This window comes from Bacillus sp. R86525 (assembly GCF_042466195.1).
Classification (GTDB): Bacteria; Bacillota; Bacilli; order Bacillales; family Bacillaceae_G; genus Bacillus_A; species Bacillus_A nitratireducens.
Genome location: NZ_JAXHPX010000007.1, coordinates 4,664,674 through 4,722,344 on the forward strand (window position 1 = coordinate 4,664,674; position 57,671 = coordinate 4,722,344).

General features: G+C 35.9%; 53 protein-coding genes and 1 pseudogene (1 of these 54 running past the window's edge). 19 read left to right on the forward strand and 35 right to left on the reverse strand.

Features of this window, described 5'->3' with window-relative positions; all coding sequences use genetic code 11:
• On the reverse strand, positions 1-196 hold the 5' portion of the coding sequence (locus tag SJY24_RS26820; protein WP_000245113.1) for a phosphate ABC transporter substrate-binding protein PstS family protein. Its footprint begins 704 nt before the window's first position; only the first 196 of its 900 coding nucleotides appear in the window; it begins with the start codon at positions 194-196; its stop codon lies beyond the left edge, outside the window.
• A 509-nt stretch (positions 197-705) separates the two neighbouring features.
• Here SJY24_RS26820 and SJY24_RS26825 point away from each other — a divergent pair.
• From SJY24_RS26825 to SJY24_RS26835, 3 genes are read left to right on the forward strand one after another with little or no spacing between them, the layout of a single operon-like run.
• Positions 706-963: a FeoA family protein gene (locus tag SJY24_RS26825; RefSeq protein ID WP_000252989.1), complete on the forward strand. Its 258-nt coding sequence runs from the start codon at positions 706-708 to the stop codon at positions 961-963.
• Positions 960-1,682 (forward strand): FeoB small GTPase domain-containing protein, encoded by a 723-nt coding sequence (locus SJY24_RS26830; RefSeq protein ID WP_098199106.1) that lies wholly within the window; start codon positions 960-962, stop codon positions 1,680-1,682. The genes SJY24_RS26825 and SJY24_RS26830 overlap by 4 nt, the downstream gene beginning before the upstream one ends.
• On the forward strand, positions 1,660-3,060 hold the full coding sequence (locus SJY24_RS26835) for a nucleoside recognition domain-containing protein (RefSeq protein ID WP_097882605.1): 1,401 nt from the start codon (positions 1,660-1,662) through the stop codon (positions 3,058-3,060). Before SJY24_RS26830 ends, SJY24_RS26835 begins: the two co-directional genes overlap by 23 nt.
• Before the next feature lie 201 nt (positions 3,061-3,261).
• Here the strand turns inward: SJY24_RS26835 and SJY24_RS26840 are convergent, their stop codons facing one another.
• The 7 genes from SJY24_RS26840 to SJY24_RS26870 all read right to left on the reverse strand — a co-directional run bounded on the left by SJY24_RS26840 (position 3,262) and on the right by SJY24_RS26870 (position 10,803).
• Complete coding sequence (locus tag SJY24_RS26840; protein ID WP_141531848.1) at positions 3,262-4,428, reverse strand: Ger(x)C family spore germination protein; 1,167 nt, start codon at positions 4,426-4,428, stop codon at positions 3,262-3,264.
• On the reverse strand, positions 4,412-5,536 hold the full coding sequence (gene gerLB / locus SJY24_RS26845; RefSeq protein WP_071735682.1) for a spore germination protein GerLB: 1,125 nt from the start codon (positions 5,534-5,536) through the stop codon (positions 4,412-4,414). The genes SJY24_RS26840 and gerLB overlap by 17 nt, the downstream gene beginning before the upstream one ends.
• Positions 5,537-7,015 carry a spore germination protein GerLA gene (gene gerLA / locus SJY24_RS26850; protein ID WP_141531849.1) on the reverse strand — a complete coding sequence of 493 codons (1,479 nt, stop codon included), beginning with the start codon at positions 7,013-7,015 and terminating at the stop codon, positions 5,537-5,539. It abuts the gene before it with no gap.
• 101 nt (positions 7,016-7,116) lie between these two features.
• Complete coding sequence (locus SJY24_RS26855) at positions 7,117-8,589, reverse strand: sodium:solute symporter family protein (protein ID WP_377866815.1); 1,473 nt, start codon at positions 8,587-8,589, stop codon at positions 7,117-7,119.
• A complete protein-coding gene (locus SJY24_RS26860; protein WP_377866816.1) occupies positions 8,586-8,783 on the reverse strand; it encodes a DUF3311 domain-containing protein in 198 nt (65 codons plus the stop codon). The genes SJY24_RS26855 and SJY24_RS26860 overlap by 4 nt, the downstream gene beginning before the upstream one ends.
• 1 nt (position 8,784) lies before the next feature.
• Complete coding sequence (locus SJY24_RS26865) at positions 8,785-9,960, reverse strand: amidohydrolase (protein WP_377866817.1); 1,176 nt, start codon at positions 9,958-9,960, stop codon at positions 8,785-8,787.
• 132 nt (positions 9,961-10,092) lie between these two features.
• Positions 10,093-10,803: a C39 family peptidase gene (locus tag SJY24_RS26870; RefSeq protein ID WP_377866818.1), complete on the reverse strand. Its 711-nt coding sequence runs from the start codon at positions 10,801-10,803 to the stop codon at positions 10,093-10,095.
• 378 nt (positions 10,804-11,181) lie between these two features.
• On the opposite strand from SJY24_RS26870, the gene SJY24_RS26875 reads away from it, so the two are divergent.
• From SJY24_RS26875 to SJY24_RS26910, 8 genes are all read left to right on the forward strand, one after another.
• The gene (locus SJY24_RS26875; RefSeq protein WP_377866819.1) at positions 11,182-12,597 is read left to right on the forward strand and encodes an amino acid permease; all 1,416 of its coding nucleotides are present in this window, start codon (positions 11,182-11,184) and stop codon (positions 12,595-12,597) included.
• A gap of 282 nt (positions 12,598-12,879) precedes the next feature.
• Entirely contained in the window at positions 12,880-13,755 is an 876-nt protein-coding gene (locus SJY24_RS26880) for a cytochrome aa3 quinol oxidase subunit II (RefSeq protein WP_219917171.1), read from the forward strand.
• 33 nt (positions 13,756-13,788) lie between these two features.
• Positions 13,789-15,723: a cytochrome aa3 quinol oxidase subunit I gene (qoxB, locus tag SJY24_RS26885; RefSeq protein WP_000762387.1), complete on the forward strand. Its 1,935-nt coding sequence runs from the start codon at positions 13,789-13,791 to the stop codon at positions 15,721-15,723.
• 13 nt (positions 15,724-15,736) lie between these two features.
• Positions 15,737-16,339 carry a cytochrome aa3 quinol oxidase subunit III gene (gene qoxC, locus SJY24_RS26890; RefSeq protein WP_002010602.1) on the forward strand — a complete coding sequence of 201 codons (603 nt, stop codon included), beginning with the start codon at positions 15,737-15,739 and terminating at the stop codon, positions 16,337-16,339.
• Entirely contained in the window at positions 16,340-16,651 is a 312-nt protein-coding gene (gene qoxD, locus SJY24_RS26895; protein WP_000531385.1) for a cytochrome aa3 quinol oxidase subunit IV, read from the forward strand.
• 227 nt (positions 16,652-16,878) lie between these two features.
• Complete coding sequence (locus SJY24_RS26900; protein WP_377866820.1) at positions 16,879-18,708, forward strand: monovalent cation:proton antiporter family protein; 1,830 nt, start codon at positions 16,879-16,881, stop codon at positions 18,706-18,708.
• Between the two features lie 75 nt (positions 18,709-18,783).
• Complete coding sequence (locus SJY24_RS26905) at positions 18,784-19,017, forward strand: DUF4022 family protein (RefSeq protein ID WP_377866821.1); 234 nt, start codon at positions 18,784-18,786, stop codon at positions 19,015-19,017.
• Positions 19,018-19,031: 14 nt separating this feature from the next.
• Positions 19,032-19,469 (forward strand): GNAT family N-acetyltransferase, encoded by a 438-nt coding sequence (locus tag SJY24_RS26910; RefSeq protein ID WP_377866822.1) that lies wholly within the window; start codon positions 19,032-19,034, stop codon positions 19,467-19,469.
• Between the two features lie 39 nt (positions 19,470-19,508).
• On the opposite strand, the gene SJY24_RS26915 is transcribed toward SJY24_RS26910, so the two are convergent.
• The 3 genes from SJY24_RS26915 to SJY24_RS26925 form a co-directional block, all read right to left on the reverse strand.
• A complete protein-coding gene (locus tag SJY24_RS26915; protein WP_377866823.1) occupies positions 19,509-19,937 on the reverse strand; it encodes a hypothetical protein in 429 nt (142 codons plus the stop codon).
• Positions 19,938-19,941: 4 nt separating this feature from the next.
• Positions 19,942-20,142 (reverse strand): helix-turn-helix transcriptional regulator, encoded by a 201-nt coding sequence (locus SJY24_RS26920; protein WP_000301181.1) that lies wholly within the window; start codon positions 20,140-20,142, stop codon positions 19,942-19,944.
• Positions 20,143-20,368: 226 nt separating this feature from the next.
• Entirely contained in the window at positions 20,369-21,661 is a 1,293-nt protein-coding gene (locus SJY24_RS26925; protein ID WP_377866824.1) for an NCS2 family permease, read from the reverse strand.
• Positions 21,662-21,941: 280 nt separating this feature from the next.
• Between SJY24_RS26925 and SJY24_RS26930 the strand changes: the two genes are divergently transcribed.
• Both SJY24_RS26930 and SJY24_RS26935 read left to right on the forward strand, forming a co-directional pair.
• Positions 21,942-23,333: an amino acid permease gene (locus SJY24_RS26930; protein WP_377866825.1), complete on the forward strand. Its 1,392-nt coding sequence runs from the start codon at positions 21,942-21,944 to the stop codon at positions 23,331-23,333.
• Positions 23,334-23,506: 173 nt separating this feature from the next.
• On the forward strand, positions 23,507-25,054 hold the full coding sequence (locus tag SJY24_RS26935; RefSeq protein ID WP_377866826.1) for a DNA-binding protein: 1,548 nt from the start codon (positions 23,507-23,509) through the stop codon (positions 25,052-25,054).
• 35 nt (positions 25,055-25,089) lie between these two features.
• Here SJY24_RS26935 and SJY24_RS26940 read toward each other — a convergent pair whose 3' ends face one another.
• Positions 25,090-26,811, reverse strand: coding sequence for a DUF2339 domain-containing protein (locus SJY24_RS26940; RefSeq protein WP_377866827.1), 1,722 nt, complete (start codon positions 26,809-26,811; stop codon positions 25,090-25,092).
• Between the two features lie 137 nt (positions 26,812-26,948).
• Positions 26,949-28,250 (reverse strand): branched-chain amino acid transport system II carrier protein BrnQ1, encoded by a 1,302-nt coding sequence (gene brnQ1 / locus SJY24_RS26945; protein WP_483861730.1) that lies wholly within the window; start codon positions 28,248-28,250, stop codon positions 26,949-26,951.
• A gap of 252 nt (positions 28,251-28,502) precedes the next feature.
• Between brnQ1 and SJY24_RS26950 the strand changes: the two genes are divergently transcribed.
• On the forward strand, positions 28,503-29,888 hold the full coding sequence (locus SJY24_RS26950; protein WP_377866829.1) for a peptide MFS transporter: 1,386 nt from the start codon (positions 28,503-28,505) through the stop codon (positions 29,886-29,888).
• A 29-nt stretch (positions 29,889-29,917) separates the two neighbouring features.
• Here the strand turns inward: SJY24_RS26950 and SJY24_RS26955 are convergent, their stop codons facing one another.
• From SJY24_RS26955 to SJY24_RS26975, 5 genes are all read right to left on the reverse strand, one after another.
• Positions 29,918-30,997 carry a YHYH domain-containing protein gene (locus SJY24_RS26955; protein WP_377866830.1) on the reverse strand — a complete coding sequence of 360 codons (1,080 nt, stop codon included), beginning with the start codon at positions 30,995-30,997 and terminating at the stop codon, positions 29,918-29,920.
• A gap of 144 nt (positions 30,998-31,141) precedes the next feature.
• A complete protein-coding gene (locus SJY24_RS26960) occupies positions 31,142-31,774 on the reverse strand; it encodes a class A sortase (protein WP_377866831.1) in 633 nt (210 codons plus the stop codon).
• Between the two features lie 116 nt (positions 31,775-31,890).
• Positions 31,891-32,364, reverse strand: coding sequence for a DUF2178 domain-containing protein (locus SJY24_RS26965; RefSeq protein ID WP_377866832.1), 474 nt, complete (start codon positions 32,362-32,364; stop codon positions 31,891-31,893).
• Positions 32,357-32,575, reverse strand: coding sequence for a helix-turn-helix transcriptional regulator (locus tag SJY24_RS26970; RefSeq protein ID WP_000154010.1), 219 nt, complete (start codon positions 32,573-32,575; stop codon positions 32,357-32,359). Before SJY24_RS26970 ends, SJY24_RS26965 begins: the two co-directional genes overlap by 8 nt.
• 113 nt (positions 32,576-32,688) lie before the next feature.
• A complete protein-coding gene (locus SJY24_RS26975; RefSeq protein WP_377866833.1) occupies positions 32,689-33,939 on the reverse strand; it encodes a 3D domain-containing protein in 1,251 nt (416 codons plus the stop codon).
• Between the two features lie 647 nt (positions 33,940-34,586).
• Here SJY24_RS26975 and SJY24_RS26980 point away from each other — a divergent pair.
• From SJY24_RS26980 to SJY24_RS26990, 3 genes and pseudogenes are all read left to right on the forward strand, one after another.
• Positions 34,587-35,105 (forward strand): annotated as a pseudogene (locus SJY24_RS26980) (methyl-accepting chemotaxis protein); the annotation flags it as partial.
• Positions 35,106-35,237: 132 nt separating this feature from the next.
• Entirely contained in the window at positions 35,238-36,050 is an 813-nt protein-coding gene (locus SJY24_RS26985; RefSeq protein ID WP_377866834.1) for an undecaprenyl-diphosphate phosphatase, read from the forward strand.
• Positions 36,051-36,309: 259 nt separating this feature from the next.
• On the forward strand, positions 36,310-36,597 hold the full coding sequence (locus SJY24_RS26990; protein ID WP_377866835.1) for an antibiotic biosynthesis monooxygenase family protein: 288 nt from the start codon (positions 36,310-36,312) through the stop codon (positions 36,595-36,597).
• 39 nt (positions 36,598-36,636) lie between these two features.
• On the opposite strand, the gene SJY24_RS26995 is transcribed toward SJY24_RS26990, so the two are convergent.
• Complete coding sequence (locus SJY24_RS26995; protein ID WP_377866836.1) at positions 36,637-36,840, reverse strand: hypothetical protein; 204 nt, start codon at positions 36,838-36,840, stop codon at positions 36,637-36,639.
• A gap of 171 nt (positions 36,841-37,011) precedes the next feature.
• On the opposite strand from SJY24_RS26995, the gene SJY24_RS27000 reads away from it, so the two are divergent.
• Positions 37,012-38,163: a VanZ family protein gene (locus tag SJY24_RS27000; protein ID WP_377866837.1), complete on the forward strand. Its 1,152-nt coding sequence runs from the start codon at positions 37,012-37,014 to the stop codon at positions 38,161-38,163.
• A 7-nt stretch (positions 38,164-38,170) separates the two neighbouring features.
• Here the strand turns inward: SJY24_RS27000 and SJY24_RS27005 are convergent, their stop codons facing one another.
• The 6 genes from SJY24_RS27005 to bdhA form a co-directional block, all read right to left on the reverse strand.
• The gene (locus SJY24_RS27005; protein WP_377866838.1) at positions 38,171-39,484 is read right to left on the reverse strand and encodes a D-arabinono-1,4-lactone oxidase; all 1,314 of its coding nucleotides are present in this window, start codon (positions 39,482-39,484) and stop codon (positions 38,171-38,173) included.
• Complete coding sequence (locus SJY24_RS27010; RefSeq protein ID WP_377866839.1) at positions 39,472-40,644, reverse strand: amino acid deaminase/aldolase; 1,173 nt, start codon at positions 40,642-40,644, stop codon at positions 39,472-39,474. The genes SJY24_RS27005 and SJY24_RS27010 overlap by 13 nt, the downstream gene beginning before the upstream one ends.
• A gap of 113 nt (positions 40,645-40,757) precedes the next feature.
• The gene (gene sph, locus SJY24_RS27015) at positions 40,758-41,759 is read right to left on the reverse strand and encodes a sphingomyelinase C (protein WP_377866840.1); all 1,002 of its coding nucleotides are present in this window, start codon (positions 41,757-41,759) and stop codon (positions 40,758-40,760) included.
• Positions 41,760-41,836: 77 nt separating this feature from the next.
• Positions 41,837-42,688, reverse strand: a complete 852-nt coding sequence (gene cerA / locus SJY24_RS27020) for a phospholipase CerA (RefSeq protein ID WP_377866841.1) — start codon at positions 42,686-42,688, stop codon at positions 41,837-41,839.
• A gap of 261 nt (positions 42,689-42,949) precedes the next feature.
• Positions 42,950-43,294, reverse strand: coding sequence for a potassium channel family protein (locus tag SJY24_RS27025; RefSeq protein ID WP_002090921.1), 345 nt, complete (start codon positions 43,292-43,294; stop codon positions 42,950-42,952).
• A gap of 118 nt (positions 43,295-43,412) precedes the next feature.
• The gene (bdhA, locus tag SJY24_RS27030; protein ID WP_000645832.1) at positions 43,413-44,465 is read right to left on the reverse strand and encodes a (R,R)-butanediol dehydrogenase; all 1,053 of its coding nucleotides are present in this window, start codon (positions 44,463-44,465) and stop codon (positions 43,413-43,415) included.
• Between the two features lie 199 nt (positions 44,466-44,664).
• Here bdhA and SJY24_RS27035 point away from each other — a divergent pair, with 199 nt between their 5' ends.
• Positions 44,665-45,819 (forward strand): MFS transporter, encoded by a 1,155-nt coding sequence (locus SJY24_RS27035; RefSeq protein ID WP_377866842.1) that lies wholly within the window; start codon positions 44,665-44,667, stop codon positions 45,817-45,819.
• Positions 45,820-46,103: 284 nt separating this feature from the next.
• Here SJY24_RS27035 and inhA2 read toward each other — a convergent pair whose 3' ends face one another.
• From inhA2 to SJY24_RS27085, 10 genes are all read right to left on the reverse strand, one after another.
• Positions 46,104-48,497, reverse strand: coding sequence for a M6 family metalloprotease immune inhibitor InhA2 (gene inhA2, locus SJY24_RS27040; RefSeq protein WP_377866843.1), 2,394 nt, complete (start codon positions 48,495-48,497; stop codon positions 46,104-46,106).
• A gap of 453 nt (positions 48,498-48,950) precedes the next feature.
• Entirely contained in the window at positions 48,951-49,598 is a 648-nt protein-coding gene (fsa, locus tag SJY24_RS27045) for a fructose-6-phosphate aldolase (protein ID WP_000667669.1), read from the reverse strand.
• Between the two features lie 38 nt (positions 49,599-49,636).
• Positions 49,637-50,560, reverse strand: coding sequence for a ribose ABC transporter substrate-binding protein RbsB (rbsB, locus tag SJY24_RS27050; RefSeq protein WP_377866844.1), 924 nt, complete (start codon positions 50,558-50,560; stop codon positions 49,637-49,639).
• Between the two features lie 14 nt (positions 50,561-50,574).
• Entirely contained in the window at positions 50,575-51,510 is a 936-nt protein-coding gene (locus SJY24_RS27055; RefSeq protein ID WP_001074641.1) for an ABC transporter permease subunit, read from the reverse strand.
• Between the two features lie 3 nt (positions 51,511-51,513).
• Positions 51,514-52,998: a ribose ABC transporter ATP-binding protein RbsA gene (gene rbsA, locus SJY24_RS27060; protein WP_377866845.1), complete on the reverse strand. Its 1,485-nt coding sequence runs from the start codon at positions 52,996-52,998 to the stop codon at positions 51,514-51,516.
• A gap of 18 nt (positions 52,999-53,016) precedes the next feature.
• Positions 53,017-53,412 (reverse strand): D-ribose pyranase, encoded by a 396-nt coding sequence (rbsD, locus tag SJY24_RS27065; protein WP_113937914.1) that lies wholly within the window; start codon positions 53,410-53,412, stop codon positions 53,017-53,019.
• Positions 53,409-54,305: a ribokinase gene (gene rbsK / locus SJY24_RS27070; protein WP_377866846.1), complete on the reverse strand. Its 897-nt coding sequence runs from the start codon at positions 54,303-54,305 to the stop codon at positions 53,409-53,411. Before rbsK ends, rbsD begins: the two co-directional genes overlap by 4 nt.
• A 13-nt stretch (positions 54,306-54,318) precedes the next feature.
• Positions 54,319-55,290, reverse strand: a complete 972-nt coding sequence (gene rbsR, locus SJY24_RS27075; RefSeq protein ID WP_377866847.1) for a ribose operon transcriptional repressor RbsR — start codon at positions 55,288-55,290, stop codon at positions 54,319-54,321.
• A gap of 138 nt (positions 55,291-55,428) precedes the next feature.
• Positions 55,429-57,042 carry an MDR family MFS transporter gene (locus SJY24_RS27080; protein WP_000437651.1) on the reverse strand — a complete coding sequence of 538 codons (1,614 nt, stop codon included), beginning with the start codon at positions 57,040-57,042 and terminating at the stop codon, positions 55,429-55,431.
• Between the two features lie 19 nt (positions 57,043-57,061).
• Positions 57,062-57,511: a MarR family winged helix-turn-helix transcriptional regulator gene (locus tag SJY24_RS27085; protein WP_377866848.1), complete on the reverse strand. Its 450-nt coding sequence runs from the start codon at positions 57,509-57,511 to the stop codon at positions 57,062-57,064.
• Between the last annotated feature and the right edge of the window lie 160 nt (positions 57,512-57,671).

Sequence of the window (57,671 nt, forward strand, 5' to 3'; positions counted from 1 at the left end):
TCTTTCCAGCTTCCTCCGCAAGAGGTTGAAGAGCTGTAGAGCCAGCCGCTGCAATCGTACCTGATAATTCTTGTTTTGCATCGCTACCTTTAGCAGCTTCCTTATTATCCGTACTTTCTGCTTTTCCACATCCAACTAATGCACCTGCAACAACTAAAGCCGCTAAAGAAAATTTAATACCCTTTTTCATAACCATGTCTTGTACCCCCATTTGGATTATCACTTTTCGAATTCATCTTCTTTCGAACACAAATTCATTGTAGGACAACAATATTATGTGAGTGTTAAGCAATTTTTAAGTTTAAGTAAATAGGGGTAACATCCCGCAAAAGCTAGACACTCCAACATTTATAGTTAAAAAAACCAACAAAATCCACACTAAACATGCATTATTGTAAATTTAATCTTAACAATGTAAAGCTAATGTAAATAATTTTCTGCATTTTCCCCTTTAGATTAAAACTACATTTACAATCACCCTATATTTTTAAGGTTTTACACCCCTACTTTATTTACATTGAGAAGAATTTCAGTAATATTTTTCGGTACAACTAAATAAATTGGAACAATTCTAAAAATAATTGAATATTTTTAAAGTACTAATTGACAGCATCATCCAATGTGGTCTACTATATTACTAACAAAAAGTTTACCTGAGGAAACTTTTTAAACTTAAACTAACAATATAGAGATGAGGTAACTTTTATGGTATCGGCTAATACAAAACCACTTTCTGAATTTAAAACAGGAGAGTTTGTACAAATTGAGAAGATACAATTAGAAGGAACTATGAAACGACGTTTATTAGACTTAGGATTTATCCCTGGGGCAACGATTAAAGTATTACAACGCAGTCCACTTGGAGATCCGGTCGCTTATCAAGTAAGCAACACAACTATTGCACTACGTAAGGAAGAAAGTTCCCTTATTTTCGGGGTATTAATAGGAGATGATTTCAGATGAGCAAACATCGCATTGCTTTAGCTGGCAACCCGAATACCGGGAAAAGTACATTATTTAATACTTTAACAGGCTTAAAACAACATACTGGAAACTGGACGGGAAAAACTGTTTTAAAAGCTGAAGGGGAATATGAACATAACGGAAGTAACTATACATTAATTGATTTACCTGGAACTTACTCACTATATTCAAATTCCGCGGACGAAGAAGTAGCGAGGGATTATATTATATTTGAAAAGCCAGAAGTAACTGTAGTTGTTATAGACGCAACTGCTATGGAGAGAAATTTAAATTTAGCACTCCAAGTGATGGAAATGACGAGCAACGTAGTCATTTGTATTAACTTAATTGATGAAGCCGAGAAAAAAGGCATCGTTATTGATGAAAAGAAATTAGCAAAATCACTCGGTGTACCTGTAGTTAAAATTTCTGCTCGTAACCGAGTAGGTATTGGACATTTGCTAAATGTGATCGCTAAAGTAGCAAATAAAAAATTAATTCCAACACCAATTAAAATTTCTTACAGTGAAAAAATCGAAAATATGATTCAAGAATTAGAACCACAAATTTATAAAGTGTTCGGTGATACGTATCCAGCACGTTGGATTGCGTTACGTATATTAGATGGAGATAAAAATTTCTTAACTACACTCCAAAAACACCATAATGAACCACTTGTAAGGGAGGTCGTAATGAATGGAATCTCACTCAGCCAGTAAAGCTCTTCCATTAGACTATATTATTCAACATGCACAAACACTCTCAAAAGAAGATATACGAGATGATATTGTCGGAGATATTTATCGAACATCTGCAAGCATATGTAAAGAGTCTGTTCAATATACAAATACTGATAAATTGTATCGTTCTGAAAAACTAGATAAAATTTTCACATCTCCCATCTGGGGATTCCCAATTATGCTCGGTATTTTATCTATTATTTTTTATCTTACAATTGCAGGCGCTAACGTACCATCTGATATGATTGCTGAATTCTTCGGATGGGCAGAAGGATATTTAACATCTTGGTTCCAAGCAGCGCATGCACCTGAATGGTTACATGGCATTTTAATACTTGGTTTATTCCGTGGTATCGGTGCTGTTATTAGCGTTATGTTACCACCTATGGCAATCTTTTTCCCTATGTTCGCACTATTAGAAAACTACGGATACTTACCACGTGTCGCTTTTAATATGGATCGCTTATTCAAACGCTCCGGTGCACATGGCAAACAATCTTTAACAATGGCAATGGGCTTTGGTTGTAATGCAGCCGCTATTATGTCAACACGTATTATTGAATCACCACGTGAACGTATGCTTGCAATCTTAACAAACAACTTCGTTCCTTGTAACGGTCGCTGGCCTATGTTAATTTTAATGGCTTCATTATTTATGGCTGCTGGTTATACAGGTAGTATGCAAACATTAGTTACTGCAGGTGTCGTAGTTGGAATGGTTGTAATTGGTGTTATTATGACATTAACTGTTTCTTGGGTACTATCAAAAACAGCTTTAAAAGGTGTGCCAACTCACTACACCCTTGAGTTACCACCGTACCGTAAGCCAAAAGTTTGGAATACAATTGTACGTGCAACACTCGATAAATCTATTTATGTTTTAAAACGAGCTGTCGTTGTAGCTGCCCCTGCGGCTGCATTGACTTGGTTACTTGCTAACATTTTCATCGGTGACACAAGCTTACTTATGTATTTTGTAAACTTCCTAGATCCATTTGCTAAAATGTTAGGACTTGACGGTTTTATTCTAGCTGCATTCATTCTTGGACTACCAGCTAATGAAATTGTTATCCCGATTTTATTAATGTCTTATTTATCAACTGGAGCTTTAACTGAAATAGATGATTTTAATCAAATTAAAAATCTATTCTTAGAAAATGGTTGGACTTGGTTAACAGCGTTAAACACAATGTTGTTCTCACTTCTTCATTTCCCATGTGGAACAACACTGGTTAACATATATAAAGAAACAAAAAGTGCAAAATGGACATTCTTATCGTTTGCAATCCCTACCGTTATCGCCGTTGTTGTGACATTCCTCTCTACACAATTGGTACATTGGTTAGGGCTTGTATAAGCAAAGCATACATAGAAGGTATCCCCCTTCACATTTGCTTTGCGCAAAAGAAACCTGAAAATCATTCAGGTTTCTTTTTTTCTTTCCACGGCTGCGCTCCATAATTTGAAATTTTTTTATGAAGGAAATATATAGCTCCCGGAAGAACCGCCATTAATATCGTACAAATAATCCCTAGGCCAGTAAACAACTTACATCACCTTATTTCACTCTTTTCGGTAAGGCTGAACCGGAATGCTCAATTGTCGGATGAACATGAACAGTAACCTCAGCATTACTAAAGTAATTTTCACCTTGATCCCAATTCTTATCTATCTTCTTCCATTCTTTATAATTATGCCGCTTATATACTTCCCCTAACGCTAATACATCTACCTTATATTTTTTTTGAACAAGCTTAATCGATTTTTGGATACGCTTCTCCATTTCCTCCGCAATGGTTTTCTTCAATCGATCTTCATTCATAATTTGTTTATGATCACTAAAGTGTAACTCAGCTAAAGTGCCTTCCAAAGATAAATAAATATCAAACTTCGGTTTTGTGGCATTTTCTGTAGATACTTTAATCTTTCGATGCATCTTATGAATTTCATATGTAATAAGCTGGTCTTTTTTACGAACGGTAAAGAACCCTCCAATTTTCTTACCTATTATATAATTCATTCCAAATGTTTCTTCTCCATTCAAACTACCTACACACTTATTATCCTTCCCTCGAAACAACGCTGCCCCGTTCATTTGTACCCCTTGTTTTGTTAGTTCGAGAATAGGTAATACGAAACTTTGGTTAGAAATCATTTTTTGCTGTACCTCACCAATTCTTGCAGCTTCAATCATTTGAGCATTTTTCGGAGGATGCTCAGCTAACATATCAATATACTGTGCCGGTAAGTTCTCAGGCTTGGCACTCTGCTTTAAAATAGCTTCTGCATTTTTCTTAGAAACGAACAAACGAATATTTCTTCTCATCTCGTGATCGCGAATATATACATCTAACGTATTTTGTAAAACATACGGATTCGCTAGTAAATCTTTAGAAAAAATTATCACTTGTATATGCGGAAAGAATAATGAGCGACTAATTTTTTTAGCAATAATTCGTATTTGCTCAAAGACACTATCTGCTTTCGCACTAACATTAATATAATTTTCACTATCTCCACCGCCTTGGCCACCTTGTTGCGCTAACTTACTGGGAAGTACCATCTGATACGTCCCTTTCATAATTGGATTTGATTTCTTTACCTTCACAATATCGTAAGCTGCGCCTACTACAAATCCTCTTTCTTCTATTTCTTCTAGCTCAGAGCACCCACTTATAGATCCAGCTAAAACCATAACCATTATAATTTTAAGAAGGTGTTTCATTTCTACCATTCCTTCTTTTTATTTTATATACAATAAAAACTAACAAAGGCGCTAGCACGACAAACCCCATATCTATCCAAGCTAAATAAGTCCCATAACTTGACAAAGTATTCAAATTACTAGGTATCATATTCGCCATAAAAATAATCGGGGCACTTACAAAAATGAAAATATGTTTCTTCACTTTCGGAAACATAGCACAAAATAATAAAGATGCGACGTCATAATACATTGCTGTAGTGTTATAAATAGTAATAATCCAAGTAGTAAAAAAAATGGCATCAAATCTTTCTAAAAAACCTCCACCAATTTCAATTTCTTTCCCTAATTCAATTGTTGGATACGTCAATCCACGGGTTGTCATATACGTAAAAACGCTAATACAAGTTACATAAATTAAAATGTATGACAGCACATTTACCATCACTGCTTTCGCAACTGCCATTGGCGCTTTTTTCGCTGTCTTATCGTTCAACATCACAGCATAAAACAGAGCTACCTCAAATCCGATAAATGTGAAAATAGAATTTTTAACTCCTACAGCATATTGACTTGCGTTCGTTTGAAAAGCTGGTAGTAAATTGTTTATTTCCATTAAATTCACATTCAATAAAGAAAGCAACACTATCGCAATGAACACGATAGGTAAGAATAGAACATTTAACCTTACTAAAGCCGCTCTCGATCCTGCTACTCCATAAATAACAACTAATAAGAAGAAGAAAGAGAGTAGCTGTATTGGTGTATCACTAAATAAATATGTTTGTGAAATAATTGCAATCATTCGCGATTCATATGCAGTCAAAGCAGCAAATGTTAATACTAAAATGCTACTAATTGTGTATGCAACAGGCTTCGTCAAATGTGCACTTGTATATTGAACAAAGTTTTGTTTTGGGAATAAAATAGCTATTCTCGTTACAAACCAACCTAAAACCGCACATATCAATCCACCCAAAAGCAAAATAATCCAACCGTCTGAAAATAAAGTTTGCATAGCAATATCTCGAGGCATAGATAATGCACCTATACCGATAATTGTTGACGATACCGCAAAACCAAGTTCCCGAGATCCAATTTCTTCATCCCCATATTCAAATGGCTTCAATTACTCTCGCTCCTTTGGACGTAGTGTAGAGTCTTTCGTTTGTAAATATTCTGGCCTCTCTTTTAACATTGATTTTGGTAGGCGAACCAATTCTTCTTCCCAATCTTTATAAAAAGCAGGAGCAATAGGTGTTGTATACGGTACCCCAACACTCTTTAAATTTGTAATATGGATCGCAAGTGCAATAAGAGCTAAAATAATCCCGTACAATCCAAAAGCAGTCGCGGCTAATACAAAAACGAAAAGTAAAATCCTAAACGTAATCGTAATACTATACACAGGCAGTGAAAATGTAGCAATTGCGGTAACCGCAATAATAATTACTAAAAACGGATTTACAATCCCTGCATTTACTGCCGCTTCTCCAATTACAAGACCACCTACGATGCCAATTGTTTGCCCCATCGGTTTCGGAAGCCTAATCCCGGCTTCTCGTATTAATTCCATCGTTAATGCCATCATTAACGTTTCTATATAAGCAGGAAACGGTACCCCTTCTCTCGCTCCCGCAATGGAATAAGCTAGTTTAGATGGAATAAGCCCTTGATGGTACGATACAAGCGCTACATACATCGCCGGCATTAAAACTGCGACTATACCAGAGCCCATCCGCAAGATTCTTAATAAAGTCCCAATTATCCAACGCTCATAGTGATCTTCCACGGACTGAAAAATATCAACAAATACTAGCGGAGCTATAAGAGCAAATGGTGACCCATCTACTAAAATGGCCGCTTTCCCTTTCGCCAATGCAGCCACTATATTATCTGGTCTTTCTGTATTTAAAAACTGCGGAAACGGCGATAAATTATTATCTTGAATTAATTGCTCAATCGTTCCTGTCTCAAAAATGACATCTGTAACTATTGATTGAAGACGCCGATCTAGCTCTTTTACGATGTAAGGGTTAATAATATCCTCTATATATACTAGGGTTACTTCTTTCTGGGATCGCTTCCCCATAATATAAGATTGAAACCGTAACTTCGGATCACGTAAACCACGGCGAATTAACATTTTATTCACATTAATATCTTCATTTAACCCAATCCTCGGTCCACGAATTAAATCTTCTGTCACTGGCGGTTCTAGACTTCTTTTCTCCCAAGCCCTACTGTTAACAACAATAGCCGTTTGAATATTATCAATTAATATGACTGTATCTCCTGCTAAAACCGCATTTATAATATCTGGAAAAGTCGTCTTCATACCGACTTCTGCAATAGAAATAAAACGATCCAATAATGTCTGAACCACAGCTGCTTCATTTGGTATTTCTTCATATTGAAGTGTACGAACTACATATTTATAAACATTATCCTTATCTGTCAATCCACATAAAAAAACAACCGCACAACGTGTAAAACTACCAGCAAGAGCAACTTCTCTAATTGTTAAATCATTAGGTGAACCTAACTCATCTCTAATTTCCTTCATAACTTCAAACAAGTTACCTTTTAGCTCTAACAATTTCCCCACCTAACTTCCTTTTCAACAAGTTTTTAGTTAGATTCCGCTAATAGAAGAAAATATATACAAAAAAGAGCTATCTCTTTTCGAAGATAGCTCTAACACACGAATTACTTTTCTACTATTATATTGTCGGTCTTTACAGATACATTTCTTGTGAATCCACTAACTACAAACATCACAATAATGTTAACTAACAACGCGACTATACCTACATTCAAATCTTTCATATACTGCGGGACACCCTGGAACATCGTAGCTATAGTAGAACCTGATAAGGTGATATACGCGACAATTAACAACCCAATTCCCATCCCCGCAATCGCACCTTGTTTCGTAATAATTTGACGAGGGAACAAACTACATACAAGCGCAGGGAAAAGTTGTGTAACTATACTGTATCCCATTAAAAGAAGAGCCCCTATCGTTTCTCCCCCTTTAAATGTAAACAATACCGCAACAAGCGTTACTACAGGAACAAATAATTTCGCCGCTTTAGCAACTTGCCTATCTGAAGCAGATGGCACCATTGTTCGGTAAATATTTTTTGCTAACAACGTAGATGCCGCCATAACAAGCATGGAACCTGGAACTAATGCCGTTAACACTCCTGCACTACCAATAATACCAATAAACCATGGATCAAACGTTTGAAGAGCCAGACGGAATAATGAAAGATCTACATCCGCTCCCTTTAACCCTGGAACTTGCAAGATAGCAGCAAACCCTGCAAAGAATACGAAAAGCAACACTAAAGAATAAAGAGGCATAATCGCCGCGTTTTTCCTAAATACTTTTTCATTTTTTGCAGAGAAAGCCGAAGCGAATGTATGGGGCCACATATAGAAACCAAGAGCCGTTAATATAATAGTAGAAACAAACCAAGAAATACTCATTCCTTCTTCAGGTAAAGATAAAAAACCTGGTTTCGCTGCTTCTACAGCTTCGAACATCGGCTGAAATCCTCCATAATAATGGTACGGTAAATATATACCTAAAAACATAACGATAAATAGTATCATAATATCCTTCAAAGCAGCTGTCCAAGCCGATCCATGTATACCCGAAACCATTACATATATAGTTATAACAATAGCACCAATCCATACTGCAATAACCGGTGATACTCTTCCATAAGATGCTTCCGAAACGATGATCCCTAATCCCTTTAGCTGTAAAACGAGATAGGGGATGATAGAAATTACACCAATAATTGAAACAATTATTCCCAGCGTCTTACTGCTATATTTTTTCGCAAAAAAATCGGACTGCGAAACGAGGTTATGTTCTTTTGCATATTTCCAAATTGGAGGCAATAAGAAATACGATAAAATATAAGCTAATGCACCATACCCTAAAATATAAAAAGTAGGAGCTCCTTTACTATACGCCCAGCCACTTCCTCCTAAAAATGTGAATGTCGTATAAATTTCGCCTGCCATAAGGAGAAAAACGAAAATAGTTCCAAACCCTCTTCCTCCAACTGACCATTGCTCTAAATTCATATCTTTTCCACGTTGGGCTCGAATCCCTAAAAATAGCGCTAAAAATAAGAATAAAATAATGATAAGTAATGCTGTCATTTCACATCCTCCTTATTAGCAGGGTCGAATAAGTACACAAGCCCCATACAAAGAGACGTAATGAGCACTGATAATAATACCCAAAATAATAGAAAGGGCATCCCAAGTACGTAAGGAGTGACCGAATTTGCAAATACTGGTCCAATCACTAAACAAAGAACCGGAATAAGTGCTAGCACGTGTATTTTCTTCATCTCATTCTCCTTTACTTATAAAATTCATAATGGATGATACAAAGACTTCCATTCCAATTGGTAATGCATCTTCGTCAATTGTAAAACGAGGATGGTGATGTGGATATATAATTCCCTTCTCTTCATTGCCTGCCCCTATAAAAAAGAACGTCCCTGGTGCCTTTTGTAAAAATGCCGAAAAATCTTCTCCTGCCATCGTTGGTTGTAAACGAACAACTCCTTCTCTTCCATACAGCTGTAATGCCGTATGTTCAATAAGCTCTGTAACTTCATAATCGTTCACAACTGGTCGATATCCATACTCATAAGAAAATGTATACTTAGCACCGTATGATTCTGTAATATGTTTGACAATCCGTTCAAGCTTCTCTTTTGTTTCCTCTCTTAATTCATGCCTTAAACTTCTCACTGTCCCCTCAATCTCCGCTTGTTCCGGGATAACATTATGGGTTGTCCCAGAATGAAATTGCGTAACAGATACTACGAGAGAATCTAACGGGTTCGTGAGGCGAGATACAATTTGCTGGATCTGCGAAACAACTTGTGCACCAATGGCGATACTATCAACTGTTTCGTGCGGAATTCCAGCATGCCCACCTTTTCCCTCTATCGTAATTTTAAAAACGTCCGGTGCCGCCATCGCAGGACCATAAATTACACCTATTTTCCCAACCTCTAATGACGCCCAAAGATGAGCACCAATAATGTAATCCACACCTTTCATCACTCCCGCTGCGACCATTTCTTCTGCACCACCCGGAAAGTTTTCTTCTGCATGTTGAAATAAAAAGCGAATCTCTCCTTTAACTTTCTCTCTTTCCTCTACCAACTTATGTACTACACCGAGCAATATTGCCATGTGACCATCGTGACCACACGCATGCATCACACCTGGATATGTTGAAATAAAATCAAATTTATTTTCTTCATGAATAGGAAGAGCATCCATATCAGCACGAACCGCGATGGTTTTACCAGGCTGCTTACCAATTAACCTTGCCATTACACTATATTTAGTAGGTCGCGAAACTTCTAAATACGGGATTTTCCGAAGTATGTCGAATACAAATTGAGATGTTTTTTCCTCTTGAAAAGATAACTCTGGATACTTATGAAAATGCCTTCTCCACTCAATCAACTGATTCTTTGATAAAACAAGTTCCTTTGCGACATCCATTTCTCTTCTCCCCTTCTTCACCAAGTTAAATGTTATTATAACGTGAATTGTTAACTTTTAAAAGAATATTCCGAATTTTCTATCTCTATAATTTAAAAATAAAAAGCCATCAAAAAGATGACTTTTTCATTATTATAAAATAGTGATTGCTTGTTTCCCCATTTGCTCCCAGGCTTTCTCAAACTCTGCTCGCGGAACAGCGAAACGTGGATTGTTTTTTAGAGGATCATTTACATATACAAAGTTTTGATCGTATCCAACCACTACTACACTATGCTCAAAATATGTAATTCTCACTTTGCCAGAGCTTGTATTCCATGTTTCAAAACTACTCTCAGCTAGTGGCTTAAACGTTGTATTAATAATAACCCATACTGGAGAGCCAGAACTAATTACCTTATATAGATCTTTCACGTCTCTATCTGTTAAATTAATTACTTTTTCAGGAACATATTTTTCTGCTAAATTAAAGATTGGTTTATTGTATACACCATATCCTCTTTCCGCTTTCGTATAAATATTTCCAACGAATCCCTCATAAGGATTTCCACGCAAACCATTTTGTTCAAATGGAACACGATGAATTTCGCTAGCAAGTTGCATCTTATCCACTTGTACACCTTTATATTGCAGCAACATAGCCAAACTTGTAACTTCACATCCACGAGGTAATTCTGGTAACTGCTTTATAAACGGAACATTTTCAATCATAGCCGCTTCTTTCATTTCAGATAGAAACTCTAAACGGAACACTTGCGCCTTTTGTATAATTTTATCTTTCCCTATAAAAAACGCGGCAGCAAATATAATTCCAAAAACAAAAAGATATTTTAACTTTTTCATTTTAAACAAAACTCCATTAATTATTATTTTACAGATATACCTTCTATCATTGTACCTTTCTTCTTACTAGTTTGCTAGAAAGATTCTGTGAATTATTATTCATGAATATCGTTTTAAAATTCTAATTATTTTTAATAAAAAGAAAAAACAATATACTTTTCCGGATTTTTTTGCTAAAATAAAAATTATTAACCTAGTGAAATAATTGAATTTATTTCACTAGGTTAATAAACATTCTAAGGCATTTAGTCATAGTTATCTTTTACATACTCAGTTCACAACAAAATAAGCCGAGTATGTTTTTCATCCCCCACTAATGATTAAAACTCAGAATGAAAACCAGTTAACACATACAAGAAAATATGGGGTGAGGGGCATATGAATCAACAAGTAGAACAAACAGATTTAAAACGCACAATGAAAAGTAGACACCTATTTATGATTGCACTTGGTGGAGTTATCGGAACTGGGCTATTTATGGGCTCTGGTCAAATCGTCCATAACGCTGGACCTGGTGGTGCTATTCTTGCATTTTTAGTCGGTGGTTTCGTTATGTATTTAACGATGTTATGTCTTGGCGAATTGTCAGTAGCTATGCCAGAAGCGGGTTCCTTCCAAAGTTACGCAAGCAAATTTATTTCACCTGGTTTTGGATTTGTTGTCGGTTGGATGTATTGGTTAAATTGGGCTGTTACAGTTGGGGTAGAGTTAACGACTGTTAGCATTTTAATGAAACGGTGGTTTCCAGACGTTTCTTCTTGGATTTGGTGCGTTACTTTTGCAGTAGTACTCTTTCTTGTGAACGCTTTATCAGCAAAGGCATATGCAGAAGCTGAATTTTGGTTCGCTAGCGTAAAAGTGGCAACGATTGTTATCTTTATCGTTCTTGGAGGAGCGGTTATGTTTGGTCTCCTCGATTTTAATGGAAAACCAGCTCCAATGCTTCACAATTTCACTGAAAATGGCGGGCTATTTCCAAACGGTGCATTAGCTGTTCTTCTTACGATGATCACAGTTAATTACTCATTCCAAGGAACAGAGCTTATCGGAATTGCTTCAGGAGAAAGTGAAAATCCTGAAAAAACAATTCCAAAAGCAATCAAAAATACAATTTGGCGTACTCTATTCTTTTTCGTCTTAGCAATTTCAGTTGTTGTCGGTTTACTCCCATGGCAAGAGGCTAATCTAGTTGAAAGTCCATTTGTACTTGTATTTGATGTGGCTGGTATCCCTTATGCAGCGGACATTATGAACTTTGTTATTATTACAGCTGTATTATCCGTAGCTAACTCTGGTCTATACGCAAATTCTCGTATGCTTTGGGCGATGGCAAAACAAGGAATGGCTAGTCCAGCTTTTACGAAGTTAAATAAAAGAGGTGTACCACTAAATGCGTTAATTTTCAGTCTGATTTTCGCAAGCCTTTCTTTATTAACAAGTATATTTGCAGCAGATACTGTCTTTTTAATTTTAACTTCCATTGCAGCAATGGCTGCTGTTGTTGTTTGGATGTCGATTGCAGCTTCACAGTTTTTCTTCCGTAGAAATTTCGTGAAAAATGGCGGCGACATAAATGATTTAAAATACCGTACACCACTTTATCCAATAGTTCCAATCGTAGCTTTCTCACTCAATTTCATTACATTTGTTAGTTTAGCTTTCATTCCAGATCAGAGAATTGCTCTCTATTGTGGGATTCCATTTATGATTATTTGTTACATTTTATACCAAGTGAAATATAAAAAAGCTGTCACATTTGAACAGAAAAAAAATATAACTCAGGAAATAAACTAAATATACAAAATATTCAGCTATCTTTCTTATAATAAGATAGCTTTTTTCTATTTCTTGGATATGTTGGTATAACTTTATTTATCTTAAAATTCCCACAATCACGTTTTTATCTGGAAAATAGTTTACAATGTTATCAAGTTACAAATGATATTCACCTTAAAAAGTGTGCATTTGTGTCTATTTTTTAACAATATGACAAAAACTATTGCCATCTATAAATTAATAGGTTTATATTGTTTTATTGGCATAGTTTCAATCCAAGGAGAAAGGAGATTTTCAATCGTGCAACTAAAGAAAGCATTTTGGAAGTTAGCTTCGCTTCTTCCGTTATCATTACTTCTGTTCCTCGGTGGCTGTGATAAGAAACTCGCAGTATTAAATCCGCAAGGACCCGTTGCAAAGGCACAGTATGATTTAATTGTTTGGTCATTCTTGCTTATGTCATTAATTATCGCAATTGTATTCATCTTGTTTACAGTCATCTTGATTCGTTATCGTGAAAAACCAGAGAATATGGACTATGAGCCACCTGATCAACATGGTAACACATTATTAGAAATCATTTGGACGGTTATTCCTGTTATTATCGTTATCGCATTATCGATTCCAACAGTTAAGGCAACTTATGCTTCGGAAGAGGTTCCGCAAGAGTCCAAACATATTAAACCAGTTGAAATTTATGTTACATCTGCGAACTGGAAATGGTTATTTAGTTACCCGGAGGAAAAAATTGAAACCGTTAACTATTTAAACATCCCAGCTGGTGTACCAATTCAATTTAAGCTTACTTCTGTAGGTCCAATGAATGCATTCTGGGTTCCAGAACTTGGTGGTATGAAGTACACTATGGATGGCATGATTATGGATTTATATTTACAAGCTGATAAGCCTGGTTCTTACCTAGGCCGTAGTTCGAACTTCTCTGGTGAAGGGTTCACTCATATGGAGTTCGAAGTTGAAGCAAAAACAAAAGAAAAGTATGACAAGTGGGTAAAAGAAGTACAAGAAACTGCTCCTAAACTAACAGAAAATAAGTACAACGAAATTGTTAAACCTGGTGTAGTTGGTCGTATGACATTCTCTAGTCATCACTTAAGTTATGTAGATCCAAAATCACTTGAATATTGTGATTACAACTACTACAAAAACAAAAAATAATAGCTATTATTCCAACAGATTGGAGTGAACACAGTGAAGCTTGATGAATTTTTTGTCACAGGTGACCCGATTATTTACGGAGCTGACGCATCTATCGTTCTTGTGACATTAGCGATTCTTTTCGTACTAACAAAGTACAAAAAATGGAGATGGCTTTGGGATGAATGGTTGACAACTGTTGACCATAAAAAAATAGGGACCATGTATATTATCTCTGCCGTTATAATGTTATTCCGTGGTGGTATGGATGGTTTAATGATCCGTGCACAGTTAACATTCCCAGAAACAACTTATTTAAACGCTGAACACTATAACGGAATCTTTACAACACATGGTACAGTAATGATTCTTTTCATGGCAATGCCATTCGTTATGGGATTAATGAACCTTGTAGTACCATTACAAATTGGTGCTCGTGACGTTGCATATCCGTTCTTAAATGCTTTAAGTTTCTGGTTATTCTTTGTCGGAGCAATGTTATTCAACATCGCTTTCGTAATCGGTGGTTCTCCAGACGCTGGGTGGACTTCTTACTTCCCAATGGCAGGTACAGAGTTTACTTCTGGTGTAGGAAATAACTACTACGCAATTGCATTACAGATTTCAGGTCTCGGTACGCTAATGACCGGTATTAACTTCCTTGTTACTATCTTAAAAATGCGTACACCTGGTATGAAATTAATGAGAATGCCAATGTTTACTTGGTCAATCTTAATTACAACAATTATCATTATTTTCGCTTTCCCAGTATTAACAGTTGCTCTTGCATTAATGACATTTGACCGTCTATTCGATGCTCACTTCTTTACGATGGCGAGCGGCGGTATGCCGATGTTATGGGCCAACCTATTCTGGGTATGGGGTCACCCTGAAGTATATATCGTTATTTTACCGGCATTCGGTATTTTCTCTGAAATCATTAGTACATTCTCACGTAAACGTCTATTCGGTTACAGTGCGATGGTGTACTCGATGGTTGCAATTTCTTTACTAAGTTTCGTCGTATGGCTTCACCATTTCTTCACTATGGGTGCAGGTCCAGCGGTTAACTCATTCTTCTCGATTTCGACAATGGCGATTTCGATTCCAACCGGTGTTAAGATCTTTAACTGGTTGTTTACACTGTATAAAGGACGTATTCGTTTTACAGTTCCAATGCTTTGGTCATTGGCATTTATTCCAAACTTCGTAGTTGGTGGAGTTACAGGGGTTATGCTTGGAATGGCAGCAGCTGATTATCAATACCATAACAGCTACTTCCTAATTGCTCACTTCCACTACGTATTAATCGCAGGTACAGTATTCGCTATGCTTGCTGGATTCACATACTGGTATCCAAAAATGACAGGTCATATGTTAAATGAACGCCTAGGTAAATGGACATTCTGGATCTTTATGAGCGGATTTAACATCTGTTTCTTCCCAATGTACTTCTTAGGTTTAGATGGTATGACTCGTCGTATGTACACTTACTCTGAAAGTCTTGGATGGGGCTGGCTAAACCAAATCGCATCTGTTGGTGCTGTAATGATGGGTATTGGCTTCCTAATCCTTTGCTATAACGTAATTTGGAGTGCACGTCACGGTGAGCGTGACACAACTGGAGATCCATGGGACGGCCGTACACTTGAATGGGCAACTCAATCTCCTGTACAACATTACAACTTCGCGAAACTTCCTGAAATTAAAGAAGCTGATGCTTTCTGGTTCATGAAAAAACGCGGAGAAACAGTTACACCAGCTGCAGAAGAAATAAAACCAATTCACATGCCAAGTAACTCTGGCGTGCCTATTATTGCGTCTTTATTCTTCGGTCTTGCAGGTTTTGCATTAGTATTTAGTTGGTTCTGGCTTGCAGCAATCGGCGGAGTTGGTATTTTAGGTTGCTTAATCTATCGTTCATTCGATTATGACGATGGTTACTACGTAAGTGTTGATGAAATTAAAGAAACAGAACATATAGCATGAGAGGTGAAATGACATGGCGGCTTTAGATAAAAGCTTACCTTTGGAATATCAATCCGAGCAAAGCAGATTGAATATCCTAGGATTCTGGATTTTTCTTGGGGCTGAAATTATGCTGTTCGCAACACTTTTCGCCTCTTATCTAGTCCTTGCTGGTCGTACGGCAGATGGCCCAACACCAGCGCAACTGTTTGAACTTAAAACGCTTTTAATTCAAACATTACTACTTTTAACAAGTAGTTTCACATGTGGTATCGCAATTCATGAAATGCGTAAACACAATCAAAAAGGAATGTTAGCCTGGTTTATCCTAACTTTACTTTTAGGTGCAGGTTTCCTATTCTTCGAGATCGAAGAGTTCATTATGTACATTGGTGAAGGTGCAACAATTCAAACAAGTGCTTTCTTATCTGCATTCTTCGTTCTTCTTGGAACGCATGGTGCCCACGTAACAGGTGGTATCATTTGGGCAACTTGTGTTATTATCCAAATTTTAAAACGAGGTTTAACACCAGTTACAGCTCGTAAAGTATTTATTATCAGCTTATACTGGCATTTCCTTGATCTTGTTTGGGTCTTTATTTACACACTAGTTTACTTGAACGGGATGGTGGCGTAAATGGGTCAAAATAACAATCAAGCAAATGGGCATGCGCATAGCGGATTCCCATGGTCACACGTTTTCGGATTCATTTTATCGCTTGCACTAACGTTTCTAGCTTTATACGTGGCACTTTATACAACCCTGCCACTTTCAACGATATTAACAACTATTATCATAATGGCTGTTGCGCAAGCTTTATTACAATTAATTATGTTCATGCATTTAAAAGAAGGAGAAGGAAGAGTTCAAATTCTTACAATGATATACAGTTTCTTCGTTGCAACTGCAACAGTTGGTTTAACTGTATGGATCTTCTTCTCAATGTAATTTGCATAAAAAGGACTGCTGAGAAATCTCAGCAGTCCTTTTTTTATCCAGCATTAACGAGCAGTAAGACCCACATTACGGAATTTACAACAGAATCATGAAAAATATACTTATTATGACAAATGTTAAGAAAACTCTTTCTTTATGAAATCGAATCCATATGCGTTGCTTTTCTACCTATTATATGGCTAAATAGGTACTATATTTATTTGAAGGGAGAGAACGCAGTGGAACATCATTCTTCTGTTCTATCACTTATGGTTGTTGTCGCAATCGCGTTTTTCGTTCCCCTTTTGTTACAACGCTTTAAATTAAAAGCACTTCCTGTCGTTGTTGCAGAAATTATCGCAGGAATCTTTGTAGGTAAAAGTGGGTTTAACATCATTGAGCCAGATATGTGGCTTCAAGTCTTATCGACACTAGGATTTATCTTCCTAATGTTTTTAAGTGGGTTAGAAATTGACTTTTCGATTTTTAAACAAAAAGGGAAAAAGAATACGACAAACGAACCAAACACATTCCAAGCAGCAAGCATTATCTTCTTATTTATTTTCATATTATCTTATGCCCTATCATTACTATTCGTATGGCTAGGATTTGTAGACAATGCAATGTTCATGACTTTAATTATTTCAACTATTTCTTTAGGTGTTGTCGTACCAACATTAAAAGAAAATAACTTAGGAAAGACTGCAATCGGGCAAATCATTTTATTAGTCGCTGTTATCGCAGACTTAGTTACAATGATTTTACTCGCTGTTTTCGTCGGATTAAATTCCGAAAGTGGCCAAAGCATGTGGCTTCTACTTCTTCTATTCGGCGCTGGTATTGTAATTTACTTTGTCGCAAGACGCTTTAAAAATATTCCATACCTAGAAAGCTTAAAAGCCGGTAGTGTACAAATTGATACACGAGCTGTTTTCGCACTCATCTTAATATTAGTTGGATTATCTGAATCTGTTGGGGCAGAAAATATTTTGGGAGCCTTTTTAGCAGGTGTACTCGTATCTTTATTATCACCAAATGAAGATATGGTTGAAAAACTTGATTCCATCGGATATGGTTTCTTCATCCCTATTTTCTTCGTAATGGTTGGTGTAAATCTAGAAGTATGGTCTATTTTTAAAGAGCCTTCTAGCATGCTAATGATCCCAATTTTAATTGTGGGACTCTTTATCTCAAAGCTGTTACCATCACTCGTCTTACGAAAATGGTACCCACGCAATATCGTACTCGGAAGTGCCATTTTGTTAACATCAACACTTTCTTTAGTTATTGCGGCTGCACAAATCGGTGAAAAGCTAGGCATCATTAGCCCAAGTTTATCAGCATCCCTTATTTTAAGTGCAGTTATTACTTGTATTTTTGCACCTATATTATTTAAAAAGATGTTTCCAAAAGTGGAAATACCAAAACCAAAAGTATCTATTATTGGCGCAAGCAGAATTACCCTTCCGCTATCACTCGATTTAAAACGTGAAGATTATGACGTAACACTATATATGATGCGTCAAAATAAAATAAATGATGATGAAGCGAAATCTCATGACTTCCCTATCGTAAAATTAGATGAGATTACTATTCAATCTTTAATGGAACAAACAGCTTTCGAAGCAGACCGTGTTGTTGTTGCGACAAGTGATGATGAACAAAACTTATTATTAGCAGAACACGCCAAAGAATTAGGTGTTGAACACGTCATCGCAAGTGTAGAAGATCCCCTTCTACAAGAAAAAGCGACCCAAGAACATATCGCTGTATTCTCGACTATTAACTCTACACGTATTTTATTACGTGCACTTATTGATAAACCAAGTCTCGTTCGCTTAATTACAACAGCAAATGAAACAGTGCGTGAAGTCGAACTACGCAGCAATAAATATAACGGTGTTGCACTACGCCGCCTTCCGTTTTTAGGCGACGTACTCGTCATTCAAATTTACCGTGGTAATAAAGCATTAATACCGCATGGTGATACGAGACTACAACACGGTGATACATTGCTTGTCACAGGTTCAAAAGAACATATCGATACACTGAAAAGCATATTAGAATAGAAAAATGCCCCTCACATAAATGAGGGGCATTTTTTCAATTTCATATGGTAAAATGTTACTATCACAATTATGGGGATGAATTATATTATGTCTATTTCAACTTTAGCTCTCTTATTATTAGCAGAAGTACTCGTCGCCATTATTCTCATCGGTATTAGCATTGAAATTTGTAGCTACGGATGGAAAAAATCAAATGGAATTAAGTACTTTTGTCTCTTACTTTCACTCCTTCTCGGAACCGCTAGCATACTAGGGCTTCTCATTGCACCCGCATATTTCTTCTTACAACTTATAGAAAAGGGCTTATAAGAAAGGATGTTAATATGATTACCGTGAAATATATTGATGCATCTGAAACTTACGTATTACGTCAAAAAATTTTGCGCCCCAATCAGCTATTAACAGATTGCAAATACTCTTCCGACTACAAAGCAGATACCTTCCACTTAGGTGCTTTTCTAAACGATGAACTAATTAGTATCGCTTCCTTCTCAAAAGAAATATATCCTGACTTACCAACAGGTGTTCATTATCGACTACGTGGAATGGCAACATTACCTAACTTTCGAAACAACCACGCTGGAAGCTCCTTAATTCAGAAAGCGGAACAAGTCTTGCAAGAGCGTAAAGCAAATATTTTATGGTGTAATGGCCGAATTACTGTAACTGACTATTACAAGCGCTTGGGCTTCCATGAACATGGTGAAATCTTTGAAATTGATACACTTGGACTACATAAAGTAATGTATAAAGAAATATAAGAAAGGCTTTCCCGTATTAGGGAAAGCCTTTCTTATATTTCAATCTTCACTTTTTATCTTTTTCATATATATGTATATAAACAAACTAGGAATCAAAAAGCAGGCCAACATAATAAGTCCTGTTATACTAATTTCCTTTATCGAAATATCCGGTGTAACAATGATACCAATAGCTAAAATCCCAATAACAATCCCTACTGGAATTAATAATAGTTTCATGAGATAACTACGTGATACTCCACCAGTATGCTCATATACCTCCACAGAATGTTTTAAATTTAAGAAGTTAATAACTACTATCCCGCCCATAAATATCATTAATAAATCCGAAACACTTTCATATCCTGTCCCTTGCAAAACATAACGGTAAAATACGATACCTAGTATGACAATATTTTGTAAGATGAAAGCTAGTCTAATATGTTTTAACCCCTCAATCATTAAACGTTCATCTTTCACGATTTTCACCCTATCACTCCTCTTCCTCCCAAAACAAATCATTCAATGTTTTATCTACCGCATAACAAATTTTCAAACATAAATCTAAAGACGGGTTGTATTTCCCCTTCTCAATTAAACTAATCGTTTGCCTTGTAACGCCTACCTTTTCTGCTAATTGTTGCTGTGTTAAATCTAACTGAACACGCGCGACTTTTATTTTACTTACAGCCATTCATGTTCCTCCTCTGCCTTTATTGTAACATATATATTCCATTAAGTAATTTATATTTTACGTAACTAATTTAATTTTCCTTACCCCGCTATTTGTGGACAGTAAAGCTCACGATTGTTGAGGGCTGATAAGCAGTGGGAATGAACAAAAGCCCCACCGTTTATAGTTTCACTTTATTATACACAAAAAAGGGCCTCCCATAAGAAGCACCCTTTCTATATCTATATTATAAGAATAAATGACATCCAAATAAAATTGTAAATAAGTATAGTAACGGATGTACTTCCATCCCTTTCCCCTTCGCAATTTTTAAAATTGGATACACTAAAAATCCGATTGCAATTCCATTCGCAATACTTGATGTTAACGGAATACCAACGAAAATTAAAAATGCCGGTAATGCATCTTCGAATTCATTCCAATTAATATCACGAATGCTTTGTGCCATTAAACTACCTACTATAATTAAAGAAGGAGCTGTAATAGCTGCTACACTTGATAAAGAGGCAATAACAGGGCTAAAGAATGCCGTTATGATCGTTAAACAAACGACTACAATACCTGTCAATCCAGTTTTACCACCTGCAGCAATTCCTGCTGACGATTCGATTGTCGCTGCTGTGGGGCTTGTCCCAAAGATAGAACCTGTCGTCCCACCAATTGCATCCGCAATGAACGCCTTACCAAAGCGCTTTTCAGTGTTATCTGTATTTAAACCCGCTTGTTTAATTAAACCGAGTAAAGCACCTGTTGTATCAAATAAAAGTACAAGTAAGAATGAAAAAATAACTCCATATAACCCGTATTGAATTACATCCGAAAATGCATTGATAGGGTTTGAAACAATGATGCCTTCTGGCAAATGTGGCATTGCGACAATGTTATTTTCAAACGTTAATTGCCCTGTAAAGAAAGCAATAATCCCTGTCACAATCATACTAATAAACAATGCACCACTAACACGTAATACCATTAATACTGCCGCTAACACTAAACCAACTAAAGTTAAAATAACAGCCGGTGAATGAAAGTCTCCGATTGTAACTAAATTAGATGGATGATCGACGATAATACCTGAAAGCCGTAATCCGATAAAAGCAATAAATAATCCGATTCCACCCGCAATTGCATGTTTTAAACTGTCAGGAATTGCGACAATTAGCTTTTGCCTAAACGAGGTGAAAGATAATAAAAGAAAAATAATACCTGTTACAAATACTGCTGAAAACGCAATGACATATGTGATCCCCTCTGCCTGTTGAACAACAGAGTAAGCAAAATATGCATTCATTCCCATCGCTGGAGCAATAACAATTGGATAGTTAGCTAAAAACGCCATACATAGCGTCCCTACAACAGTCGCAATAATAGTTGCCGTAAAAGCTTGATCAAATGGTACACCTGCATCAGATAATATTTTCGGATTGATGACAAGAATATACGCAAATGTAAAAAAAGTTGTGATGCCAGCTAAAAGCTCTTGCTTCACAGAAGTGTTATATTTTTGTAATTGAAACATGGTTATGTACCCTTCCTACATCTGAATTATTATCACATATTCTTTTCTTACTAGTATGTGAGAAAATATAATACTTAATCTTAACAATCAATAAAAAGAAGAGTCAATATATTCGCTAATAGTTCGAATTTTAAGTTTAAGTCTGACAAGCTCAGATGTAGTACAGTGCATTATGGTTATTTTTGTAGCATAACAGATAGAAATGTTTTATAATTTGAAATAGTTAAATATTTAGCAAACGCATTCAAATATCGTTCACTCTACAGGGGGTATTCTTCTTATGCAGCAAACAAACAAATCTGAAACTTTAAACCGCGGTTTAAAACAGCGCCATATTACTTTAATGTCTCTCGGTTCAGCAATTGGCGTTGGACTATTTTTAGGATCAGCTTCTGCTATTAAACTAGCTGGCCCATCCATTTTACTAGGTTATATGATCGCCGGACTCGTTATTTTTTTCATTATGCGCGCACTCGGAGAAATGGCAATTGAACAACCAGTTGCCGGCTCTTTTAGTAAATATGCAAATGATTACATCAGCCCACTAGCTGGGTATATTACAGGCTGGAATTACTGGTTTTTATGGGTTGTTACTTGTATGGCGGAAATTACAGCAGCAGGTATTTACATGCAATACTGGTTCCCAGATATCCCGCGCTGGACTTGGGCGTTACTTGCTCTTTTATTAATGAGTGCTTTCAACTTCTTATCTGTAAAGGTGTTTGGAGAACTTGAGTTTTGGTTTGCTCTCATTAAAATTGTCACAATTATCTGTATGATAGTAGTAGGTGCTGGTATTATTTTATTCGGATTTGGAAATGGCGGCGTTGCAACTGGTATTTCAAATCTTTGGGAACATGGCGGCTGGTTCCCAAATGGATTCTCTGGATTATTACTTTCCTTACAAATGGTATTATTCGCTTATTTAGGAGTCGAACTTATCGGCGTTACAGCTGGGGAAGCTCAAAATCCGAAAAAGACACTCGCAAAAGCAATTGATAACGTATTTTGGAGAATTTTATTATTCTACGTTGGAGCTCTATTCGTTATGATGGCAATTTATCCTTGGAACGAACTTGGTGAAAAAGGAAGTCCCTTCGTACTAACGTTCCAGCAAATCGGTATCGCAAAGGCAGCAGGCATTATTAACTTTGTTGTTTTAACAGCAGCTCTTTCTTCTTGTAACGGTGGTTTGTTTAGTACAGGCCGTATGCTATTTACATTAGCACAACAAAAGAAAGCTCCTGAACGATTCGGCCGTTTAAATAAAAACGGTATTCCAAGTCAAGGAATTGTAGCAACAGCAATCGTTTTACTCATTGGCGTTATATTAAACTATCTTGTTCCTGCAAAAGTGTTTACATGGCTAACTAGTATTTCAACTTTCGGTGCAATTTGGACTTGGGGAATTATATTAGTCGCGCAAATTAAATTCCGTAAAGGATTACAGACTAATAAAAAGGATAAGCTAGCATATAAAATGCCTTTATACCCATTAAGTTCATATTTCTCACTCGGCTTCCTTGTACTTGTACTAGGTATAATGGCCTATTCAGAAGATACACGAATCGCATTAATCGTCGGTCCAATTTGGCTTATCGGCTTGGCTATCGTGTATTATATGAAAGGTTTTCATAAGATTGATGAAACACCTAATTCAAAAATTAGTTAAACCTATGGTCTCTTCCTAATTTACTAGGAAGAGATTTTTTCATTATTCACATAAATATTTCTCAATTAAATTAACGTTATCTTTACACTATTTAATATTTTCTATCTTTCTTTCCTAAAAAAAATAGATTACATTATTAAAGCACATATATTTATTATTAGGGGGATTCTTCTATGAAGAATAAAAAATGGATTCAATTTTCTTTAGCAACAGCAATCACACTTAGTATAGGGAGTTCCTATATTCCGTCTACTTATGCCGAAAGCTCCGTAGACCCAGCTCCTGAAATTGCTGCAAAAGTTGTAAACCAAAACAATGGGAAGAAAGTATTATTTGATAATACGCACGGTCAAACGGCTGGGACAGCTGACTGGGTTATTGATGGCGGTTTTTCTGATTTCGGAAACGGTATTGCCCAAAACGGATATCATGTAAAGGAACTTCGTAAATCAACACCTATTACATACGAAGATTTAAAAAACTACAATGTGTTTATCGTTCCAGAAGCTAATATTCCTTACAAAAAATCTGAACAAGATGCAATGTTACAATACGTGAAAAATGGTGGCAGTATTTTCTTCATTGCCGATCATTATAATGCAGATCGTAATAAAAACCGTTGGGACTCTTCCGAAGTATTCAATGGATATAGACGCGGTGCTTGGGATAATCCAGCAAAAGGAATGTCAAACGAGGAAGCAAATTCACAAGCTATGCAAGGAGTTGAAAGCTCTGATTGGCTATCCAATAATTTCGGTATTCGCTTCCGCTATAACGCACTTGGTGATGTTTCAGCTAAAAATATTGTTTCACCTCAACAATCATTCGGAATTACAGAAGGTGTATCATCTGTAGCCATGCATGCCGGCTCTACTCTTGCAATTACAAATCCAAAACTAGCGAAAGGCCTTGTATATCTTCCAGAAAATCCATCAAAATGGAATAACGCTGTTGATAGCGGCGTTTATAACGGTGGTGGCGTTGCAGAGGGGCCTTATGCTGCTATTTCGAAAGTTGGCCTTGGAAAAGCAGCCTTTATCGGTGATTCTTCCCCTGTTGAAGATGCATCGCCAAAATATGTTCGCGAAGACTCCGGTCAAACAAAGAAAACTTATGATGGTTATAAAGAAGAAAACGATGCTGTTCTATTAGAAAACATAGTGAATTGGTTAGCGAAGCAAGAAACATTTACAAGCTTAGATCAAGTAAGTGGTTTACAGCTTGATGCACCTACAGCTCTACAAACATTTGAACAACCAAGTTTATCAACAGAACCACAACCAGAACCTTGGAGCGCACCAAGTCAAGGTTACCAGTGGTTCAATACAAATACTTTCAAACCAGGTTCATACGGCTATAACGGTGCAGTGACAACGAGTGATTACGTAATTACGCACCCTAGTATTCTACCAAACAATGAAGTGTTCCAAATGAAGATTCAAGTAAATAACTTATTACCAAATACAACGTACAATAATTATTCTTTAGGTATTTTCACAACTGGCGGAACACAGGTAGCAAAAGTCCAAAATACAAATGGCACTTGGCCGTCTTCTTTCGGATATAGCAGTACATTCTCTTTCATAACAAATAACCAAGGATCTGCTGAAAAAATTGTGAACGTACAACTTGACCCAAATACAACTGGACAGGCAACACTTCGTCTACGTCAAAACACAACAGCGAAATATAGTGCAACTGTAACGATTAATAAAAAATAATGAAAAAGGCAATCCACATATGGATTGCCTTCTTCTCACTTCTCTTCTTTTGAGAAAAACATTCTTGAAATAACGATACCTAAACTGCCAACGATTAAGAATAACACAGCCCTGATCATCATAGACACCTCTGGTAAGTCAAGAAGGAATAACTTCCCTACTGTCACTATTAATACGACTAAGCCCGCATATAATATTTCATTCATATTTCTATTACGGCCAAACCAAACTGCAAATAAAGCATATACCATCCATAATAATGATACAGATACGCTAATTATACTTCCATCTGTAGAAAGAACTTCACCGATCCTAGTAATTGTAATAAATACAATAACCATTAACGAGTAGAGCGCTATAGAATAAACATATTTACCTAAACTCGCTAACACTTCTTTTGCTTGTATCATGCAATAATAGAACGTTCCTATTAAAATAATATGAGCGACAAACCCTGCTGAAATGAACTCATCAAACGGGCTAAAAATCGTCTGTACCATTCCAATCGCATAAATCGTTGCACTTACATACAATTTAATATTTTGCTTTACTTTAATAGCAGTAACCATACCTAGGAAACCTTGTAACAATAATACGATCGCTGCATTCACCAAACTATACTCGTATAAAATCGCTAAACTAAATGATCCCATTGCAAAGCCAAATATTAGATTTGTAAATACAGAATGTTTATTCTTCCTATATTCAAGTACGAACATAACAGCATGCACAAATGCACTTATAACTAATCCCCACGTTGTAAATTCAGGAATTTGGGAGATGGCTAAAATAAAGAAAACTGCATTTGCACTAAATATCCCCAATCTTGCTTCTTGTATAAAATTCCTCTCCGAAAACATATGCCAAAATAACAGCAAATGAATTGTACCGTATACAACCGTTAACTGTACTTGCACATTCTCTACCAATATTGACATAACAACAAAGAAGACAAATAGGACAATTGCCGCAACAACATAAGAAATCATATACAAGTACTTATAACGGTTTCTCAATGCATACCATAATAGGCTAATTGTTAATATCGTCTCATAACTAAAGAAAATATACGTATTAGGAGTCGTACTATTTAATAAGAAAGGAACAAAAAATGCTCCAACCGCCACGAAAATAGCAAGGTATTCCGATCTATATCTTTTCGCTAAATAAATTCCTAAAATAACCCATACAATATTACAGATAAACGCAATACTTGCAGGAATAAACTCATATAAATAATGTGCCGCAAACGTTGTTAAAACAATTCCCGTAATACTTCCTCCAGCTAATACTAGCCCTAACGCTTGCCGCTCTCTTTTAATTTGTATATCTCCTACGTAATACAAACCGGCAGATAGTACTATACCAAACACAACTCGTATCGCTGGTGTTAATAATCCAGCATCTACTCCTGCTTTAAATAACCAAATAACGCCGAGTAGCATAATACCGACAAATATGCGTGGTAACCATGTTTGACAAAACTTTATAATATTAAATGGTTCTGGCTTAAATGCAGATATATCTACTTGTTTCACCTCTGGCTCATGTATGGACTCACTCGTCTTAACTACATCTTCTTGTAACTTTTTATTACTTACCGTCTCAATGTATTCTTTCTTTTCCTTATTAACATTTTGTTGAACTTTATCTACTTCTATTTTTCTTTGCTTCGCTTTCAATTCATAAAGTGTCTCTTGCATCGTTTCAATTGCCGTTTCGAGTGCTTCTATTTTCTTATTTAAATCTCCCTTCATACGCTCCCCCCTCATTACCGATCATTATTAAACCTATATATTACCAATTACCCTTATCATACTATTAGTCTATTCATGTTCGATACCATTTTTCCAAAAAAGAAAGGTGTTTTCCGAAATAGGAAAACACCTCTTACTTATTTCTTTTTATTTATCGCAATACTAGCAATCATACCGAGGCAGGCACCTACAAATGCCGGAACGATCCAACCTACACCTTCTGTATAAAACGGAAGAACTTTTAGTAGTGGTGTCCATTTATTCATCAGTACACTTTTGTTTAAAACATCAATCGCACTAAATAACGCTACGATTCCAATCGTGACCGAATATACGTATACATACTTTCCAATATACTTATGGAATAACCCTAAAATAATAAGCGTTAGGGCAACTGGATAAATAAATCCAAGAATCGGTACTGATACTTTTAAAATTTGCGTTAATCCTAAATTAGCTAAGATCATACTCACAAAACTTAATATAAATGCCCAAGCTTTATAAGACACTTTCGGAAATACACTTGCAAAAAACTGACTACAAGACGTAACCAGTCCAATTGAAACACATAAACATGCGATAGTAAAAATAAAGCCTAATAATACTACTCCGCCTTGTCCAAATAATGTCGTCATAACTTGTGCTAACACTTTCGCACCGTTATCAAATGTACCTAATGAACCACTAATTGAACCAACATATCCAAGGATGACATAAATAATAGATAGTAATAGTCCTGCCCCAATTCCAGCAATACTCATATATTTAGCTAAACCTTTATCATCTTCAATACCTTTTGCACGCAGAGCATTTGCAATAACAATCCCAAATATTAAAGCTGCTAACGCATCCATCGTTAAATATCCGTCTAAAAACCCTTGGAACATCGGAGCTTGTCCATAGTTCCCTATTGGCTCTTTCACATCTCCTACCGTTGTAAACATACTCTTTATAAAAATAAGTGCAATCATACATAATAATAACGGCGTCAATACTTTTCCGAACAAGCCCATTAATTTAGACGGGGATAAACTTAACCAGTAAACAATACTAAAGAAAATAGCCGTGTAACATAACAAAACTAAGCTACCTGCTTGTGGGAACAACTGACCTGGTCCCATTTCAAAAGCTAAACTTCCTGCACGTGGTATACCAAGACCTGGTCCAATAAATAAGTACACGATACATGGAAATATAATTGCAAATGAGGAATGAACTCTACCCGCTAATGTTTGAAAGCTTCCCGCTTTCGCAATAGCGATAACACCCAATATAGGAAGACCTGTTGCTGATATAATAAATCCTACTAATGAAATCCACACATATTCTCCTGCTTCATACCCAAGGAAAGGTGGGAATATAAGATTCCCCGCTCCAAAGAACATCGAGAATAACATAAGGCTAATCAGTAAAATTTCTTTTTTCTGTAACAATTTCATCTCTTTCTCCTTCTTTAATTTCATCTTTTATGAAATCAATTTCACATATAAAAAAGTGCAATAACCCGCTTCCTTACAAAGAAAACATAGTCCATAGTCTATCACAAAAGAAACACCCATTCTATAGCTATCTCTCTTTTCCAATTTCTTCTGAAAAATCAACCTTTATTGACTTATAATAGTTAATAAGGTAAAATATTAAATGTGCAAAATTATTAACTTTGTTTTTGTTTGTGTCAGGAGGAAAATAACATGGAATCAACGATACAACTAGAAAGAGAACAACAAAGAAAAAAGAAACATCCTCCCGGTTTATACTTACTCTTCTTTACAGAGATGTGGGAAAGATTTAGTTACTATGGATTACGAGGATTATTAACATTATATTTAACGACAGCTTTAGTAAGCGGTGGTCTTGGGTTTAGTCCAGCATGGGCACTCTCCATTTACGGATTTTACACTGGAGCCTGTTATTTCACCCCTTTAATTGGTGGATACTTAACAGACCGGTTCCTAGGTAGACGAAAAGCCATCACAATTGGTGGTATCACAATGGCACTCGGTAACCTTACACTATTCGCCTTGCAAAACCAAGTCGGCCTATACCTCGGATTAGCGCTTATTATTATCGGTAATGGATTCTTCAAACCAAATATCTCTACACTTGTTGGAGAATTATACGAAGAGAACGATCCAAAACGTGATAGTGCATTTACAATTTTCTATATGGGTATTAACGTCGGTTCATTTTTAGCTCCACTCGTTTGCGGGTTTTTATCAGAAAATTTATTCAAAACAACATTTGATGGCGTTGTGCATTACGGATTCCGTTACGGTTTCTTAGCAGCTTCAATCGGAATGATTATTGGACAAATTTTATTTACAACACTATCTAATCGCTTCCTTGGTGATATCGGTAAAAAACCATCTCGCGATTTGCAAACGGCTGCTGGACAACAGACAGTAGGAGATACACCGTTAACAAAAAAAGAAAAACAACGTACCGCAGTTATCGTCATTTTAACATGCTTTGTTGTCTTCTTCTGGGCTGGCTTTGAACAAGCTGGTAGTTCGTTAACATTGTATACAAACAAATTTGTAGACCGCTCTGTGTTCGGATGGGAAGTTCCAACATCTTGGTTCCAATCGGTCAATCCGTTATTTATTATTTTACTTGCTCCAGTCATTTCAGCATTATGGGCAAAACTTGCAACTAGAAAAAATGGTGACATGAAAATCCCAACAAAAATGGGACTTGGTATGATCCTACTCGGTATCGGTTATATCATTCTTGTTATCGCTACATTAAAAACAGGTAGTGATGAACATAACATTACAGAAAAAGCAAACTTACTATTTATCGTCTTTACGTATCTTTTCCATACGTTAGGTGAGCTATTCTTATCACCTGTTGGACTATCAATGGTTAGCGCACTTGCTCCAGTAAAACTTGCTTCTTTATTAATGGGAGTATGGCTAGCAAGCTCGGGAATCGCCAACATTATAGGCGGACAACTTGCAAGCTTCACAACTTCACTTGGATATGCTGAAGTATTTACAGTAATCGGAGCTGCAGCGATTATTTTAGGTTTTGTTTTATTATTAATTTCTAAGAAATTAGTGAAATGGATGGATTAAAAAAGATGAGGGATTTTCCTCATCTTTTTTTACGCTTTCTTTCCCTTTTCTATTGCTTGTTCATACAAGCCTTTATGTTCTTTATATTCACTTGGCACGAAACTCTTATAGAAGAACGAAAGCCAGCTGTCTCCTTTTTTATATCCTTCTTCTCGAATTTCCGCTGCCTTTTTATTTGATTTAAATCCTTCAGTAAACCATCTCTTTAATGTTTCATTCTTTTCATACTTAGCAGGAACTTTTAAGTCATAGTTTTCAAATGCATATGTATATCCAGCTTTTTCCGCTGCCTTTTTAGCAGACTTATATCCCTTTTCATACGCGGTTTCATATGCTTTCACATATACATCCTTTTCAGTATTTCCAGGTTTCTTTTCAGCTAATTCTTTACCAGCCGTTTCACCAAGTTCCACTTGTTCTTTTTCAATCTTTTCGGTTCTCTCTTTATTACCTACTTGGAAACCTTCCGCAAAGTTCACCTTAAACTCAGGAGTAATTTGACTATCGTCCATTGTCTCTTGTGCTAACCCTTGCTCTTTTCCTTTTTCAGAATGCATTTTTTTCTGCTCTTCTAAAGACCAAGCTGCAGTATAAGCAGTTGTAAATGCTGGTTTATATGTATCAGATTTTCCAGTTAAATGCCCTTCCGCATTATTTTTCCCTGCTTTAAAATCAGCCTCTCCACTTTTTTGACCTTCAAGCTGCCCTTTTTCCATGTCAGCTTGACGCTGGGCTTCCTCTTGCTTACGTGCCTCTTCTGCTTTTCTTTGCTCTTCGGCTACATGTTGTCTCTCTTCCTCTGCTTTACGTTGTTCTTCTGCAGCACGTTGTTTTTCAGCCTCAGCATTGCGCTGCACTTCTGCTTGTCTTTCAGCTTCTACAGCACCATTATTATTTTGGCTAGGAGCTGGACTCGTTGCACCACTACTAGAAGCTGGTTTATTGTGATAATGATATTCCCCGTACTGCAATCCCCATTTTTCACAATTTGTACGACACGTATGTCCACCGTTAGCATCTGTACGCCCTGGATGTGCATAAGCAGAAATTGGTGCTACCAATAACGCTACACTTGTTGTTAAAAGAAGTTTTTTTACTTGCTGTTTCACTTTTGTTCCTCCCAAAATCTAGAATCATTACTTTATTATACAAAAATAGAAAAATACTTAAATACCAACTAAAATATTCTTTTATTTCTAAACATTGGATAAAAAAGAAGGTTCACTCTTTAAAGAATGAACCTTCTTTTTTCTTTATTTCTTCGCCTTTGTTCCTACTAGATCACCCGTAATAACAAAACGCTTAGAATTATCCTTAACAGATACACATGTAATAAGTGTTATCTCATCTTTCTCATGATCCTCTACAACTTCCCATTTATCAGGAGTCACTTCAGATACACCGGTAACAGTATACTCATACTCATTTGCATTGTCATACAAATAAATTTTATCGTTCTTCTTTAAAGTTGATACATCACTAAATAAAACACCTTTTTTTGACATATTATGCCCTGCAAGCGCATAATTCCCCTGTCCCATTACTTGACTTTCTCTTACAGTTGCCGCACCTGATAATAAATTTTTTTCAGTCGACGCTTTTAACACAGGAAGTTCTAATGAGATGCTCGGAATTGAAATACGGCCAATTACTTGTTTTTTATCTAACGATGCACTCGCTACTTCTGCCAAGTCTGGTTGATTAATTTTTGAAGCATCTACAAATTCCGTGTCATGCTTTTCATATTCCATCTTTTGAACAGCTTGTACATTTGCTGTCTGTTTCTTCTCTGCCTTATATCCATCATAAAATGGCTTTCCGATTAATACACCACCTACAACAAATAGAAGAATTGCTACTATACTATAAATTCTTTGCTTATTCATATACAATTCCTTTCCGTTACAAAATCTTACTCTATATAAAATGATAAGACAATATTGCTATATGTACAAGTATAAGCTAAAAAGAACCCTTCTTGCACAGGCAAGAAGGGTTCTTTTTAAGCTAATTTATTTCTGTATAGTGATACGTGAAAGACCGTCATTTGAATTAAATAAATCAAATACACAACATATAAAGGGTATGCCGAAATATATAAATTTGCTACAGGTGTAAATATTAATAATCCTAGTGCACAAGGTAATACAAACCACAATGATACAAATGTTGTTCGACATGCTCTATCTGTAATATCCTTCTCGCGTTCATCTTCTTGGGGAAATAATAACGGATATAATTGCAATGATGATTTTTTATATTTCTTCTTATGCAATCTTTTAAAGAACGCTAGTATGATAGCTACAATAAATAGTAATACAGCAGGTGTCAAACTCATTGTTATTTTGGATGGCAAACTCTCATTTTTAATAATATCAGCAAACCGGATACAAAAATCATAAAACTCTACAAATGCCCAGCATGCCAATACACTGTAAAATAAATTTATGATATACGAAGCGACAATTCTATTCATCCTCTTTCCCCTCCTTATTTAAAACAAACACATCTTCCATCTTTAACTCGAATACATCACAAATCGTCAATGCTAGTAACAATGAAGGAACGTAATCCCCTTTTTCGATTGCAGCGATCGTTTGTCTCGTCACCCCAACCTTTTCTGCTAATACACTTTGAGAAAAATTAAAGCGAGCTCTTAATTCCTTCACCCTGTTTAAAATGGTCAATTTTACCACCTCTTACCATCATTGTATGCTACCATTAACAAAATGTAAACTCAACTTAACATTATTTTTTACAAAAAAATCCAACTTCACGTATTGTAAAGTTGGATTTCGTTTTAGTTTAAAATTGTAACTTTAACACTTCTTCTGCCCCAATTATTAGCTGTAGCTGAATCTGGCATTAATAAATCAATTATATGACCTTTAATCGCACTACCAGTATCTCCAGCAATCGCTGTTCCATAGCCTTCTACATACACAGTAGAACCTAATGGAATCACAGCTGGATCTACAGCGATTAGTTTCATGTTTGGATTTGCAGTCAAATTATGTCCTAACTTAGATTTTACAGTTTCACCCGGTTTATAACCATTTTCAGATGGATCAGCTGTATAAGCAGTTGCTGTTACATAAAATTCTTTTCCACCTTGAGCTGGTTTTGGATCCGGCTTAGCTGGTGTCGTATCTTTAGCTACAGGCTCTGCCGGCTTAGCTGCCTGTTCTTCTTGTTGCTTAGCTGCTGCTGCCTTCGCTTTTGCTAACTCTTCTTGCTCAGCCTTTGCAGCTGCTTCAGCTTTTGCGCGCTCTTCTGCTGCAATTCTTGCTGCTTCTTGTTCACGAGCAATTGTTTCTTGTACTGCTTTCATATTTGCTTCAACTTTTGCTTTTTCTTCTGCTGCTAAATTAATTTGGTTTGCAATCGCATTATATTTAGCTTGAACCGTTTGTAAGTTATCTTGACGTTTTTTCAAGTTATCTTGCAAATCAGCTTGTGCTTTTGCTAATTTTTGCTTATCTACTACTAAAGATGCTTCTTTTTCGTCAATCGCTTTTTTATCTTCTTCAATTTGACGAAGATCTTGTTCTTGTAGACGTAAAATTTCTTTATCTGCATCTAAAATTGTAGATACAGCGTTCATACGTTGTATGAAATCAGCAAAGTTTTTTGATTCTACAACAACTTCTACTACTAAACTCGTATTTGAGCTATTTTGAACAGAAACCATACGTTTTTTCATAATATCCTTACGAGCAAGGACTTTATCTTCTAAAACGATAATATCTGCTTTTTTTTGTTCAATCTGCTTATGTGTTTCATCGATTTTACGTTGAATAGCAGCTTGATCCTCTTTATTTTTTGCAATTGTATTATTTAAATTATGTAGTTCGTTTTCGATACCTTGAATTTCTTTATTAACAGCTTGCTTCTCTTGCTCTTTCTTCTGCATTTCTGCATCGTTTTGCTGCAATTGCTGTTGCATGTTGTTAAGTTTCTCGTCGTTTGACTCTGCTTTTACAGCGACTGTACTAGAAAGACCAATAATTCCTGCTAATACTAGACTACTGATTCGCTTAAAATAGTTCATAATCCGACTCCCTTCTTATACAGTTATACATGATTTATTTTACAGTTTGTTTACAAAACCATTAAATACAGTTTATTTTTCATGACAAAAAAAAGAGAATTATGAATAAAATGTAATAGATTCTTAAATATTTAACAATTCCTATATTTAAAAATTATAAAAGATGCTAAAATCCAAATATAGAGAAATTAAAAATCCTAAAGGCGGTTGAATTAAATAAAATGTTTACTCAAAAGAAATCACTCCAACATAAAATTGATCAACTAGAAACTCATATACATGAACTAGAAACACAGTTAAAACAAAAAGATGTGGAAAAACAAGAAATTATATCCTCTATCCATAATCGTGTAACAAGCGTTATGCAAGAGCACGAACTTGTAAATAACCAACATCATACACTCCAAAACTTAATTCAACAATTGAACGCATGCTTTGAAAATGTTTCTATGCGTACTACACATTCCAACGAATTAAATAACGAAATGCTACAAAAAGAGCAAAACTTAATTCAATCTATTGAGGAAATTATCGATTGCTCTAATGAAGGAAAAGAATCCGTTCATCGCTTACTCATTGTAATTAATAAGTTAGGTGAACAATCTCAACGTACTTCTAATAGTATGAATCATTTAAGTGAACGCTCTAAGGAAATTGAACAAATTGTAGAAGTGATTCAAAACATTGCAGCACAAACAAATTTACTAGCGTTAAATGCAAGTATTGAAGCTGCACGTGCTGGAGAACACGGTAAAGGATTCGCTGTTGTTGCTAATGAAGTAAGAAAACTAGCAGAAAGCACAGCTGAAAGTACAAAAAACATCGGTAACTTAACGAAAAAAATTCAAGAAGAAATTGAAAAAGCATATGAAAATACAAAAGATAATTTACATTTAGTTGATGAAGGTGTAGAAATGAGCGCTGATACTAACGCTAGAATCGAAAATATTTTAATTATGATTCAAACATTACAAAGTGGCGCTACAAATGTTATTAAAGCTATCGAGAACCAAAAATCTTGTAATGATGATATATTACGAGAATTTGAAAATACACAACTAATGTTCCAAAAGTTAAATACTACTATTATGAATCATATTAACGATGCTGAAAAAGTTGATGTCCAATTATCAAAAAGTATTCAAGAAATAGTTGTTTCTCAGTAATATAAAAAAACCCCTATGACGTAGTAGGGGGTTTTTTATATATTTCGAATATTATTTTCTTCTCAATATTCGCTCTCTCTTTTGTTATAATAAAAAAGTTGTTTCTTTCGACTAATACACAAGGAGGATGTTATGGAACAATTTTATTACATTTTAAAATATTTAATTCTTGGTCTATTCCAAGGACTAACAGAACCAATTCCGATTTCTTCAAGCGGTCACCTCGTTTTAGCACAGCATTTGCTAGGACTAAAAATAGAAGGGTTTAGCTTTGAGCTACTTGTTAATTCAGCTTCATTATTAGCTGTATTACTTATTTATAGAAAAGACTTAATTCGTCTAACAAAGAATGGTCTATCTTATATATTTACAAGAGCAGAAGATGCAAAATCAGATTTCTTCTTTATTATTTACCTTGTTATTGCAACCATTCCAGCAGGTGTAATTGGAGTTTTATTTAAAGATTATATCGACCAATATTTAAAAGGTGTTAAAATGGTTGGGATTTCTCTTCTTATTACTGCTATCGGTCTTTGGATTATTCGAAACTTGCGTGGACGTAAAAATGATGGCGATCTTTCTATGAAAGATGCAATCATTGTCGGTCTAGCACAAGCTTGCGCACTAATTCCTGGTATAAGCCGATCAGGTGCTACAATCGTAGCAGCAATGTTACTTGGTATGAAGCAAGAAACAGCTCTTCGCTTCTCATTCTTACTATACATTCCTGTTAGCTTAGGTGGTTTATTGTTAAGTATTACAGACATTGCAAACGATCCAAATTTAGATTCATTATTTGTACCTTATATTGTTGCTTTTATCGCAACATTCATCATGACATATATTTCATTAAAATGGTTTATGAACATTATGGCAAAAGGAAATTTAAAATATTTCTCTTTCTACTGTATTATCGTAGGTGTACTAACTATCATTTTCTTATAAAATGACAGTTAACACTTTTTAAAGTAAGCCATCCTATTCAAATAGGATGGCTTACTTTTTTATATTTCAATTTTGAATCCCCTTTGTTATTTACTTTGAATTTTCTGAATAGTATAATATTAATTATTCCCGTTACTTTTTCTTACTATAAAGAAAATAAAGTGAAACTTTATTTAGCCCTCACCAATCGGGATTTTACAGGATAAACCTTCTCTCTTCTATCCCATTTTTTTACTACTATCGAAAAAGAGGTGTTCGTATGTTTATCGTTACTAAACTTATTCATATTAAATATGGCTATGAAAATGAACTATTTCATTCACTTAAACGGCTTTCTCCATCATATGGAATACAAGGCTTTATTAACATAGAATTTTCGCAGATACATCGTATAAATAATAGAGCTGAATATATGGTTCGCATGCTATGGAAAACTCAACAAGATTATCACGAATGGCTTTCTCAAAGAAAGAATGATGCAACGTGGAAACACCAAATACAAAATTATATCCTGTCTTCAAAATCCAATGCTGCCTATATGCAATAAAAAACCTCTTACTGCCCCCATACAGTAAGAGGTTTTTCCTTATGCATAAACTTTCTTTTCCTGACAATACAAGCGAATAACATGTGTACTTTTTTGAAATAAATCATGTGTTAAGCGAATAATAATAAAATTTCGTTTTGTATTATCATCATGAACAAAAATCTGTTCCCCCTCCTGAAAACGCCATGCGCTTTCAAAAGTTGTAATATGATCCCCGCTTACCGAAAAAAGCTCATATTGCATATCTAGTACCTTCTCTCAACTTATATAATCAAAATATCCTTATATTAAATTTAGTATAACTTAATTTCGATAAAATTTGTAATTCTTTCTATTTCGAAATATTTCAACTTTGTTTTATACTCTTTTTAGCGCTATAATGATAAACGAATTTTTATTGAAAGGAGCTTCATTTTGACTGCATATTTATTTCCAGTAAAAACAGCATTTATTTTATTTCCTATTTTAACAATGTTTCTCTTAATCCCTTTTTTAATATTTAATTATCGAAAATATGGTTATGTAAATAAATGGCGTTCATTTATTTTATACTCTTTATTACTCTATTTACTAAATGCCTATTTTCTTGTTATTCTACCATTGCCACAAACATATGATACTTGTAGCCTACAACCGGCTAATACACAGCACATGCAACTCTCGCCATTTTATTTCGTACAAGAGATTAGTAATCATACATCGGCACTTTTAACGAAACCAGCTACGTACTTTCATCTATTAAAAGAATCTGCGTTTTTACAAGTAGCTTTTAACGTTCTACTAACCGTTCCATTTGGTATTTACTTGCGTTATTATTTCCGACGTAGTTTCCTACAGACAATTTGCATTTCTTTTTGTCTTTCACTGTTTTTTGAAACAACACAAATAACTGGACTATATGGTATATATAATTGTGCATATCGCTTATTTGATATTGATGACCTATTTTTAAACACATTAGGAGGCGTCATTGGCTTTATTATTGCACCAATATTTACGTACTTCCTTCCGAAAACAAGTGAATTAGATAGTCGTATTAATCTGGAAACAAAGCCAGTTGGTTTTGTACGTCGTTTGATTGCTATGCAAATTGATTGGATTCTCTTATCTATCGTTGTACCAGCCATTAAAAATAAAGGAAATTCTATATTTATTTCTAATATCCAATCTTACACAAATATATACGAACTCATTTTCATTACATGTTCGATCTTTATTTACTTTATTATCATTCCATACTTTACGAACGGAAAAACAATTGGGAAAGCATTACTTCGTATTTACGTTAAAGGGAAATCAGAGCATATTACTATGAAGGAATTATTCATTCGTTACGGTATATTCTACTTTGTTTTAGGTGGAATCAATTATATTCTTTCTAGTAGCTCTATTTTAAATCATACAGAGCCTTTAATATTACTAGTTATACTGTTATTCCAATTCGTAATTAACGGTCTATTTATCATTCATGTTTTATTACATGTATTTAGCCGTGATAAGTTACTATTTTACGAGCACATTAGTCAAACAAGAAATGCGATTATACTAAAAAAAGCTGACAAGTAATACGTTGTCAGCTTTTTTCCATAATCGTAAATAACTTTTCTGTATACGGGTTTAAAAACATTCCTGTTTCATCTAGTGACTTCCTCATTTTTAGAAACGAATGCAATTCTGGATATATGTTTTGTAACTTTTCGTATGTTAACGTATGCACCTTTCCCCAATGTGGACGACCTTCATATTTTAGAAAAATTTTCTCCACTTCACCAAAATAAGCGGCATACTTCATACCTTTATACATATGAACGGCGATATATGCCGAGTCTCTTCCATACGCTGGACTGAGCCATATATCATCACCTCTCACATACCGGCATTCAATTGGGAAGTGCACCTTATACTTTTTCTTTTCAATAAGATTTGAAACTTCTTCTACAACAGCCCTCATATACTTTGAAGGGACACTATACTCCATTTCATAAAATGGAACCGTACGTGATGTAGCGAACACTTCATAGCTCGGGCCTATTATTTTTGTGTTTGGTACAGCCTTAGCTGATAATCGACTTACTGCTTTACTTATAGAAGGAAACCATTTACACCCTTTAGATAACAAAGAGAACATCCTATTTTCAAGTAACTCCACCTTTAGTTTATGCCACTTCAAATCACTTTCTTTACTCATTGTTTCATTTGTAAATTTCACTTGCACCTCATCTGAATAAGGAAAAACGAAAAATTCAAAATGACGATTCTTCTTATATTCTTCTAGCTTGTTCATTACAGTAGATAATGACTGCTTTTCACTTTCATAAACGAGCGAATACGCTGGAATAACTTTCAATTTTATCTTTACAATGATACCTAGCATTCCAAGCGACAACTGAAATGCTTTCCAATATTCAACGTTTTCGGTTTCTGAACAAACTATACTCTCACCTGTTGATAAAACTGCCGTAATCTCTATAACTTGTGTTGATAAACTCCCAAATGTAACACCCGTCCCATGAGTACCCGTACTAATCGCTCCAGCAATAGATTGTGAATCAATATCTCCTAAATTCTCTTGCGCATAACCTTTTTCCTCAAGTAACTTCCCTAAATCATATAACTTCGTTCCTGCCCACACTTCAACAGTCATCTTCTCTGCATCGATATTTGCAATGCCCTTCAATTCATCTAAAGAAACTAAAATTTCTTCCGTTTGCACGAGAGGTGTAAAAGAGTGCCCTGAACCGACAACACGAATTTTCTTTCCCTTTTTTCGTGCAAGCCCTACAACTTCTACTACATCTTGTATACTTTTTGGATACATCGTATAATGCGGCGTTCCTTCTACATTCCCTGTCCAATTTCTCCATTTTTGTCCCTTTATAGAAAGCATTGTCCATCCCCCCGATATGTTGAATACTCCCCAGCAATCTCTCCTTTTTTAACGCGATACAAAGCAGGAAAACGTTCACATAACTCTCCAGCTTTACTATGGCGAAACAAGATAGGATCTCCTATATCCACTCGTTCCTCACCGTTATAAAAAATTGGCGTTTGCACTTCACCAGCACCTTCTAACGCTAATAGTCTTGCACCACCCGGCCTCCAAATCTCAGGCTCTTTATCTTTACCAACTGCGCCTGAAGCAATATATCCACCACCGAGGCAAGTATAAATAAACGGAGCTGGTTTACGCACAACGGGTAAAGCAAATCCGACAGCTGGCTGAAATTGTACTTCTTTATAATAATCAAATAGTTTCGGGGAATAAAAAGCAGAACCTATTGTAATCTCTGAAACTGAGTTATCTTGCTCAGTTGTTTTTATACTTCCTGTTCCTCCCCCATTTACAAATCTTAGTTTAATACCAAGGTTTTGTATTTCTTTTACGATACGCCCCCTTCTTTCTTTAACCTCTAATACTGATTTCTTCTTTAAATACGAAACCACTTTACTTTTCATCCATTGATTCGGTATATGATCCCCCACCCCAGCAATTTGAGCCTCATATCCCATTACACCATCTAGTATTAAATATGATGAGCCCTTCACCTTTCCTGCTATTTTTAAAGCACTCTGCACATCTTTTACCGGTGATCTTTTTACACCAAAATGAAATTTTAAAAAACGACTACTCATATCAATATCCAAACAAACGCGAAAACAACCTTTAGACTTCTCAGCAATTTTTTCTAAATATACAATATGTTCTTCACAATCCACCATACAAGTTATACTAAGCCCTTGCTTTGTTAGCAAACTAATTTCATATAAAGCTCTTTCATCATAAGCAGGATATCCGAGCAATAAATCATTAAATCCTTGTTCAATTAAAAACAAAGCTTCTCTAGGGGAAAAACACATAATACCTTGAAACCGATCATTTGCTGCTAAAATCTTTTTCATAATTGGAACAGAGCGTAATGATTTACTCGCTATACGAATCTTCTTATCTCCACTTAACTCTATAATCGATTGAATATTTCTCTCTAAAGCCACTTCATCTAAAAATGCACACGGTAATGGAACTTCCTTAAAAATTCCTCTATCCACATTTTTCTCTCCTCTTCTATATATGTCTTATACATATTGGAAAGAAAAAATGATTTTCCTGTTTGCAAATAAAAAAAGTTTCTTCTTCACGAAGAAACTTTTTTAAGACTACTCTATTTCATAGAAATAGTCGCCTCTACTGGATAATGATCAGAGTAATCATTATACGTATATTTTTGGAACCATGAAGTAACAGACCATTCTGGAGATTTCGGTTGTAAAACGTTATTCTCTATATACGATGGATTCGCATGATCCTTACTTGCAATAATATAGTCCAAATACTCGGCCGGGCTATCGGGGAAATTATATTTCGCAATACTATTTGTCGTTGCATCCCAAGTTGCTGTATGTCCTGTATAAGATGGAACAGACGCATGTAATGTTTTAAACATCGATGCATACTCTGAATTGCTATTATTCTCAGCATTTATTTTATTTACATTCATATCACCACCAATTAACACATACTCGTTATTTGGTATATTTTTATTTTTAATAAACTCTTGAATTTCTTGTAGCTGTTTTGTACGTACAGATGCTGGTGAAGTTTTCCCACACATACTGTCTTCAGCTTGTAAATGCGTCCCAATTACATGCACGAAACGATCATTCTTCTTAACTTTTGTGTATACAAACCCTTTATTTGATAAGTTATCTGGTCCGCATCCTTTTTCAAATACATATTGAATCTTTTCAACAATCGGCCATTTACTTACAATAGCTACGCCACCATCTTCAGGGGTTGAAGATGAATAGTTACCTAACGTTTTATCCCATTCGTTTCCGTTACTACGACCTAATACCGCTGTTTGATTTGGATATTCTTTCTTTAAATTTCCTAACAAACGATCTGAAGCACTATTATCAAATACTTCATTTAATATAACAACATCTTGATTCTTTATATAATCTGCCGCTCCAATTAAATCCACACGCTGACTTTGTCCCCAGTTGGGATATAGGTTTGTTGATAGCATGTACACATTATGCGTCATAACTTTTAACGTATCATTTTGATTTGTGGACATTTCTGCTTGAACGGAAGATCCACTATATAAAGCTGCTAGACTCATTCCAAAGCTAAGTACAACTTTTAACAATTTACTTTTCACGAGTCATACCTCCATGTATTTGTATAGTGATAAAAAGGCCAAATACTCTATTCTGAGATTTGACCTTTCTCCAATACTTAACGATTGCCGTACGTATCAAACCAAAGCTGAATATAGCCAGCTGTTACACGTTGCGCTTCCGTTAATCGCTTACCAGTCATTGGTGTAACTTCAGCACGCCATTTGTCCGCATAACTTTGTGATACAGCAGCTTGCACGAACCAACTTTTCGTATTACTATTTACGATACCAGGGAAATCTTGTTTCGCAGCTACCGCAGCACCATGAATCCAATCTTCAGGGTTTGTACCTTTCCAATTCCAATATCCATTTCCGTCCGTTACTTTGTAATTATCTTTAATTGTATCTACAAAGTTTTCATATTTAGAATGGAATCCTTGTGGATAAGAAATATTCGTAAAGTTTGCTGCATGCATCGGTTGATTTACATCGCCTAAATAATGAAGAGATAACCCTAAATAGAAGAATGCTTGTTTCATATCTTTATTTTTATAAGATTCACCAGCTAATTTAAAATATTTAGCTCCAGTTTCCTTCGCTTGCTTTGCAAGTGGAATATATGTACTTCCATCGTCTGGATCATAGAAATGCGACGCAAATGTACTATTATCATAATAAGGATTTTCATAATCAGCAGAATAAATGCCATTTTCTAAATCTGTGCGCCATTCATTTAATAGTGCAACTTGATCTTGTTTTACAATTGTCGTATTACGGGACATAATATCAATTGCACGATTCACGATCCATAAATGAGAATTTACACCTTCTGAATGCTTATCTTCAGCAGACCAATATTGAATAATCTGTACTCTATTCCTACCATCATTTTCATGAGCAAAAGCTACATTTTGTAACGGAGCTACTAACGTAATAGCTGCTGCTAAAGCGAGCACTTTCTTTTTCATCTGAAACCCTCCATTTTATAATTGAGTTATAGTAAATATTTTGTTAGGATCCTACTATGTCTTCTGGTTAACCTATGACTAGAATATCCCACCTTTCATCAAAATTCTATCAATAAATTAAAATATGCAAATGTTCATATCACTATAACTTTATACATAGCGAACGTAATGAATGCACTTACATTGTAATACAGTATTGTTAAGCTACTGCAAATACTTGTCTAAACTAATGTAAAAAAAAGAGTAAAGCGATTAACCGCTTTACTCTTTTTTTCTTTTCGATAATACACTTGGCAGTTGCACATTAACTGCCAATTTATGAATAAATCCAAACACTAATCCAATCCCGATAAATATGTATAAGATCGTAAATACCTTTCCAAAATCAGTTTGCGGACTAAAATTCCCATCACCGACAGTCGTCAACGTAACCACACTAAAATATAAAGCGTCAAGAGGACGTAATCCTTCAACTGTGCTATAAAAAATCGTACCTGATGTTAATGTTAAAAATGTTAATACGAATAATACTTGAAATTCTTTATCTTTCCACGCTCGTAAACAAGCTTTTAGCATCCGTTTCAATGTCAACATAAATGAAAGCATTAGACTTCCCCTTCCAAACAAAATACCTTTAGTTAAAGGAAAGTCTATCACCTTTCTGTATAGAAAAAAAGTAGCCCTCTTCTATTTCTAGAAAAGGGCTACTTTTTACTATTCTCTATTATTTAGGTGAAACAAGAATTTTCACTTGTGTTTTATCTTTTACAAGTGCTTCAAATCCTTCTTCAACAACTTGATCCACTGTGATTTTTTTCGTAATTAATTTCTCTGCTTGAATTTGGCCAGAGCTAATTAATTTAATAACAGCTGGGAAGATATGACGGTATCCAAGAATACCAATAACTTCTTTTTCTTTTAATACAAGGTTGTTTGGAGTAATTGTCGCATCTTTTTCCCACACACTAACAATTACAGTTTGGCCTTCAAAGCTTGTACTTTCAATCGCTTGACGAAGTACTACTTCAACACCTGTTACTTCAAAGCTCACATTTACACCTAAACCATTTGTTAGGTTACGAATTTCTGCTAGTACATCTTGAGTTGCTGGATTTAATACGTAATCAGCACCTGCTAATTTAGCTAGCTCTTGACGTTCTTTAGAAAGTTCCACTGCGATAACAGGAGTTGCTCCTGCTGCTTTTGCTGCTTGGATTACAAGAAGTCCAATCGGACCACAACCAAATACCGCTACAGCTTCTCCCTCTTTTAATTTACTTTGACGTACTGCATGAACTGCTACTGCTGCTGGTTCTACAAGCGCACCTTGCTCATACGTCATTTCGTCTGGAATATGATGAACCATATCTTCTGGTACTACTGTATATTCAGAGAAACCACCACCGTCTCCACCAAGACCGTGGAAAACAAGCTGTTCACATACATTGTAATGTCCATGTTTACAAGCTTCACATTTACCACAAGAATAAATTGGTTCTACAACAACGCGGTCTCCCACTTTATGAGATGTAACTCCTTCACCAATTTCTACTACCTCACCACTAAACTCATGACCTAAAATAACCGGTGCTTTTACGTGTGTTAATGGATGTTCTTCTGTTGGAATAAAAATAGGTCCTGCTAAATATTCATGCAAGTCTGTCCCGCAGATACCACACCATTTAACTTTAATCTTAACTGCTCCTGGTCTTACAGTTGGTTCTGGTACTTCTTCTACTCGTACATCACGTTGATTATGCCAAAGTAATGCTTTCATTTTACACATCCCTCTCTATGTATATACTTAACCTGGTGAAGTTTACAAATCTATTATAATACTCTCATTTCCACTAAATTTTAACAAATAACGTTCAATATTTTGTCACTTTGTACTTTTTTCCACATCTGTTAATGCTAATTTCATTGCGGTTGAAATTAGCATTATGCCATAATAGCATAGGAGAGGTGAATATCGCTTGAAATATTTTATTTACTTTATTGTTATCGTAGCGTTTTTAGATACATTTTCACAATTACCTATTATAAGTACTTTCGCTCAAAGTCTTGGAGGAACCCCTCTTGTTATCGGGCTAGTTATCGGAATGTACTCATTCGCTAATATGATCGGTAATATTATCGCTGGAGCCGCTGTCGATAAATTTGGTGCAAAAAAAATCCTTTATATAAGCATGGGAATTACGAGTTTCATAGTCTTGTTATACACCGTTGTTCAAAGTGGTGAACAACTATTAGTTGTGCGCTTTATGCACGGTTTTAGTGACGGATTTTTAATTCCTGCTGCCTTTACGTTTTTATCAAAGCAAACGAATTCAGCAAGGCAAGGTAAAGCAATGGCTCTATCTGGTGCTGCTGTTGGAACAGCTGCAATTGTAGGACCTGCTTTCAGCGGCATTATGAAAGCAACAGCTGGTATAGAGTGGGTGTTCATTACTATTTCTATTTTAATGGTCCTTGGTACAATCGTATCTCTATTCTTCTTACCAAATAACGTATCAAGAAAAGATACATCAAGAACTCAAATGATGAACAAAGAAGATATGATTGAACTATTGAAATCAGAACCGTTATTACAAGCATATATTGGTGCTTTCACACTAATGTTTTCACAAGGGATTGTCACTTATATGTTACCAGTAAAAGTTGAGGCGTTAGCACTTAAAGCATCTACAACAGGCATGATGTTAAGCGTATTCGGAATTACCGCTATCCTCTTCTTCTTACTGCCAACAAATCGCATTTACGATCGATTTAATCGTTCAAAACTAATGCTAATCGGGATTGCAGTAATGGCACTAGCATTATCTTTACTCGGATTATTTGCAACAAAAGGCATGCTCTTTATCGTTATGATGATTTATGGAATTGGGTTCGCTATCCTCTTCCCAGCAATTAATGCTTTACTTGTTGAAAATACGACAGATAATAATCGCGGGAAAGCATTCGGATTGTTTTATGCATTCTTCTCGTTAGGAGTTGTTGCTGGATCCTTTACAGTTGGAGCAATCGGAGCATCACCTAGCGCTAGCTTCGTTATCGGAACTGCATTCTTGTTAACATTTGCTGGAATGATTTTTGTAAGAAGCAAAGTAAAAAAGACAATGATGGGTTAATTCCATCATTGTCTTTTTTTCGCCTAATATATATTACTTTTGCACATAACCAAGTAATACTGTAAATAAACTTATGTATAAAAGCAATACTACATTCTTCCTTTAAAAAGGAAATCCTATAAATACCAACGATACTTCGACAATTTCCTCGGAAATATTTCTTTTCCCCACATAATTTGCTACACTATATATGAACAGACGCTTGTATTACATAAGCTGAAATAATAACTTACTGTACAAATATAAAAGCACACTCTTCATATGAAGAATGTGCTTTTACTTTATTAACGTCTAATCCAAACAGCGCCTGCCGACTTATCCTCTGCCTGTCCAACAACTTGGAATTTTAGTCCAAGGTTTGGAACTTTTCGTCCTGCGTCAGCAATTTGCTTATTACTGTATACCTTTGAATCATCAAACGTTGTAACACCTTGTAATCCAGTATAATTAAACTGTCCTCGTGTAAATGAATTTACACTCCATGAAGGTGTTTGATCAAATGAAAATGCAGCATCTGCAATTTGAATTCCAGTATTACCGTATGCTGGTTTCCCACCTAAATTTCCAACAATCGCTTCTGGATGAGAATCTACAACACCAAGGAAGCCTTCACCTGGATGTAACCCAACCCAGTTATCTTTGAAACTATCATCTGCATACCAAACGACAAGACCTGTATTATACACCGGACCTTTTCCCGCTTTTAATCCATTATCTGATCCAGCATAGTTTCTCCACTCTAGATAATAATAATGGGGTTTCTGTTCTGTCCCATCAGAAACAACGAATCCATTTAACTTCATTTTAGACTGTCCTTCTGCGTCATCTGAAAATACTACTTGTCCATCAACTGTTACATTTACATTATCCATTGCGAAACCTTTATATGTTAAAGCTGGATCTGTAATATAGTCGAATTGTAGTTTAACTTTCTTCCCTTTAAATTGACTTAAATCGTATGATTTATCAATCCATTTTCCATCTGTTGTATCTTTATCTTCTTGGACTATGTTTTCTCCCAATCTATCAATTAATGTTTTCGTTCCATCTTCAGTTACAGCATGTACTTCGATGAAATCACACTCTGCTTCTAGTTCATAATTCGCTTTATAATCAAATTTTGCATTTGTTCCTTTTGTTAAATCGAAGAATGGTGTTTCTAATGTCGTATGAATATCATCGCCTCTTGTACTATAGTATGCACGCTTTCCAAATCCAGGCTTAATTGTTTCAATACTCTTACCTGGTAAGTTGACACGTACGACACCTGGACGATTTGTTTTTGTAACACTTTGATCAATATATGTAGGAACGCCTACACCACTCTTAATTTTATCGTAATCTACTTCTAAAATTTTCGCCCAGTTTCCACCCATATTCTTTTGTAAGAAGTCTTTATTTTGTGGTGAAAAACTAGTTGGCTCTGTTCCTGCAATTTTTCCTGTCCAGCTACCTCCACTCATTAATGACCAAGCTTCGACAGGTGATCCCATTCCAGTATAATTCGTATCATACTCATCTGGTAAACCAAGGTCATGTCCAAATTCATGTGCAAACACACCTACTGCACCGTCTTCTGGTTCAATTGTGTAATCATGAGCCGCTACTTTTCCACCCCAATAAGGTACTTTAGATGTTGTTCCTTCAATCGCTACTGGATCCCTTGCTAATTTAGATCGATGTGACCAAATTGCATCGTCTCCTAATTTACCACCGCCAGCTTCTTGACCAACACCGGCATGAATTACCATTAAATGATCAATTACACCGTCCGATTCATTAAGATTGCCATCGCCATTTGTATCATAACGGTCGAACTGATCGAATTGTGATAAATCTAATCCTTTATCCGCTGCAGCTTTTAATGCTTCTTTCACTAAATCACGCGCACCTTTTGGTCCTTTATTATCGTGACCGCTACTACCATCAGCACCGTAATCAGCAGCTTTACCTGGAACAGTTAACCACTCTGTTACATATCCGTCTGTCGTATAACTGCCACCAGACTGTTCTTCATAATATTGCTTAAATGTTTTTACTTTCGAACCATCAAATAATGTATAAGGCTCATTACCAAATAACATTTTTTGATAATGTTCTCTACTAAAATCTTTCGAGTACATATAACCCGGTGTTTGCTCAATATTATTATGTTTATAATCACTAAACTCAACGAGTAACACTAACACTTTATCCGTACGAACAGGTCCATTAAATGGAGCTTGTTTCGCCTTAGAAGTTGGAACTTTCCCATCTAATTGCTTTTTATTTGGCTCCGGCTTTTGATCAGGGCTAACATTTTTTTCAGCTTTCTTTACTTTTTCCTGTTCTTCCATCTTTTTTTCTTTTACCTTTTTTACGAAATCAGATGCTTCTTCAGTCCCATCATCTGGAAGAATTTCTTTATTTGCCTGATCCCCTTGCTTCTTTTCAATATATTGCTCTACAGCCTTTTTCGTCTCTTCTTTAGAAGAGGCTGGATTAATCGTTCCTCTTTCTTTCAGCGCTTCTGCTAAACGATCTTCTTGAATTAAATTATGATCAATTGGCGTTGTAGACACACTTTCTTTTGCTGGCGTTTCTGCGTATGCTAACGGAGCACTCATTACAGCTGAGCATCCGATGAGTGTCGCGATCGTTAATGATGACAACACTTTAAATGGCGCTTTTTTTCTCATTTTACTCATCCCCTTGTATCAATCTTAAACTTCAGATAAAAATACGTAATCTATCCTCCCTTGTATAATAAAAGACATGATTCTATAAGCAATAAGCTTTCTGTTATAGAATCATGTCCTCCAGTTTTCTGGTCAGACCCTCTATCTTTTTAGCCCGCTATTCGCTAGGCAGTAAGATTCCCACCTCAAGATTCGGCGAATGTGAGGAAGTTAGGTGGGATATAACTGCCCGTAAAAGCCCGATTAGTGCGGGCCGATAATCAGTGGGGGATGGACAAAACCCCCCACTGATTAAAGTTTCACTTTATGTCGAAATGTGAAAAATAAAGAGTGATTTGTATATATTAAATAGCTTATATTAAAAATTTAAAAGACAATATGCACAATTGCATGAAAATTCTTTCAAACAAAAAAAGAACCCAAGTTAATTAAACTTGGGTTCTCCATTTCGTATTATTTCTCTTGTGTTTTTTCCCAATCAGCTAAGAATTTCTCAATTCCTTGATCTGTTAATGGGTGCTTCACTAATGAAGCGATTACGTTTGCTGGGATTGTTGCAATATGTGAACCGTTTAATGCTGCTTCTGTTACATGAACACTGTGACGTACAGATGCTGCAATGATTTCTGTTTCAATGCCGTGAATTGCAAAGATTTCTGCGATTTGGCGAATTAAGTCCATACCGTTATGACCGATATCATCTAGGCGACCTAAGAACGGTGAAACGTATGTCGCACCAGCGCGAGCTGCAAGTAATGCTTGCACTGCTGAGAATACTAATGTAACGTTCGTACGAATTCCTAAATCTGAGAATGCTTTTACTGCTTTTAAGCCTTCTGTTGTCATTGGAACTTTTACAACAACGTTTGGAGCGATTTTTGCTAACTCTTTTCCTTCTTCAATCATTTTATCAGCTTCTAAGCTAATTACTTCTGCGCTTACAGGTCCTTCAATAAAGCTGCAAATTTCACGAATACGCTCATGGAAATCTACGCCTTCTTTTGCTACAAGTGATGGATTTGTCGTTACTCCAGCTACTACACCTAATGCATTTGCCTCTTTAATTTCGTTAATGTTTGCTGTATCAATAAAAAATTTCATTTGTTATTCTTCCTTCCTAATTTTCATTTTATATTTATTTATTTTTTCTTAATAAGCTCTAATTCAATCGGAATAAATTTGTCCACTTTTTTACCTTGTGTTATCTCTTTCGCTGTTTCCATCGCCTTCTCTCCGATTAATTCCGGTTTTTGAGCGACTGTTGCTGCCATGCGCCCATCTTTAACCGCTTTTACAGCATCGTCTGTTGCATCAAATCCAACAACAACCACATCTGTTTTACCAGCAGATTTCAATGCCTCAAGTGCGCCTAATGCCATTTCATCGTTATGAGCAAACACTGCTTTTATATCGCTATTTGCTTGCAAAATATTTTCCATAACGGATAATCCTTTTGCACGATCGAAATCAGCTGCTTGTTTTGCTACTACTTTTAAAGACTTATCAGCTACGTTATGGAATCCTTTCCCACGCTCACGAGCAGCAGACGATCCAGGGATTCCTTCTAACTCAGCAACATTTGTTCCTTCACCAACTAACTCCCGAATGTAATCACTAGCCATTTGACCACCTTCTACATTGTTGGAAGCAATATGAGAAACAACTTTACCTGAATTCGCAACTCGGTCTACTGTAATAACAGGAACATTGGCTGCATTAGCTGCACTTACCGCTGAAGCAACAGCATCTGAATCGGTTGGATTAATAACAACTACATCGACACCTTTTTGAATTAAATCTTCAACATCATTTGTTTGCTTCGCTGCATCATTTTGTGCATCAACAGCAATTAATTCAATGCCGCTATCTTTTGCCTTCTTTTCTGCACCTTTTTTCAACGTGACGAAAAATGGATTATTTAAAGTTGAAACAGAAAATCCAACTTTAATAGTTTTATTTCGACCTTTATCGTTAGAATCCTTTGCCCATTCTGGTGGTTCCATTGAACAACCAGCAGTAACTACCATGATGCATGCAACGAGTATCAGTAACCATTTTTTCATGAATTGCCCCTCCATTACGCTTCTTTTCGACGATCAATTAGTACAGCTAGTAAGATTACAAGTCCTTTTACAACTTGTTGGAAGAAAGAAGATACACCTAATAAATTTAAACCGTTATTTAGTACACCAATAATAAGCACACCGATGAATGTACCAACAATCCATCCTCTTCCACCTGAAAGGCTCGTTCCTCCTAACACAACTGCAGCAATTGCATCTAATTCGTAAGAAGTACCAGCAGTCGGCTGTGCAGAATCTAACCTTGATGTTAAGACAATACCTGCAAGCGCTGCCAAAATTCCGGAAAGACCGTAAATCATTACTTTAATTCTCGTAACATTAATACCTGATAAAGCTGCTGCTTCTTCATTTCCACCAATCGCAAACGTACGGCGACCAAACGTTGTTTTCTTTAAAATAAAGTACAATACTGCAAAAGCAATCATCATTGTAACGGCTGGCACAGGAATACCAAGGAAATAACCACGGCCAAACATTTGGAACATTAAATGATCACCAAGACCAGTGATCGGACGTCCGTCCATATAAACAAGCGTCAACCCGCGAAAAATAGTCATTGTTGCTAAAGTTGCAATAAACGGAGCTACTTTTCCCTTCGCAATAATGATACCGTTTACAATCCCCATTACAAGACCGGCTAATAATCCAACTGCCATTGCAAGGAACGGATCCATGCCACTTGCCATCATTCCGGCAACAAGTGCACTTGATAATGCTAAAATAGAACCTACCGATAAGTCAATACCCCCTGTTAAAATAACGAAGGTCATTCCAAATGCAATGAGTGCATTAATCGATACTTGGCGCAGTATATTAAATAAATTTGGAATTTCAATAAATGCTGGATTTAAAGCTGTAATTACCACGATAATTAATACTAACCCAATTAAAGAACCAAGTTGTTGTAATACATTCCCCTTCTTAGCCATATCTTACTCTCCCCCTGTAGCTAGTGCCATAATAGACTCTTGCGATGCCTGATCTTTCTCTAAAATACCACCGATTTTCCCTTCATGAATAACGAGGACACGATCACTCATTCCTAAAACTTCTGGAAGCTCAGACGATACCATAATAACGGCATCACCCTGCTCAGTAAGCTTATTCATAATAGAGTAAATTTCTTTTTTAGCCCCAACATCTACACCTCTTGTTGGCTCATCTAAAATGAGTAACTGCGGATGAATACCTAGCCATTTTGCAATTACAATCTTTTGCTGATTTCCACCAGAAAGAGATTTTACAGCTTGCTCTCCGTTTGCTGCCTTCACATTCAGGAGCTTCATCATATCCTCTGTAAATTGCTGTTCTAAACCTTTATTAACAACGCTTCCCTTTGAAAGACTTTTTAAGTTTGGTAATGCTAAATTTTCACGAATAGAAAAATCTAACACAAGCCCTTCTGATTTTCTATCCTCTGTAATAAAAGCAATTCGTTGTCTAATTGCATCAATTGGACTATCAATTTTCACTTCTTGTCCATTCATAAAAATTTGTCCTGAATCGAGCGGTTCATATCCAAATATTGCTTTCATGATATCCGTACGACCGGCTCCCATCAAGCCAGCAACACCAAGGATTTCACCTTTTCTAACTTGAAACGAAACATTTTCAAATTTTCCTTTTTTCGTTCCGTTACGCATTTCAAAAATCACTTCACCAATTTGACTATTGCGCTCTGGATAACGTTCACCAATACTGCGGCCCACCATCATACTAACTACTTCATCAAATGACGTTTCCGGAATTAATCTTTTCCCTACATATTCTCCATCACGCAAAATCGTAATGGCATCACATATTGAAAAAATTTCTTCCATCCGGTGCGAAATATAAACGAATGAAACGCCCTCTTTACGCAATTTATTAATAACAATAAACAGCGTTTCAATTTCGCGATCTGTTAATGCTGCTGTAGGTTCATCCATAATAATAACGCTCGCATTTGTCATTAACGCTTTAGCAATTTCAATAATTTGCTGTTGTCCAACTGATAATTCACCCGCTAGCATAGCGCCTCTCACATGTAGACCAAGATCTGCTAATTGTTGCTGGGCAATCGCATTCATTTGACGCGTACGTAAAATGCCCGTTTTCCCATACATTAACTCTTTTCCAAGAAACATATTTTCAGCTACCGTTAAATTCGGTAATATATTCAACTCTTGATGGATAAATGCAATACCATACTCTTCTGCTTCTTTCGCATTTTTAAAAGTTCGTTCTTGCCCATCAATCGTAACTGTTCCACTGTCTTTTTTATATACACCTGTTAAAATCTTCATGAGCGTCGATTTCCCCGCTCCATTTTCCCCCATCAATGCATGGACTTCTCCTGTTTCAATCGTAAACTGTGCGTTTTTTAGAACAGGATTACCACTGAACGCTTTTGAAATATTTTTCATTTCAATGTGCATTCTCATCACATCCCTTTATTAAAAAATCACGCCTGCATGTAAAATAACATTCGCATAAGGCGTTGCTTCTCCTGTACGAATAATCGCCTTCGCTCTCTTTGTATGCTCTTTAAATTCCTTATGAGACACATATTCAAATGCTGGCTCTATTAAACGCATCTCAACTTCTTTATTTACCACGTCATTATTCATAATGACTTCTTCTGCTAGCGTCACTTTTTCAATTGCCATATCATCAGCAACTACTTGTAATACGTCTAAAAAGCTAGGCTTTCCAATTTCAACTGCTAAATCAATTCGTTTTACTCCATCAGGAATAGGTAACCCACAATCAGCAATTACAATTGTATCTGTATGCCCAAGTGAAGCAAGAACTGCCGCAATTTCACTATTTAATACACCGTGTTTTTTCATCCGACAATCACCTGCACTTCACGTACTCTATCTCTCGTTGGCATACCGCCCTGTGCCCCAAGTTTTGTTACAGAAAGACCACCAGCAATATTAGCAAAACGAATAGCCTTTTGAAGTGTTTCTCCTTCAGAAAGCGCAACTGCTAACGCGCCGTTAAATGTATCACCAGCTCCAGTCGTATCTACTACATCCACAGCAATACTTGGAACTTGAACAACTTCCGTTCCGTTATGGAAACGAACACCATTAGACCCTTCTGTCATCAATAGCTTATTTGGATATTTAGCCAGTAACTCTTCAATTGGTGATGTGAAATCATCTAATACAATGCGGCACTCATGCTCATTCGGCGTAATATAAGTCGCTTTTTCTAAAATATCTTCTGATAAGATTTGTGCTGGAGCCGGATTCAACATAACTGGAATTTTATGTTCCTCACAAATAGCCAGAACGTATTTTACTGTTTCAAGCGGAATCTCTAGTTGAAGAACAACCATATCTGCTTTTACAAGAAGGTCTTTTGAACGATCTACAATCGACTCATTTACAAGAGCATTTGCTCCTTGTACGACAACAATACTGTTATCCTCTTCTGCTAAAACGATATGAGCGATTCCTGTTGTTCTACCTGTAACCGGTACCACATAGTCGATAAAAACGCGTTCATTCTCTAAATTTCTTCTAACTACTGTCCCGTAATCATCACTTCCTACTGCACCAACCATCGCTACATTTGCTCCTAATCTAGCTGCTGCAACTGCTTGGTTAGCTCCTTTCCCACCTGGGATCGTATGAAACGCTTCACCAATTACCGTTTCTCCTGCTTTCGGCCGTATTTTTGAAACAGCCACTAAGTCCATTGAAATACTACCTACTACTGCAATATTTGGCATCTGTCTCATCTCCTTACTTCGTTGTATTTCGTTCTATAATTTCAATCGGTAAACGATAATGTTTCTCTTCTAATGGATTTCCTTCCATCTGCTCTAACAACAATTCTGTTGCAACTTTCCCCATTTCATAAATTGGCTGTGCAACAGTTGTAATAGATGGATACATCATTTCTGTTAAAGAAATCCCATCAAATCCGATAATTTGTAAATCGTCTGGAATAGAAATCCCCTTTTGAAGTGCAGCCTTTACAACGCCGATTGCAATTAAATCATTCCCAGCAACAATTCCATCAATATGCGGATATTCTTCCAATAATTCCACCGCGACCTGTTCACTATTAGCTGGATCGAATGTACTCTCTGCAATCATATAAGAAAGATTATTTTGCGTAATAACATCTACAAAACCTTCAAAACGTTCATTAGCTGTGCTCACATCACGCGGTCCACGAATATGTGCAATATGTTTACACCCTTTGTCTATTAATAACTTTGTTGCCGCCTGACTCCCTGCATAGTTATCTGCATATACAGTAGGAATGCGCTCATTAAACATACGGTCAATCGCAACAACTGGAATAGACAAATTCATGTAATTAACACTGTTTTGTGGATTCGTTGCCACAATAAACCCATCCACATTATTTTGTCTAAGTACATCAATGTATTGTTTCTCTTTTTCTAAATTTTCATCAGAGTTACAAAGGACAACTGTGTAACCTTGCTTATGTGCTACATCTTCTACGGCACGTGCAACTTCTGGAAAGAATGGATTCACGATATTTGGAACAACTAAGCCAATTAAACGAGATTTTTTATTGTATAAAGATCGTGCTACTGTACTAGGCTTATAATCTAGCATTTCAATTGCTCGCTCTACTTTTTTTAATGTATCCTCATGAACATATCCATTTTTATTTAACACTCTGGAAACGGTCGCAACAGATACCCCTGCTAATTTTGCAACGTCTTTAATCGTACTCATTCTCTTTTCTCCTCATTTCATGTAACCGTTTACAGGGAATAATATAACGCATTTATAAAAATACGTCAATCATTTCTCACTAAAAAGCTTTTAAGGTTATACTCAAAAAAAGCACCGCCATAAGGCGATGCTTTTTCATTATGAATAAGATACAGTTTGTTCTTTCTCTTCTACAGCAGGTTCTTCAGCACCTTTTTTACGATCAGATAGTTTAATCTTCTGTAAGAAAATCGTAAAGATAGCACCTACTACGATAAATACCAATCCTGTTAAGAATACAGTATGAAGTGAGTCTACTAAAGAACTTTTCAAAATTGGTACGATGCTATTAGAAAATGCTTCTGGCATTTGTTTTAATGCCTCTGGACTAAATAGCATAGAATATAAACTTTGTGGATCTGTATGAATCATATCTTTAAATTTTGTTACCATTTGTCCCGCTTCTTTTGGGAATGTGTCTAATACAGGTACTAATTTATTTGTTAACGTTGTACCTGAAGTGTTATTCATAATTGATCCTAAAATTGTAATCCCAAACGTTCCACCGATTTGACGGAAGAATTGACTTGATGATGTTACAACGCCAAGATCTTTTTTCGGGAAGCTTTCTTGTAATGCTAATGTTAATATCGGCATAACAAGACCCATTCCTAAACCGATAACCATCATATAAGAAGTAGCGGTAAGCTTAGTTGTGTGCATATCCATCGTTGTTAATAACCAGAAACCACTAGCCATAATAAGCATCCCTGTAATAATTTGTGGTTTCACACCAATTTTTAATACAAGCTGACCACCAATAATACTCATAACGATCATTGTAATCATCATCGGTGTCATAATCGTTCCTGATTCAGCAGCACTTACACCTACAATTCCTTGCATAAAGAACGGTACGAACATAATTGCTCCAAACATTCCGATACTCATAAAGAAACCGATCGCATTCAGTAGTGTAAATGTGCGGTTTTTAAAGAAGTGCATCGGTAAAATTGGTTCTTCAGCCTTCGTTTCAACGATAACAAAGCTAACAATACCAATGGCAGCTAATGCAAATAACCCGATAATTTGCCAAGAACCCCATGCATAATCTTTCCCGCCAAACGTTAACGCAAGTAATAAACTTACAACACCGAGAATCATCGTGAAGATTCCAGCGATATCAATTTTAATTGGTCCTGTTTGTTTATGTGCTTTTAATCCCATTGCAATGAAGATTGTCGCTAAAATACCAACTGGTAAGTTAATATAGAATACCCATCTCCAGTTCACTGCGTCTACAATCCAACCACCAACTTGTGGTCCAATTACAGAGGCAAGACCATATAGAGCTCCAAAAATACCTTGCCATTTCGCACGTTCTTTTCCCGTGAACATATCTCCGATAATAATCATAGCCATTGGCATCATAATACCGCCACCAAGACCTTGAATACCACGGAAAATAATTAATTCTGTCATACCATTTGCCATACCACATAACGCTGAACCAACCATAAAGATAATTAATCCTGCTATATATACGTTTCGACGCCCAAGTAAATCCGCTAATTTACCTGCAATCGGTACAACCGTTGTTGATGTTAACATGTAAGCTGTTGTTAACCATGTCATTAAACTTAATCCACCTAGTTCACCGACGATACGCGGCATTGCTGTACCAACGATTGTTCCGTCCAATGCAGCAAATAGCATTGCGATTACTAAACCGATTAACAACAACTTTCTATTCTGATTTTCTTGTTGCTCCATGTAATCTCCTCAATTCCTCTTAGTTTTTCTCTTGTGCCCCGCAAATAATTGTTTCTAACTTTTCAAAAAGGCGTAACAAATCTTCTCGCTCTTGTAATTCTAATTGTGAAAAGTATTTTGCGATATGCTCATTACGGGCTGCCATCGCCTCTTTTACTGTGTCTTTCCCCTTTTTCGTTAGCTCAATGACAACAACGCGGCGATCATTATCGTCGTGATAACGCTCTACTAGCCCATGATCAATTAAACGATCAATCATTACTGTAATCGCGCTCGGTTTCACGTACATTTTCTCCGCTAATTGTGTCGCTCTTGAAGCTCCGTAATGATCTAAAATCTTTAAAATATAAAACTGCGGTGGTGTAAGTCCTGATGCTTGCATTTGTTCTAATAGCTCTGTTTGCATTTTCTTTCCTATAGCGAATGTAAGAGCTTGAATCTTATCAATATGAGTCATATCATTTGGCATGTTATCCACCTCTTATTTAAACAATAAAATATTTAACGTATTTAAATATTAATCCCGCAAACAAATTACGTCAACAACTTTATTTATAAAAACGTTTACATTTTTGTCACAAAGTTGTATAATTTTCGTCGAAGTTAATATTGACAGTCAAGGAGAATCG

Excerpts from the sequence above, each read along its gene's own strand:
- SJY24_RS26825 (WP_000252989.1), top strand. The coding sequence starts at position 706 with ATGGTATCGGCTAATACAAAACCACTTTCTGAATTTAAAACAGGAGAG.
- SJY24_RS26830 (WP_098199106.1), top strand. The coding sequence starts at position 960 with ATGAGCAAACATCGCATTGCTTTAGCTGGCAACCCGAATACCGGGAAA.
- SJY24_RS26835 (WP_097882605.1), top strand. The coding sequence starts at position 1,660 with ATGGAATCTCACTCAGCCAGTAAAGCTCTTCCATTAGACTATATTATT.
- SJY24_RS26840 (WP_141531848.1), bottom strand. The coding sequence starts at position 4,428 with ATGAAACACCTTCTTAAAATTATAATGGTTATGGTTTTAGCTGGATCT.
- SJY24_RS26855 (WP_377866815.1), bottom strand. The coding sequence starts at position 8,589 with ATGACAGCATTACTTATCATTATTTTATTCTTATTTTTAGCGCTATTT.
- SJY24_RS26860 (WP_377866816.1), bottom strand. The coding sequence starts at position 8,783 with ATGAAGAAAATACACGTGCTAGCACTTATTCCGGTTCTTTGTTTAGTG.
- SJY24_RS26865 (WP_377866817.1), bottom strand. The coding sequence starts at position 9,960 with ATGGATGTCGCAAAGGAACTTGTTTTATCAAAGAATCAGTTGATTGAG.
- SJY24_RS26870 (WP_377866818.1), bottom strand. The coding sequence starts at position 10,803 with ATGAAAAAGTTAAAATATCTTTTTGTTTTTGGAATTATATTTGCTGCC.
- SJY24_RS26875 (WP_377866819.1), top strand. The coding sequence starts at position 11,182 with ATGAATCAACAAGTAGAACAAACAGATTTAAAACGCACAATGAAAAGT.
- qoxC (WP_002010602.1), top strand. The coding sequence starts at position 15,737 with ATGGCGGCTTTAGATAAAAGCTTACCTTTGGAATATCAATCCGAGCAA.
- qoxD (WP_000531385.1), top strand. The coding sequence starts at position 16,340 with ATGGGTCAAAATAACAATCAAGCAAATGGGCATGCGCATAGCGGATTC.
- SJY24_RS26905 (WP_377866821.1), top strand. The coding sequence starts at position 18,784 with ATGAATTATATTATGTCTATTTCAACTTTAGCTCTCTTATTATTAGCA.
- SJY24_RS26910 (WP_377866822.1), top strand. The coding sequence starts at position 19,032 with ATGATTACCGTGAAATATATTGATGCATCTGAAACTTACGTATTACGT.
- SJY24_RS26920 (WP_000301181.1), bottom strand. The coding sequence starts at position 20,142 with ATGGCTGTAAGTAAAATAAAAGTCGCGCGTGTTCAGTTAGATTTAACA.
- SJY24_RS26925 (WP_377866824.1), bottom strand. The coding sequence starts at position 21,661 with ATGTTTCAATTACAAAAATATAACACTTCTGTGAAGCAAGAGCTTTTA.
- SJY24_RS26930 (WP_377866825.1), top strand. The coding sequence starts at position 21,942 with ATGCAGCAAACAAACAAATCTGAAACTTTAAACCGCGGTTTAAAACAG.
- SJY24_RS26935 (WP_377866826.1), top strand. The coding sequence starts at position 23,507 with ATGAAGAATAAAAAATGGATTCAATTTTCTTTAGCAACAGCAATCACA.
- SJY24_RS26940 (WP_377866827.1), bottom strand. The coding sequence starts at position 26,811 with ATGAAGGGAGATTTAAATAAGAAAATAGAAGCACTCGAAACGGCAATT.
- brnQ1 (WP_483861730.1), bottom strand. The coding sequence starts at position 28,250 with ATGAAATTGTTACAGAAAAAAGAAATTTTACTGATTAGCCTTATGTTA.
- SJY24_RS26950 (WP_377866829.1), top strand. The coding sequence starts at position 28,503 with ATGGAATCAACGATACAACTAGAAAGAGAACAACAAAGAAAAAAGAAA.
- SJY24_RS26960 (WP_377866831.1), bottom strand. The coding sequence starts at position 31,774 with ATGAATAAGCAAAGAATTTATAGTATAGTAGCAATTCTTCTATTTGTT.
- SJY24_RS26965 (WP_377866832.1), bottom strand. The coding sequence starts at position 32,364 with ATGAATAGAATTGTCGCTTCGTATATCATAAATTTATTTTACAGTGTA.
- SJY24_RS26975 (WP_377866833.1), bottom strand. The coding sequence starts at position 33,939 with ATGAACTATTTTAAGCGAATCAGTAGTCTAGTATTAGCAGGAATTATT.
- SJY24_RS26985 (WP_377866834.1), top strand. The coding sequence starts at position 35,238 with ATGGAACAATTTTATTACATTTTAAAATATTTAATTCTTGGTCTATTC.
- SJY24_RS26990 (WP_377866835.1), top strand. The coding sequence starts at position 36,310 with ATGTTTATCGTTACTAAACTTATTCATATTAAATATGGCTATGAAAAT.
- SJY24_RS26995 (WP_377866836.1), bottom strand. The coding sequence starts at position 36,840 with ATGCAATATGAGCTTTTTTCGGTAAGCGGGGATCATATTACAACTTTT.
- SJY24_RS27005 (WP_377866838.1), bottom strand. The coding sequence starts at position 39,484 with ATGCTTTCTATAAAGGGACAAAAATGGAGAAATTGGACAGGGAATGTA.
- cerA (WP_377866841.1), bottom strand. The coding sequence starts at position 42,688 with ATGAAAAAGAAAGTGCTCGCTTTAGCAGCAGCTATTACGTTAGTAGCT.
- SJY24_RS27025 (WP_002090921.1), bottom strand. The coding sequence starts at position 43,294 with ATGCTTTCATTTATGTTGACATTGAAACGGATGCTAAAAGCTTGTTTA.
- bdhA (WP_000645832.1), bottom strand. The coding sequence starts at position 44,465 with ATGAAAGCATTACTTTGGCATAATCAACGTGATGTACGAGTAGAAGAA.
- inhA2 (WP_377866843.1), bottom strand. The coding sequence starts at position 48,497 with ATGAGAAAAAAAGCGCCATTTAAAGTGTTGTCATCATTAACGATCGCG.
- fsa (WP_000667669.1), bottom strand. The coding sequence starts at position 49,598 with ATGAAATTTTTTATTGATACAGCAAACATTAACGAAATTAAAGAGGCA.
- rbsB (WP_377866844.1), bottom strand. The coding sequence starts at position 50,560 with ATGAAAAAATGGTTACTGATACTCGTTGCATGCATCATGGTAGTTACT.
- SJY24_RS27055 (WP_001074641.1), bottom strand. The coding sequence starts at position 51,510 with ATGGCTAAGAAGGGGAATGTATTACAACAACTTGGTTCTTTAATTGGG.
- rbsA (WP_377866845.1), bottom strand. The coding sequence starts at position 52,998 with ATGCACATTGAAATGAAAAATATTTCAAAAGCGTTCAGTGGTAATCCT.
- rbsD (WP_113937914.1), bottom strand. The coding sequence starts at position 53,412 with ATGAAAAAACACGGTGTATTAAATAGTGAAATTGCGGCAGTTCTTGCT.
- rbsK (WP_377866846.1), bottom strand. The coding sequence starts at position 54,305 with ATGCCAAATATTGCAGTAGTAGGTAGTATTTCAATGGACTTAGTGGCT.
- rbsR (WP_377866847.1), bottom strand. The coding sequence starts at position 55,290 with ATGAGTACGATTAAAGACGTTGCAAAATTAGCAGGGGTATCTGTTGCG.
- SJY24_RS27080 (WP_000437651.1), bottom strand. The coding sequence starts at position 57,042 with ATGGAGCAACAAGAAAATCAGAATAGAAAGTTGTTGTTAATCGGTTTA.
- SJY24_RS27085 (WP_377866848.1), bottom strand. The coding sequence starts at position 57,511 with ATGCCAAATGATATGACTCATATTGATAAGATTCAAGCTCTTACATTC.